At 64.8% G+C, this 57,671-nt stretch carries 49 protein-coding genes (1 of these 49 running past the window's edge); 30 read left to right on the top strand and 19 right to left on the bottom strand.

Features of this window, described 5'->3' with window-relative positions; translation table 11 throughout:
* A protein-coding gene (locus AC0L3P_RS29195) for a DUF2336 domain-containing protein (RefSeq protein ID WP_473307260.1) crosses the window boundary here: on the bottom strand, positions 1-189 show its 5' portion. 894 nt of this gene lie to the left of the window's left edge; the window shows 189 of its 1,083 coding nt (coding positions 1-189); it begins with the start codon at positions 187-189; the stop codon falls past the left edge of the window.
* 363 nt (positions 190-552) lie between these two features.
* Between AC0L3P_RS29195 and rimP the strand changes: the two genes are divergently transcribed.
* The 9 genes from rimP (at position 553) to AC0L3P_RS29150 (ending at position 11,883) form a co-directional block, all read left to right on the top strand.
* Positions 553-1,332 carry a ribosome maturation factor RimP gene (gene rimP / locus AC0L3P_RS29190; RefSeq protein ID WP_473307297.1) on the top strand — a complete coding sequence of 260 codons (780 nt, stop codon included), beginning with the start codon at positions 553-555 and terminating at the stop codon, positions 1,330-1,332.
* Positions 1,333-1,334: 2 nt separating this feature from the next.
* The gene (gene nusA / locus AC0L3P_RS29185) at positions 1,335-2,945 is read left to right on the top strand and encodes a transcription termination factor NusA (protein WP_007598336.1); all 1,611 of its coding nucleotides are present in this window, start codon (positions 1,335-1,337) and stop codon (positions 2,943-2,945) included.
* A 22-nt stretch (positions 2,946-2,967) separates the two neighbouring features.
* Positions 2,968-3,651 carry an RNA-binding protein gene (locus AC0L3P_RS29180; protein WP_473307256.1) on the top strand — a complete coding sequence of 228 codons (684 nt, stop codon included), beginning with the start codon at positions 2,968-2,970 and terminating at the stop codon, positions 3,649-3,651.
* Between the two features lie 70 nt (positions 3,652-3,721).
* Positions 3,722-6,427, top strand: coding sequence for a translation initiation factor IF-2 (gene infB / locus AC0L3P_RS29175; RefSeq protein ID WP_275168774.1), 2,706 nt, complete (start codon positions 3,722-3,724; stop codon positions 6,425-6,427).
* A 156-nt stretch (positions 6,428-6,583) separates the two neighbouring features.
* The gene (gene rbfA / locus AC0L3P_RS29170; RefSeq protein ID WP_275169145.1) at positions 6,584-7,015 is read left to right on the top strand and encodes a 30S ribosome-binding factor RbfA; all 432 of its coding nucleotides are present in this window, start codon (positions 6,584-6,586) and stop codon (positions 7,013-7,015) included.
* On the top strand, positions 7,012-8,130 hold the full coding sequence (gene truB / locus AC0L3P_RS29165; protein WP_473307252.1) for a tRNA pseudouridine(55) synthase TruB: 1,119 nt from the start codon (positions 7,012-7,014) through the stop codon (positions 8,128-8,130). The genes rbfA and truB overlap by 4 nt, the downstream gene beginning before the upstream one ends.
* 3 nt (positions 8,131-8,133) lie before the next feature.
* Positions 8,134-8,403 (top strand): 30S ribosomal protein S15, encoded by a 270-nt coding sequence (gene rpsO, locus AC0L3P_RS29160; RefSeq protein ID WP_007598346.1) that lies wholly within the window; start codon positions 8,134-8,136, stop codon positions 8,401-8,403.
* Positions 8,404-8,780: 377 nt separating this feature from the next.
* Complete coding sequence (gene pnp, locus AC0L3P_RS29155; protein WP_473307250.1) at positions 8,781-10,934, top strand: polyribonucleotide nucleotidyltransferase; 2,154 nt, start codon at positions 8,781-8,783, stop codon at positions 10,932-10,934.
* Between the two features lie 214 nt (positions 10,935-11,148).
* Entirely contained in the window at positions 11,149-11,883 is a 735-nt protein-coding gene (locus AC0L3P_RS29150; RefSeq protein ID WP_473307248.1) for a superoxide dismutase, read from the top strand.
* A 74-nt stretch (positions 11,884-11,957) separates the two neighbouring features.
* Here AC0L3P_RS29150 and katG read toward each other — a convergent pair whose 3' ends face one another.
* Complete coding sequence (katG, locus tag AC0L3P_RS29145; RefSeq protein ID WP_473307246.1) at positions 11,958-14,126, bottom strand: catalase/peroxidase HPI; 2,169 nt, start codon at positions 14,124-14,126, stop codon at positions 11,958-11,960.
* A 114-nt stretch (positions 14,127-14,240) separates the two neighbouring features.
* Here katG and AC0L3P_RS29140 point away from each other — a divergent pair, with 114 nt between their 5' ends.
* From AC0L3P_RS29140 to AC0L3P_RS29125, 4 genes are all read left to right on the top strand, one after another.
* Positions 14,241-15,167, top strand: coding sequence for a hydrogen peroxide-inducible genes activator (locus AC0L3P_RS29140; protein WP_275168783.1), 927 nt, complete (start codon positions 14,241-14,243; stop codon positions 15,165-15,167).
* Between the two features lie 7 nt (positions 15,168-15,174).
* Entirely contained in the window at positions 15,175-15,639 is a 465-nt protein-coding gene (locus AC0L3P_RS29135) for a GNAT family N-acetyltransferase (RefSeq protein ID WP_473307244.1), read from the top strand.
* Positions 15,640-16,146: 507 nt separating this feature from the next.
* Positions 16,147-16,545, top strand: coding sequence for a hypothetical protein (locus tag AC0L3P_RS29130; RefSeq protein WP_473307242.1), 399 nt, complete (start codon positions 16,147-16,149; stop codon positions 16,543-16,545).
* Between the two features lie 101 nt (positions 16,546-16,646).
* On the top strand, positions 16,647-17,243 hold the full coding sequence (locus AC0L3P_RS29125) for a glutathione S-transferase family protein (protein WP_473307240.1): 597 nt from the start codon (positions 16,647-16,649) through the stop codon (positions 17,241-17,243).
* Here AC0L3P_RS29125 and fabI read toward each other — a convergent pair.
* The 3 genes from fabI to fabA form a co-directional block, all read right to left on the bottom strand.
* Positions 17,240-18,040, bottom strand: coding sequence for an enoyl-ACP reductase FabI (gene fabI / locus AC0L3P_RS29120; RefSeq protein WP_473307238.1), 801 nt, complete (start codon positions 18,038-18,040; stop codon positions 17,240-17,242). The genes AC0L3P_RS29125 and fabI overlap by 4 nt on opposite strands.
* Positions 18,041-18,177: 137 nt before the next feature.
* Positions 18,178-19,401, bottom strand: a complete 1,224-nt coding sequence (gene fabB, locus AC0L3P_RS29115; protein ID WP_354064387.1) for a beta-ketoacyl-ACP synthase I — start codon at positions 19,399-19,401, stop codon at positions 18,178-18,180.
* 39 nt (positions 19,402-19,440) lie between these two features.
* Positions 19,441-19,962 carry a bifunctional 3-hydroxydecanoyl-ACP dehydratase/trans-2-decenoyl-ACP isomerase gene (fabA, locus tag AC0L3P_RS29110; protein WP_007603915.1) on the bottom strand — a complete coding sequence of 174 codons (522 nt, stop codon included), beginning with the start codon at positions 19,960-19,962 and terminating at the stop codon, positions 19,441-19,443.
* A 353-nt stretch (positions 19,963-20,315) separates the two neighbouring features.
* On the opposite strand from fabA, the gene irrA reads away from it, so the two are divergent.
* Positions 20,316-20,807, top strand: a complete 492-nt coding sequence (gene irrA / locus AC0L3P_RS29105) for an iron response transcriptional regulator IrrA (protein ID WP_018455787.1) — start codon at positions 20,316-20,318, stop codon at positions 20,805-20,807.
* A 162-nt stretch (positions 20,808-20,969) separates the two neighbouring features.
* Here irrA and AC0L3P_RS29100 read toward each other — a convergent pair whose 3' ends face one another.
* Positions 20,970-21,500 (bottom strand): SH3 domain-containing protein, encoded by a 531-nt coding sequence (locus tag AC0L3P_RS29100; protein WP_473307236.1) that lies wholly within the window; start codon positions 21,498-21,500, stop codon positions 20,970-20,972.
* Between the two features lie 325 nt (positions 21,501-21,825).
* Here AC0L3P_RS29100 and AC0L3P_RS29095 point away from each other — a divergent pair, with 325 nt between their 5' ends.
* A complete protein-coding gene (locus tag AC0L3P_RS29095; RefSeq protein WP_007598360.1) occupies positions 21,826-22,827 on the top strand; it encodes a 2-hydroxyacid dehydrogenase in 1,002 nt (333 codons plus the stop codon).
* A gap of 12 nt (positions 22,828-22,839) precedes the next feature.
* Here the strand turns inward: AC0L3P_RS29095 and AC0L3P_RS29090 are convergent, their stop codons facing one another.
* A complete protein-coding gene (locus AC0L3P_RS29090) occupies positions 22,840-23,745 on the bottom strand; it encodes a LysR family transcriptional regulator (RefSeq protein WP_354129860.1) in 906 nt (301 codons plus the stop codon).
* 115 nt (positions 23,746-23,860) lie between these two features.
* On the opposite strand from AC0L3P_RS29090, the gene AC0L3P_RS29085 reads away from it, so the two are divergent.
* The gene (locus AC0L3P_RS29085; RefSeq protein ID WP_354064382.1) at positions 23,861-24,868 is read left to right on the top strand and encodes an aldo/keto reductase; all 1,008 of its coding nucleotides are present in this window, start codon (positions 23,861-23,863) and stop codon (positions 24,866-24,868) included.
* Here the strand turns inward: AC0L3P_RS29085 and AC0L3P_RS29080 are convergent.
* Positions 24,865-25,680 (bottom strand): HesA/MoeB/ThiF family protein, encoded by an 816-nt coding sequence (locus tag AC0L3P_RS29080; RefSeq protein WP_354064380.1) that lies wholly within the window; start codon positions 25,678-25,680, stop codon positions 24,865-24,867. The genes AC0L3P_RS29085 and AC0L3P_RS29080 overlap by 4 nt on opposite strands.
* A gap of 134 nt (positions 25,681-25,814) precedes the next feature.
* Here AC0L3P_RS29080 and AC0L3P_RS29075 point away from each other — a divergent pair, with 134 nt between their 5' ends.
* Positions 25,815-27,173, top strand: a complete 1,359-nt coding sequence (locus tag AC0L3P_RS29075; protein WP_473307232.1) for a serine protease — start codon at positions 25,815-25,817, stop codon at positions 27,171-27,173.
* A 145-nt stretch (positions 27,174-27,318) separates the two neighbouring features.
* Here the strand turns inward: AC0L3P_RS29075 and ggt are convergent, their stop codons facing one another.
* Positions 27,319-28,998, bottom strand: coding sequence for a gamma-glutamyltransferase (gene ggt / locus AC0L3P_RS29070; RefSeq protein ID WP_473307230.1), 1,680 nt, complete (start codon positions 28,996-28,998; stop codon positions 27,319-27,321).
* A gap of 241 nt (positions 28,999-29,239) precedes the next feature.
* On the opposite strand from ggt, the gene AC0L3P_RS29065 reads away from it, so the two are divergent.
* Entirely contained in the window at positions 29,240-29,983 is a 744-nt protein-coding gene (locus AC0L3P_RS29065; RefSeq protein WP_473307228.1) for a nucleotide-binding protein, read from the top strand.
* A 271-nt stretch (positions 29,984-30,254) separates the two neighbouring features.
* On the opposite strand, the gene mutM is transcribed toward AC0L3P_RS29065, so the two are convergent.
* Entirely contained in the window at positions 30,255-31,136 is an 882-nt protein-coding gene (mutM, locus tag AC0L3P_RS29060; RefSeq protein WP_275168811.1) for a bifunctional DNA-formamidopyrimidine glycosylase/DNA-(apurinic or apyrimidinic site) lyase, read from the bottom strand.
* An 81-nt stretch (positions 31,137-31,217) separates the two neighbouring features.
* Here mutM and ubiE point away from each other — a divergent pair, with 81 nt between their 5' ends.
* From ubiE to AC0L3P_RS29000, 12 genes are all read left to right on the top strand, one after another.
* A complete protein-coding gene (gene ubiE / locus AC0L3P_RS29055) occupies positions 31,218-31,979 on the top strand; it encodes a bifunctional demethylmenaquinone methyltransferase/2-methoxy-6-polyprenyl-1,4-benzoquinol methylase UbiE (RefSeq protein WP_473307225.1) in 762 nt (253 codons plus the stop codon).
* Positions 31,976-33,550 carry a 2-polyprenylphenol 6-hydroxylase gene (ubiB, locus tag AC0L3P_RS29050; RefSeq protein WP_354064367.1) on the top strand — a complete coding sequence of 525 codons (1,575 nt, stop codon included), beginning with the start codon at positions 31,976-31,978 and terminating at the stop codon, positions 33,548-33,550. Before ubiE ends, ubiB begins: the two co-directional genes overlap by 4 nt.
* 56 nt (positions 33,551-33,606) lie before the next feature.
* Positions 33,607-35,070, top strand: coding sequence for a bifunctional phosphopantothenoylcysteine decarboxylase/phosphopantothenate--cysteine ligase CoaBC (gene coaBC / locus AC0L3P_RS29045; RefSeq protein ID WP_473307223.1), 1,464 nt, complete (start codon positions 33,607-33,609; stop codon positions 35,068-35,070).
* Positions 35,067-35,525, top strand: a complete 459-nt coding sequence (gene dut / locus AC0L3P_RS29040) for a dUTP diphosphatase (RefSeq protein WP_473307221.1) — start codon at positions 35,067-35,069, stop codon at positions 35,523-35,525. The genes coaBC and dut overlap by 4 nt, the downstream gene beginning before the upstream one ends.
* A 191-nt stretch (positions 35,526-35,716) precedes the next feature.
* Positions 35,717-38,221 (top strand): sensor histidine kinase, encoded by a 2,505-nt coding sequence (locus tag AC0L3P_RS29035; protein ID WP_473307219.1) that lies wholly within the window; start codon positions 35,717-35,719, stop codon positions 38,219-38,221.
* The gene (gene tsaE / locus AC0L3P_RS29030) at positions 38,218-39,750 is read left to right on the top strand and encodes a tRNA (adenosine(37)-N6)-threonylcarbamoyltransferase complex ATPase subunit type 1 TsaE (protein WP_473307215.1); all 1,533 of its coding nucleotides are present in this window, start codon (positions 38,218-38,220) and stop codon (positions 39,748-39,750) included. The genes AC0L3P_RS29035 and tsaE overlap by 4 nt, the downstream gene beginning before the upstream one ends.
* Before the next feature lie 115 nt (positions 39,751-39,865).
* Positions 39,866-40,183 carry a PilZ domain-containing protein gene (locus AC0L3P_RS29025; protein WP_354205690.1) on the top strand — a complete coding sequence of 106 codons (318 nt, stop codon included), beginning with the start codon at positions 39,866-39,868 and terminating at the stop codon, positions 40,181-40,183.
* A gap of 123 nt (positions 40,184-40,306) precedes the next feature.
* Positions 40,307-41,029, top strand: coding sequence for a nucleotidyltransferase family protein (locus tag AC0L3P_RS29020; RefSeq protein WP_473307212.1), 723 nt, complete (start codon positions 40,307-40,309; stop codon positions 41,027-41,029).
* A 179-nt stretch (positions 41,030-41,208) separates the two neighbouring features.
* On the top strand, positions 41,209-44,355 hold the full coding sequence (addB, locus tag AC0L3P_RS29015) for a double-strand break repair protein AddB (protein WP_473307210.1): 3,147 nt from the start codon (positions 41,209-41,211) through the stop codon (positions 44,353-44,355).
* On the top strand, positions 44,349-47,858 hold the full coding sequence (gene addA / locus AC0L3P_RS29010; protein WP_473307208.1) for a double-strand break repair helicase AddA: 3,510 nt from the start codon (positions 44,349-44,351) through the stop codon (positions 47,856-47,858). Before addB ends, addA begins: the two co-directional genes overlap by 7 nt.
* A gap of 63 nt (positions 47,859-47,921) precedes the next feature.
* On the top strand, positions 47,922-48,242 hold the full coding sequence (trxA, locus tag AC0L3P_RS29005; RefSeq protein ID WP_007598398.1) for a thioredoxin: 321 nt from the start codon (positions 47,922-47,924) through the stop codon (positions 48,240-48,242).
* Positions 48,243-48,385: 143 nt separating this feature from the next.
* The gene (locus AC0L3P_RS29000) at positions 48,386-49,399 is read left to right on the top strand and encodes an ATP-dependent DNA ligase (RefSeq protein ID WP_473307291.1); all 1,014 of its coding nucleotides are present in this window, start codon (positions 48,386-48,388) and stop codon (positions 49,397-49,399) included.
* Between the two features lie 101 nt (positions 49,400-49,500).
* On the opposite strand, the gene AC0L3P_RS28995 is transcribed toward AC0L3P_RS29000, so the two are convergent.
* The 9 genes from AC0L3P_RS28995 to sppA form a co-directional block, all read right to left on the bottom strand.
* Entirely contained in the window at positions 49,501-50,241 is a 741-nt protein-coding gene (locus AC0L3P_RS28995; RefSeq protein ID WP_354205681.1) for a metallophosphoesterase family protein, read from the bottom strand.
* A 102-nt stretch (positions 50,242-50,343) separates the two neighbouring features.
* On the bottom strand, positions 50,344-51,687 hold the full coding sequence (locus AC0L3P_RS28990; protein ID WP_354205679.1) for a bifunctional folylpolyglutamate synthase/dihydrofolate synthase: 1,344 nt from the start codon (positions 51,685-51,687) through the stop codon (positions 50,344-50,346).
* Complete coding sequence (gene accD / locus AC0L3P_RS28985; RefSeq protein WP_275168838.1) at positions 51,684-52,625, bottom strand: acetyl-CoA carboxylase, carboxyltransferase subunit beta; 942 nt, start codon at positions 52,623-52,625, stop codon at positions 51,684-51,686. The genes AC0L3P_RS28990 and accD overlap by 4 nt, the downstream gene beginning before the upstream one ends.
* A 137-nt stretch (positions 52,626-52,762) precedes the next feature.
* Positions 52,763-53,599 carry a tryptophan synthase subunit alpha gene (gene trpA, locus AC0L3P_RS28980; protein ID WP_354205675.1) on the bottom strand — a complete coding sequence of 279 codons (837 nt, stop codon included), beginning with the start codon at positions 53,597-53,599 and terminating at the stop codon, positions 52,763-52,765.
* Positions 53,596-54,813 (bottom strand): tryptophan synthase subunit beta, encoded by a 1,218-nt coding sequence (gene trpB / locus AC0L3P_RS28975; RefSeq protein ID WP_473307201.1) that lies wholly within the window; start codon positions 54,811-54,813, stop codon positions 53,596-53,598. The genes trpA and trpB overlap by 4 nt, the downstream gene beginning before the upstream one ends.
* On the bottom strand, positions 54,810-55,481 hold the full coding sequence (locus AC0L3P_RS28970; protein WP_354205673.1) for a phosphoribosylanthranilate isomerase: 672 nt from the start codon (positions 55,479-55,481) through the stop codon (positions 54,810-54,812). The genes trpB and AC0L3P_RS28970 overlap by 4 nt, the downstream gene beginning before the upstream one ends.
* Before the next feature lie 81 nt (positions 55,482-55,562).
* Complete coding sequence (locus AC0L3P_RS28965) at positions 55,563-55,955, bottom strand: lipopolysaccharide assembly protein LapA domain-containing protein (RefSeq protein WP_354205671.1); 393 nt, start codon at positions 55,953-55,955, stop codon at positions 55,563-55,565.
* A gap of 71 nt (positions 55,956-56,026) precedes the next feature.
* Positions 56,027-56,332, bottom strand: coding sequence for an integration host factor subunit beta (locus tag AC0L3P_RS28960; RefSeq protein WP_007598410.1), 306 nt, complete (start codon positions 56,330-56,332; stop codon positions 56,027-56,029).
* A 172-nt stretch (positions 56,333-56,504) separates the two neighbouring features.
* Positions 56,505-57,485: a signal peptide peptidase SppA gene (gene sppA / locus AC0L3P_RS28955; protein WP_354205669.1), complete on the bottom strand. Its 981-nt coding sequence runs from the start codon at positions 57,483-57,485 to the stop codon at positions 56,505-56,507.
* Positions 57,486-57,671 lie beyond the last annotated feature (186 nt).

Here is a 57,671-nt window from a genome sequence, read left to right as displayed (position 1 = left end):
GGCGAGCTCGGCATGCGGGACGAGATCGATCAGCAGGTTGTCGAAGAGATCGATGACATCGGGACGAAGGTTCTCGGCGTCCTGAAAGAACAATTGGGAGATGGCGTGCGCGATCTCGCCGCGACGCCGCGGGTCGCCGCGTTTGACGATATCGTCCAGTCCGGGAATGAGCGACGTGGCAACGGTCATGAAAACGCAAACTCGTACGGGGCACGCCGCGGGTGCGCCCTCGGTCCAAGCCGCCCCACAATCAGGGAATTTAGGCCTCGGAGGTGAAGGAAGCGTTGCGCGGGGCCGCGGGCCGGGCGCAAAAAGCCTAGCCTGCCCTGCATGGGCCTTGTCCGGGAAGACGGAAAGGGCTATATCAGCGCCAATTCATCTTCTCATACGATCCGCGTAGTGAGAGTGGGCCCGAAAGGACCCGCTCTTTTTTATTACCTGAAGGCGGCTTGGTGGAAGATATGCGGCCCGGCGATCTGTCGGGAGAGTTCCGAAGCGAGCTTTGAGATCTTAAACCAAGCCTTAACCATATCGAGCGCCTTGACCTCTGACATGACCGAACCGAACCCTGGTTCCACGGATGCCGAATTGCTGGCCGAGCCGAGGCTCGTGGTCGAGCCGGGCGTGGCGGCACGGGTGTCCGCGGTCGCCGGGCCGGTGCTCGAAGGCATGGGCTACCGCCTGGTGCGGATCCGCATTTCCGGGGAATCCGGCTGCACCGTGCAGGTCATGGCCGAGCGGCCGGACGGCTCCATGCAGATCGAGGATTGCGAGGCGATCTCGCGGGCGCTGTCGCCCGTGCTCGACGTCGCCGATCCCGTCGATCGCGCCTACCGGCTGGAAATCTCCTCGCCGGGGATCGACCGCCCGCTGGTGCGCCGCTCTGATTTCGAGCGTTATGCCGGGCATCTGGTGAAGATCGAGATGGCGGTCGCCCATGAGGGGCGGAAGCGGTTCCGCGGCACGATCGGCCCCGTCGAAGGCGACCGGGTGCATCTGCATCGCGACGACGTCAAGGGGACCGAGGCTGCCGACGTTCTCCTGACGATGGAAGACATCGCCGAGGCTCGGCTGGTGCTGACCGACGAGCTGATCGCGGAATCCATGCGCCGCGGCAAGGCCCAGGCACGCGAGATGCGCCGCAATCTCGGCCTTGAGCCGCCGGCGGCACCGCACGCCAGCATCAGCGAAAAGACGACCAAGAACACCAAGCCGACTAAGAAGCCGGCGCCGGCCCCTACGAAGAAGCCGGCTCCGACCAATACCAAAAAACATCGCCTGGCCGCCGAACGCGCGCGACGAGGCGAGATCGATCCTGACGAAGGAGACTAGCCATGGCAGTCAGCGCCAATCGACTTGAATTGCTTCAGATCGCCGACGCCGTTGCGCGCGAGAAATCGATCGACCGCGGCATCGTCATCGCGGCGATGGAGGATGCCATCGCCAAGGCGGCGCGGGCCCGTTACGGCAGCGAGACCGACGTTCATGCCGAGATCGACCCGAAGAAGGGCGAGCTGCGGTTGTCGCGCCACATGCTGGTGGTCGAAACGGTCGAAAACCATTCCAACCAGATCTCGCTGGTGGATGCGCAGCGCGCCAATCCCGGTGCCCAGGTCGGCGACACCATCGCCGACACCCTGCCGCCGCTGGAATATGGCCGCATCGCCGCGCAGTCGGCCAAGCAGGTGATCGTGCAAAAGGTGCGCGAAGCCGAGCGCGACCGGCAATATATGGAATTCAAGGACCGCATCGGCGACATCGTCAACGGCGTCGTCAAGCGCGTCGAATACGGCAGCGTGATCGTCGATCTTGGCCGCGGCGAGGCCATCATCCGCCGCGACGAGATGCTGCCGCGCGAAGTGTTCCGCAACGGCGACCGCGTCCGGGCCTACATCTTCGACGTCCGCCGCGAGACCCGCGGCCCGCAGATATTCCTCTCCCGCACCCATCCGCAGTTCATGGCCAAGCTGTTCGCGCAGGAAGTGCCCGAGATCTATGACGGCATCGTCGAGATCAAGGCGGTCGCCCGCGATCCCGGCTCGCGCGCAAAAATCGGCGTGATTTCCCGCGATTCCTCGGTCGATCCGGTCGGCGCCTGCGTCGGTATGCGCGGTTCGCGCGTGCAGGCGGTGGTGAACGAATTGCAGGGCGAGAAGATCGACATCATCCCGTGGTCGCCCGACATCGCGACCTTCGTGGTCAACGCGCTGGCGCCGGCCGAGGTCTCCAAGGTCGTCATCGACGAAGACCGCGAGCGCATCGAGGTCGTCGTGCCCGACACCAACAACCAGCTCTCGCTGGCGATCGGCCGCCGTGGCCAGAATGTGCGTCTGGCCTCGCAGCTCACCGGCTGGGACATCGACATCCTGACCGAGCAGGAGGAATCGGAGCGCCGCCAGGCCGATTTCGAGAACTCCACCCGCGTCTTCATGGAATCGCTCAACGTCGACGAAGTGGTCGGCCAATTGCTGGCGTCCGAAGGCTTCACCTCCGTCGAGGAACTCGCGATGGTGGATGTCAAGGAACTCGCCGGCATCGAAGGTTTCGACGAGGAGACCGCGCAGGAACTCCAGAACCGCGCCCGTGAATATCTCGAACAGCTCGAAGCCGAGCTCGAGGCCAGGCGCAAGGAGCTCGGCGTCGAGGACGCCGTAAAGGACGTGCCCGGCGTCACCTCGAAGATGCTGGTGAAGTTCGGCGAGAACGACATCAAGACGGTCGACGACCTCGCCGGCTGCGCCACGGACGATCTGGTCGGCTGGACCGAGCGCAAGGAAGGCGGCGAGCAGACTAAATATCCGGGCGCGCTCGATGGCCTCGATATCTCCCGTGACGATGCTGAAGCGATGATCATGCAGGCCCGCGTCAAGGCCGGCTGGATCACCGAGGCCGATCTCGCCAAGCCCGCCGAAGAGGCCGAGGCGACTGAAGATCAGCCGGCTTAGGGCGAAGGAGGATGTCACCCGGATGCTCGCCGATACTGACCCCGAACTCGACCATGGACCGCGGACCGAAAGGTCCGCGACCATGCGGATGTGTGCGGTCAGCCGCGAGGTCCGGCCGATCGACGAGCTGATCCGCTTCGTCGTCTCGCCGCAAGGGCACATAGTTCCCGATCTCAAGCGCAAGCTGCCCGGACGCGGCATGTGGGTCACCGCCTCGCGTGAGGTGGTTGCGGAAGCCGTTCGGCGTCACCATTTTACGAAAGCCTTCAAGCGCGAGCTGCGCATCCCTCAGACGCTTCCCGCCGACCTCGAGGCGCTTCTGGTCCGGAGCGTGGTCGAAGCCCTTGGGATTGCTGCCAAGGCGCGCCAGATCGTCGCCGGTTTCGGCAAGGTCGAAAGCGCGCTTCGGGAAGGTACGGTCGAGGTCCTGATCCATGCCAGCGACGGGGCCGCGGACGGAATCCGCAAATTGGACATGCTGGCGCGTCAAAATGAGGGAAATCGCGGCGCCAAGTCGCAGATTCCCGTCGTCACCGCACTAAAATCGACAGAATTGGATTTGGCACTTACCCGGTCAAATGTGATACATGCTGCCCTGCTCGCGGGCCCGGCGAGCAAGTCATTCCTGTCACGTAGCCAGATGCTGGTCCGATACCGGATGGCGGACGCTGACAGGACTGCCGAAAAGCCCGGCCAGGATTTCTGAGAGACAACGACCACCCGATAGCACGGTGCGGCAACGCACAAGACAACAAGATCAGGATTAGGACTGCTTAATGGTTGATACCAAGACCCCTGGCGACAAGAAGCTGAGCGTTCCGAGCAAGACGCTATCGCTCAAGCCGCGCGTCGAAACGGGCACCGTGCGCCAGAGCTTCAGTCATGGCCGTAGCAAGCAGGTCGTGGTCGAGAAGCGTGGCAAGCGCCGTGTCGACGGCAGCCCCGAGCCGCAGGTGGCCGAGGTGGCGAAGCCCGCGCCGGCCGCCGCCGCGCCCAAGCCTGCTCCGGCCCGCCCCGCGCCGCCGCGCAACGCCGGCTCCGGCGTGGTGCTGCGTACGCTGACCGAGGACGAACGTTCCGCCCGCGCCAGCGCGCTGGCCGATGCCAAGGTGCGCGAAGTCGAAGAGCGCCGCCATGCCGAGGAAGAGGCCCAGCGCCGCGCCGTCCGCGAAAGCGCCGAGCGTGCCGATCGCGAGGCCGCCGAAGCCCGCCGCAAGGCCGAGGAGGAGCGTCACCGCCACGAAGAGGAAGCCAAGCGGAAGGCCGAAACCGAGGCCAAGAAGCGTTTTGGCGAAGGCGAGCAGCCGCAATCTACGGCGCGCCCTGCAACCGCGACCTCGGCCGCTCCTGCAGCGCGACCCGGAGCGCCGATGGCGCGACCCGGCACAACCACCACGGCACGCCCGGGAACAACGACCGCACGGCCCGGAACGACCACGCAGCGGCCGGGAGGCCCGGTGGGCCGCGCCCCCGCTGTCGCAGCCGGACCGGACGAGGACGAGGGTCCGCGCCAGATCCGTCGCGGCCCCGGCGGCGCTGCGCGGCCTGTGGTCGCTCCCAAGCCCACCCACAAGCCCGGCCCGCAGAAGGAGCGCGGCCGCCTGACGGTCGTCACCGCCTTCAATGCCGACGACGTCCGCGAGCGCTCGATCGCCTCGTTCCGCCGCCGCACCCAGCGCCTGAAGGGCCATGCCGCGAACGAGCCGAAAGAAAAGCTCATCCGCGAGGTGGTCATTCCGGAAGCGATCACCATCCAGGAGCTCGCCAACCGCATGTCGGAGCGCGCGGTGGAAATCATCCGCATGCTGATGAAGCAGGGCGCGATCCACAAGATCACCGACGTGATCGATGCCGACACTGCGCAGCTGATCGCCGAGGAGCTTGGTCACACCGTCAAGCGCGTTGCCGCGTCCGACGTTGAAGAAGGCCTGTTCGACGCCATCGACGATTCCACCGATACCGAGCCGCGCTCGCCGGTGGTGACCGTGATGGGTCACGTCGACCACGGCAAGACCTCGCTGCTCGACGCGCTCCGCCACGCCAACGTCGTCTCCGGCGAAGCCGGCGGCATCACCCAGCATATCGGCGCCTATCAGGTGCTGTCGCCCGAAAGCGGCAAGAAGATCACCTTCATCGACACGCCCGGCCACGCCGCGTTCACCGCGATGCGCGCCCGCGGCGCCAAGGTGACCGACATCGTCGTGCTGGTGGTTGCAGCCGACGACGGCGTGATGCCGCAGACGATCGAAGCCATCAACCACGCCAAGGCGGCGCGGGTGCCGATCATTGTTGCCATCAACAAGATCGACAAGCCCGACGCCAAGCCCGAGCGCGTGCGCACCGAGCTGCTCCAGCACGAGGTGCAGGTGGAATCCTTCGGCGGCGAAGTCGTCGACGTCGAAGTCTCGGCCAAGAACAAGACCAATCTCGACAAGCTGCTCGAGATGATCGCGCTCCAGGCCGACATCCTCGACCTCAAGACCAATTCGGATCGCCCGGCCGAAGGCACCGTGATCGAAGCCAAGCTCGATCGCGGCCGCGGTCCGGTCGCGACCGTTCTGGTCCAGCGCGGCACGCTCCGTGTCGGTGACATCATCGTCGCCGGCGCCGAAATGGGCCGCGTCCGCGCGCTGATCTCGGATCAGGGCGAAACGGTGCAGGAGGCGGGTCCGTCAGTGCCGGTCGAGGTGCTCGGCTTCAACGGTCCGCCGGAAGCCGGCGATCGTCTCGCCGTGGTCGAGAACGAAGCCCGCGCCCGCCAGGTCACCAGCTACCGCGCGCACCAGAAGCGCGAGAACGCGGCTGCCTCGATCTCCGGAATGCGCGGCTCGCTCGAGCAGATGATGTCGCAACTGAAGACGGCGGGCCGCAAGGAATTCCCGCTGATCATCAAGGCCGACGTGCAGGGCTCGCTGGAAGCGATCCTCGGATCGCTGGAGAAGCTCGGCACCGACGAAGTCGCCGCGCGTATCCTGCATGCGGGTGTCGGCGGCATCTCGGAATCGGACGTGACGCTCGCGGAAGGCTTCAACGCCGCCATCATCGGCTTCTCGGTTCGTGCGAACAAGGAGGCCGCTGCGGCCGCCAAGCGCAACGGCATCGAGATCCGTTACTACAACATCATCTACGACCTCGTGGACGACGTGAAGAAGGCCATGAGCGGCCTGCTCGCGCCGACCCTGCGGGAAACCATGCTCGGCAATGCCGCGATCCTGGAGATCTTCAACATCTCCAAGGTCGGCAAGGTCGCGGGCTGCCGCGTCACCGACGGCACCGTGGAACGCGGCGCCAACGTGCGCCTGATCCGCGACAACGTCGTCGTGCACGAAGGCAAGCTGTCGACGCTGAAGCGCTTCAAGGACGAAGTGAAGGAAGTCCAGTCCGGTCAGGAATGCGGCATGGCCTTCGAGAACTATCACGACATGCGCGCCGGTGACGTCATCGAGTGTTACCGCGTGGAGACGATCCAGCGCTCCCTGTAAGTCCAAATCTTACCGAAGCGCCTGGATCTTTTTTGAACTGAATTGCGGGAGTGCGATGGCCGGATTTTTTCCGGCCATCCACCCCTCTTCGTTTCAGCAAGACAAATGACAATGCCCGTGTCCCAAAAGCGGGCACGACGAGGTGATTTTCAGACCATGCCCCGCCATCATCAGAAAAAGAGTTCCGCGTCCGGCGGCTCGCAACGTCAGTTGCGGGTCGGCGAGCAGGTTCGCCATGCGATAGCCGAGATTCTGGCGCAAGGCAGCGTGCATGATGCTGACCTTGAAGGCCACATCATCACCGTGCCGGAGGTGCGGATGTCGCCCGACCTGAAGCTCGCAACAGTCTATGTGATGCCGCTTGGTGGCCGCGACACCGAGATCGTCCTCGTTGCGCTCGAGCGCAACAAGAAATTCCTGCGCGGCGAGGTCGCGCGGCGCGTTAACCTGAAATTTGCACCTGACCTTCGCTTCCGCGTCGACGAACGATTCGACGAAGCGGAACGGATCGAGAAGCTTTTGCGAACACCCGCGGTGCAGAAGGACCTGGAACAGGATCCGGATTCGGATCGGGAAGAAGAACGATGACGATGGACCCGGCTCACGGCACGATCGGCGGCGAAGAGACCGATCAGCTCGACGTGCAGAAAAATAATTTTGCGGACATGAGCGGCAATTCTCAGCCGCATCACGAGCCGCGCCGCGTCAATAACGATCCGCGCGCCAACAAGCAGAAGGGCAATCAGCCGCGCCGCGACCGCCGCGACGTCCACGGCTGGGTCGTGCTCGACAAGCCGATCGGCATGACCTCGACGCAGGCCGTTGCCGTGCTGAAGCGCCTGTTCAACGCCAAACGCGCCGGCCATGCCGGCACGCTCGATCCGCTGGCTTCCGGCGGCCTGCCGATCGCGCTTGGCGAGGCCACCAAGACCGTCCCCTTCGTCATGGACGGCCGCAAGCGCTACCGATTCACGGTGTGCTGGGGTGAGGAGCGCGACACCGACGACATCGAGGGCCGGGCGACCGCAACCTCGGACCAGCGGCCGACCCGGGAGGCCATCGAGGCCCTGCTGCCCCGTTTCACCGGGGTGATCCAGCAGATCCCGCCGCGCTACTCCGCGATCAAGGTCCAGGGCGAGCGCGCCTACGACCTCGCTCGCGACGGCGAGATCGTGGAGCTGGCCCCCCGTCCGGTCGAGATTCACCGTTTAAGCCTTGTAGATCAACCGGATAGCGACCATGCCGTGTTCGAGGCGGAGTGCGGCAAGGGCACCTATGTCCGCGCGCTGGCCCGCGATATGGGCCGGATTCTCGGCACTTACGGCCATATCTGCGCGCTGCGGCGGACCCTGGTCGGCCCATTTGGCGAGAACGACATGATTCCGCTGGATCAGTTGGAGGCTTTGTGCGATAGAGCCGCGTCCGGCGAGGGTAGCCTCGCCGACGCGCTTATGCCCGTTGAGACCGCGCTGGACGACATCCCGGCACTGGCCGTCACTCGGGCTGATGCGGCAAGGCTCCATCGGGGCCAAGCCGTTTTGTTGCGCGGACGGGATGCGCCCACTTGTAGCGGCACAGTCTATGTCACGGTGGCAGGCCGGCTTCTCGCGCTTGCCGAAGTCGGCAATGGCGAAATCATCCCCAAGCGTGTGTTCAACCTGACCGGCCTGACTGCCAGCGCCGATCGCAACGAGAGAAATTGACCGATGTCGATTGCCGCAGAACGCAAAGCGGAAGTCATCAAGACGAATGCCAACAAGGCCGGCGATACCGGCTCGCCAGAGGTTCAGGTCGCGATCCTGTCGGAACGCATCGCCAACCTCACCAACCATTTCAAGACCCACGTGAAGGACAACCATTCGCGTCGCGGCCTCTTGAAGCTGGTCTCGACCCGCCGCTCGCTCCTCGACTATGTGAAGAAGAAGGACGAGGCGCGCTACAAGGCGCTGCTCGAGAAGCACAACATTCGTCGTTAAGAGTTCTTGCGCGCGCCAACCGGCGCGCGTTTTCGCGCGTGATTTCGAACGAAAGCGTTTGTTTAAAGGTTTTTCGTCGAGGCTGCGTGCGCATCGGATGCGAGCCGTTGACGGCGAGCATCCGGGGCATGATGGGCGAACACCGCGCTTCGGTGTTCGCGTTCGTGCCGACTGACAGTCCAGCAGCAATCCGGCGGCTGGGCACAACGGGCAAGGCGCCCGTATGACCCGAAGGGATGGACGCCATCCGAAATCCAAAAACCATGGCAGGATCGCAGGACGCTGATCGCCCGCTTCGATCAACGTCCCGCAATCTTGCGCATGGTTTTTGTTTTTCGACCCGTCCTTCTTTCGAGAACCCATGAAAGAAGACCTCTATGTTCAATAAGCATTCAGTCGAGATCGACTGGGGTGGACGCCCTCTCAAGCTCGAAACCGGCAAGATCGCCCGCCAGGCCGACGGCGCCGTCGTCGCGACCTACGGCGAGACCGTGGTGCTCGCCACCGTCGTTGCCGCGAAGTCGCCCCGCGAGGGCGTCGACTTCCTGCCGCTGACCGTCGACTACCAGGAGAAGACCTACGCAGCCGGCCGCATTCCCGGCGGCTATTTCAAGCGCGAGGGTCGTCCGACCGAGAAGGAAACGCTGGTCTCCCGCCTGATCGACCGTCCGATCCGTCCGCTGTTCGTCGACGGCTGGCGCAACGAGACCCAGGTGATCGTCACCGTGCTCTCGCACGACATGGAGAACGATCCCGATATCGTCGCGCTGGTGGCATCGTCGGCTGCGCTGACCCTGTCGGGCGCCCCCTTCAAGGGCCCGATCGGCGCCGCGCGCGTCGGCTTCGCCAATGACGAGTTCATCCTCAACCCGACGCTCGACGAGATGATCGACACCCAGCTCGACCTCGTCGTAGCCGGCACCGCGGACGCCGTGCTGATGGTGGAATCGGAAGCCAAGGAGCTGAACGAAGAGATCATGCTCGGCGCCGTGATGTTCGGTCACCGCCACTTCCAGCCGGTGATCAACGCGATCATCGAGCTGGCCGAAAAGGCCGCGAAGGAGCCGCGCGAGGTCACCACGATCGACAATTCGGCGCTCGAAAAGGAAATGCTCGGCATGGTCGAGCAGGAGCTGCGCGCCGCCTACGCCATTCCGGTCAAGCAGGATCGCTACGCCGCGGTCGGCAAGGTCAAGGAAAAGGTGATCGCGCACTACTTCCCCGAAGGGCAGGAGCCGAAATACGACAAGCTGCGCATCGGCGGCGTGTTCAAGGAGCTCGAAGCCAAGATCGTTCGCTGGAACATTCTCGACACCGGCAAGCGCATCGACGGTCGCGATTCCAAGACCGTGCGCAACATCGTCGCCGAAGTCGGCGTGCTGCCCCGCGCCCACGGCTCGGCGCTGTTCACCCGCGGCGAGACCCAGGCGCTGGTCGTGACCACGCTCGGCACCGGTGAGGACGAGCAGTACATCGACGCGCTGTCGGGAACGTACAAAGAGACGTTCCTGCTGCACTACAATTTCCCTCCCTACTCGGTCGGTGAGACCGGCCGCCTCGGCGGCACCAAGCGCCGCGAGATCGGCCACGGCAAGCTCGCCTGGCGCGCGATCCACCCGGTGCTGCCGCCGCACCACGAATTCCCCTACACCACGCGCGTGGTGTCGGAGATCACCGAATCCAACGGCTCCTCGTCGATGGCTTCGGTCTGCGGCGCCTCGCTCGCGCTGATGGACGCCGGCGTGCCGTTGAAGCGGCCGACCGCGGGCATCGCGATGGGCCTGATCCTCGAAGACAAGCGCTTCGCGGTTCTCTCGGACATTCTCGGTGACGAGGACCATCTCGGCGACATGGACTTCAAGGTCGCCGGTACCGAGCAGGGCATCACCTCGCTCCAGATGGACATCAAGATCGAGGGCATCACCGAGGAGATCATGAAGGTCGCGCTCGGCCAGGCCAAGGATGGGCGTATCTACATCCTCGGCGAGATGTCGAAGGCGCTCACCAACGCCCGTGCCGAGCTCGGCGAATACGCGCCGCGCATCGAGACGTTCAAGATCGCCACCGACAAGATCCGCGAAGTGATCGGCACCGGCGGCAAGGTGATCCGCGAGATCGTCGAGAAGACCGGCGCCAAGGTCAACATCGAGGACGACGGCACCGTGAAGGTCGCCTCCAGCGACGGCGAGGCCATGAAGGCCGCGATCAAGTGGATCAAGTCGATCGCCTCCGATCCGGAAGTCGGCCAGATCTATGACGGCACCGTCGTCAAGGTGATGGAGTTCGGCGCTTTCGTGAACTTCTTCGGCTCCAAGGACGGCCTCGTCCACATCAGCCAGCTCGCCTCGGCGCGCGTGCAGAAGACCTCCGACGTCGTCAAGGAAGGCGACAAGGTCAAGGTCAAGCTGCTCGGCTTCGACGACCGCGGCAAGACCCGCCTGTCGATGAAGGTGGTCGATCAGGAGACCGGCGAAGATCTCGAGGGCAAGGGCGAGAGCCAGCAGCCCGCGCGCGAAGCGGCCGGCGAGTAAATCTCGCTACCTGCCAGAAGCACGAAGGGCGGCCTCGCGGCCGCCCTTTTTGTTTGTGCGCCTTTATTGTTTGCTTGCCTGGGCAATGTGCGATTCCGCCGCAGCGTCAGAATGCCTTTGGCTGAAACCGGCAATGCGGCTTGACCCGTAACTGAGCGCACTGCCCGCGCCGCATCTCACCGGCGTCTTCACCCATGAAGCGAAGGAAGTTCAAATGTCATCGATCTCCAGGCGCCATCTCATGCTGGCCGCCACCGGCATTGCGGCGGTCGCCGCCGCCCCGCGTGTGTTCGCTCAAGCCGCGTCACACGCCGCCGCCGCAGGTCCCTTCATGCTGCCTCCGTTGACCTATTCGACCGCGGCGCTCGAACCGCATATCGACGCGAAGACCATGGAGATCCATCACGACCGACATCACCAGGCCTTCATCACCAACCTCAACAATTTCGCCAAGGACAACCCAGGGATTGCCGACAAACCGATCGGCGACGTTCTCGGCAATCTTGCCGCGGTGCCCGAAGCGATCCGCACCGGCGTGCGCAACAACATGGGCGGCCATGCCAACCACACGATGTTCTGGCAGATCATGGGACCGAACGGGGGCAAGCCGGAAGGCGAAGTGCTGGCCGCGATCGATCGCGATCTCGGCGGCATGAAAAAATTCCAGACCGACTTCAACGCTGCCGGCGGACGGGTGTTCGGCTCGGGATGGGTGTTCGTCATCGTCGACAAGGATGGCAAGCTGGCGATCGAGACGCGGCCGAACCAGGACAATCCCATCATTGACGGCAAGCGCGCTTTGCTCGGCAACGACGTCTGGGAGCACGCCTATTATCTGAATTATCAGAACCGCCGTGCCGACTACCTCAAGGCCTGGTGGAACACGGTGAGCTGGAGCAAGATCAGCGAGCGTTACGCTGCGGCGAAGGCCGGCACGCTCGGGGTGTAGACGCCGCAAATTTCGAGCAAAAAAAGGGCGGCTTCTCAGCCGCCCTTTTCATTACCGCTTGCTGAACTCAGCGATCAAGCCGCGATATCGTACCGGTCGAGGTTCATCACCTTGGTCCAGGCCTTGGCGAAGTCCTTGACGAACTGCTCCTTGGAATCCGACGTGGCATAGACCTCGGCGTAGGCGCGAAGCTGCGAGTGCGCGCCGAAGATCAGGTCGACGCGCGTGCCGGTCCACTTGACCGCGTTGGTCTTGCGGTCGCGGGCCTCATAGGTGCCGTCGGTGCCGGCCGGCGTCCACTGCGTGCTCATGTCGAGCAGGTTGACGAAGAAGTCGTTGCTCAGCGTTCCCACCTTCGAGGTGAGGACGCCGTTCTTCGAACCGTTCGCATTGGCACCGAGCACGCGCAGACCGCCGACGAGGGCCGTCATCTCCGGGCCGGTAAGCCGGAGCAGCTGCGCACGATCGACCAGAGCCTCCTCAGGCATCATGAACTGCTGCCGCTTGCCGATGAAGTTGCGGAAGCCATCGGCCCGCGGCTCCAGCGGAGCAAACGAGGCGGCGTCGGTCTGCTCCTGCGAGGCATCCATGCGGCCCGGCGTGAAGCCGACCTTGACGTCGACGCCGGCATCCTTCGCGGCCTTCTCGACCGCGGCGGTGCCGCCGAGCACGATGAGGTCCGCCAGCGAGACCTTCTTCGCACCGGATGGCGCGTTGAAGTCCTTCTGGATCGCTTCGAGCTTGCCCAGGACCTTCGAGAGCTGAGCCGGCTCGTTCACCTCCCAGTCCTTCTGCGGGGCGAGGCGGATGCGCGCGCCGTTGGCGCCGCCGCGCTTGTCCGAGCCGCGGAACGTCGAAGCCGACGCCCAGGCGGTCGAGACCAGCTCCGAGACCGACAGACCGGAGGCCAGGATCTTGGTCTTCAGCGAGGCGATATCCTGCTCGCTGGCCAGCTCGTGATTCACGGCCGGGATCGGGTCCTGCCAGATCAGCGTTTCCTTCGGCACCAGCGGGCCGAGATAGCGCTGGATCGGGCCCATGTCGCGATGGGTGAGCTTGAACCAGGCGCGGGCAAAGGCATCCTCGAACTGGTCCGGATTCTCCAGGAAGCGGCGCGAGATCTTCTCATAGGCCGGATCCATACGCAGCGAGAGGTCGGTCGTCAGCATCGTCGGCCGCTGCTTCTTCGACTTGTCGAAGGCGTCGGGAATGATGGCGTCGGCGTTCTTGGCCGTCCACTGCTGCGCACCGGCCGGGCTCTTCGTCAGCTCCCATTCGAAATTGAACAGGTTCTCGAAAAAGTTGTTGCTCCACTTGGTCGGTGTCGTCGTCCAGGTCACCTCGAGACCGCTGGTGATGGAATCGCCCGAGTGGCCCGACGCGTGCTTGCTCTTCCAGCCGAGGCCCTGATCCTCGAGCGCGCCTGCTTCCGGCTCCGGTCCGACCAGCGACGGATCGCCGGCACCATGGGTCTTGCCGAAGCTGTGGCCGCCGGCGATCAGCGCGACGGTCTCTTCATCGTTCATCGCCATGCGGGAGAAGGTCTCGCGGATGTCCTTGGCTGCGGCGACCGGATCCGGCTTGCCGTTCGGGCCTTCCGGATTGACGTAGATCAGGCCCATCTGCACCGCGCCGAGCGGCTCGGCGAGTTGACGTTCGCCGCTGTAGCGCTCATCGCCCAGCCACGTGCCTTCCGGACCCCAATAGAGCTCTTCCGGCTCCCAGACGTCGACGCGGCCACCGGCAAAACCGAAGGTCTTGAAGCCCATCGATTCCAGCGCGACATTGCCGGCCAGCACCATCAGATCGGCCCAGGAGATCTTGCGGCCGTATTTCTGCTTGATCGGCCAGAGCAGACGGCGTGCCTTGTCGAGATTGGCGTTGTCGGGCCAGCTGTTGAGCGGCGCGAAACGCTGCTGCCCGGCGCCGGCGCCACCGCGACCGTCGGTGGTGCGATAGGTGCCCGCGCTGTGCCAGGCCATGCGGATCATGAGGCCGCCATAGTGACCGAAGTCGGCGGGCCACCATTCCTGCGATTCGGTCATCAGAGCGGTCAGGTCCTTGATGACCGCGTTCAGGTCGAGCGACTTGAATTCCTTGGCGTAGTCGAAGTCCTTGTCCATCGGGTCGGACTTGGCCGAATTCTTGTGCAGCATCTCGATGCTGAGCTGGGTCGGCCACCAATCGCGGTTCGCCGGCACACGTTTTCCACCCGAAAACGGGCACTTTGAAGAGTCGTCCATGAATACCTCCTCTGGTGGCGTCGAACTCGCGCCTTTGACCAGGTAGAAGTACTCTAAGCTTCGCGTTCGATCAGGGGAAGTTGACTTTAATGATCGCAGCGATAAGATTTTCTGATGCTAAACCTCACCCTGCGCCAGCTCCGGTATTTCGACGCCCTGGCGCGTCACAATCATTTCGGGCGCGCGGCTGAGTCCTGTTCGATCTCGCAGCCTGCCCTGTCGATGCAGATCAAGGAGCTGGAGGAGGCGCTCGGCGGCCTGCTGCTGGAGCGCAGCGCCCGGCAGGTGGCGTTGACCCGATTTGGCGAGGAGCTCGCGCAGCGCGTCCGCGACATCTTGCGCTCGGTCGACGAGCTCGGCGATTTCGCCCGCGCCTCGCAGGACCGGTTCTCCGGACGGTTGCGCATCGGCATGATTCCGACGATCGCGCCCTATCTGCTGCCGACGATCACCAAGAATCTAACGCGCATGCATCCGGAGCTCGACATCCGCGTGCGCGAGACGATGACGCCGCGGCTGATCCAGGAACTGGTGGAAGGTCGGCTCGATACCGCCATCGTTGCATTGCCGGTGTCGGAGCCCTCGCTCACCGAGGTCGCCCTGTTCGAGGAAAAATTCCTACTGGTGCGGCCGAGCGCGGATGAGGGCACGCCGGCCCCATCGCGGGAGATGATGCGCGAGATGCGGCTGCTGCTGCTCGAGGAGGGGCACTGCTTCCGCGATCAGGCGCTGTCATTCTGCAACATGCAATCGGCACCGCCGCGCGAGATGCTGGATGCCAATTCGCTGTCGACGCTGGTCCAGATGGTCAGCGCCGGCATCGGCGTCACCTTGATCCCGGAAATGGCGGTGTCGGTGGAGACGCGATCGGCCTCGGTCTCGCTCGCGCGCTTCCGCGACCCGCAGCCGTCACGCACCATCGGCATGGTCTGGCGCAAGACCAGCCCGCTCGCGCGGCAACTCCTTCAGATCTCCGAGGTGGTGTGCCTGTCGGCGGGCAAGGTGCGCGCACGCCCATCCGTGCGCAGCAAGCCGACCTGAGGCCTCGATGTCGCATCCCACCATCCGCCCGGCCGGCGCGGACGAATACGACGAGATCGGCCGTGTCTGGATGGAGAGCTGGGTCTCGACCGGGCTCGGCGAGGCGAGCGAATTCCTGCTGGCCAACCTGCGTGCACGAATCCGGCGCGAGATCGAGGACGGCTGGAGCCTGTTCGTCGCCGACGACAACGGCACGATCGCCGCGATGCTGGCGCTGCATTTGCCAAAACTCTATCTCGACATGCTGTTCGTCGCGCCCGGCTATCAGGGCCAATCGCTCGGCCGCCAATTGCTCGCCTTCACGCGCACACAAATGCCCGACGAGATGTATCTGCGCTGCGTCCGCGAGAATGAAAAGGCCTGGCGCTGGTACGAGCGCGAAGGCTTTGTGTTCGAGAAGCAAGAGATCGAGCCGTCGAACGGGTTTGTGATGAAGTATTATCGGTGGCGGCGGCAGGGACCAGCTGGATAGACAGCGAGTTCGGGATGCAGCTTGCGGTTGTCATGATCCCAACCTAGTGTGGCATGACCGATGACCTCCTGCCGCTGATCCCCTGGAATCCATGTTTCGATTTGCTGCCTCAGTGCTCGTCCTGCTGTCCTTTCTGGCTCCAGCAACCGCGCAAACGCCTTCTGCGGCGGCCGCACCGGCAAAACCAGCTGCCAAGAAGCCCGCGAAGGCCAAACCGGTGGCGAAGCAGACGGTCGCGGTCGAGAGCGGCCCGTGCCGGCTTGGCGTGATCTCGGTGATCGGCGAGCGCTATTCCGTCCAAAAATTCGGGCTGACCATTTTCGAGAACGAGGAGACCGAAGTTCCCATCGACTGGGGTCTCGACGATCTCGTGTTTGCGCGGGTTAAAGCCGCAACGGGTGGCGATCCCGGTGTTCGCAGGATCGCCTACCCCAAGGGAACCTTCGAACCCTTTTACAATCCGAATCGCGATTCATTCCCGATCCTAACGAACGCCTGCCAGCGATCGTGCGCGGCATCACTCCGAACGGGAGCTGCGATCGCTATCTGGTTGCGACCACGTACAAGGGAGAACTGCCGGGTACCCGCCTGATGTTAAACGGCATCGGCACGTTCAATCAGGGGCTCGGAAATCTGATCCGGCATTCGCATTTGTTCGCCAACATCTCGATCAACCTGATCGACGGCAGAAGCTATGAGGAAATCAAGCGCCCCTTTGTGAATTTCGGCGCGAACTTCGCCGCAAGTATGCGACTGACCGAAGACCCGCTGACCAAACTCGACAACTCGATGTTCCCCGACCCGCCCGCGGCAGCTTCGGCCAACGCGGCGTTGCGCGAGAGGACACGAACACTCGTCGCAGACAGGCTCGACCGGGGTCTGCCCGGCTATCTCAAGGAAGACTGAGCCGGAGCATTCTGTACCTGAGCGGTGTGCGTTGCGAATGCGCGGCAAACGCGCCATGAATTGCGCGCTGTTCGCCTCCCGTCGCTGAAAGGTCCGCTCCCATGATCAAGCTCTACTGGTCGCCTCGCTCGCGCTCGTTCACGACGCTCTGGCTGATGGAAGAAAGCGGTCTGCCCTATGAGCGCGTGCTGACCGACATTTCGACCGGTGCGCAGAAAGCGCCGGACTATCTGAAGGTCAATCCGATGGGCAAGGTTCCGGCGCTGACCGACGGCGATGCCGCGCTCGGCGAAGCCGCCGCCATCTGCGCCTACATTGCCGACCGCTATCCCGAGACCAGGCTGGCGCCAGCCGTGACCGACCCGCGCCGTGCGCGTTACCTGCAATGGCTGTTCTTCTCGCCGGGCTGCATCGAACCCGCCATCATCCAGATCTTCACCAAGATCGAGATCCCGACCTCGACCGCGGCCTGGGGCAGCGCGACGCAGGTCTTCGACGTGCTGGAAGCCGCGCTCGCCAACGGACCGTGGATTCTCGGCGAGGAGTTTTCGGCCGCCGACATCACGATCGGCTCGGGCCTGAACTTCGCGGTGCGCCTGTTCAAGATGGTGCCGTCGCGCCCGGCCTTCGACGCCTATCTCGCCCGCTGCATGGCGCGGCCGGCGTTCCAGCGCGCGGAGAAGACCGCAGCGGGTTAGTCTTCCGACTTCAAATCATCCGGCCTCGGCATCAGGACGATGTTGTAGCCGGAATCGACATAGTGGATCTCGCCGGTCACGCCGCCGGAGAGATCCGATAACAGATACAGCGCCGAGCCCCCGAGCTCGTCGAGCGTGACGCCGCGGCGAAGCGGCGAATGTTTCTGCATGAAGGCGAACATCGCGCGCGCCTCGCCGATGCCGGAGCCGGCGAGCGTGCGGATGGGACCGGCGGAGATCGCGTTGACGCGGATGCCGCGCGGCCCGAAATCGGACGCAAGATAGCGCACCGAGGCTTCCAGCGCCGCCTTGGCCACCCCCATCACGTTGTAGTTCGGCATCGCGCGTTCCGAGGCGCCGAAGGTCAGCGTGATCATGCTGCCGCCCTCCGTCATCAGCTCAGCGGCGCGTTTTGCCACTTCCGTGAAGGAAAAGCAGGAGATCACCATAGTGCGCGAAAAATTCTCGCGGCTGGTGTCGGCGTAACGGCCCTTGAGCTCGTTCTTATCGGCGAAGCCGATCGCATGGATCACGAAATCCAGCCGGCCCCAGTTTTCGCGCAAGGCCGTGAACGTAGCATCGACGCTGGCGATGTCCTCGACGTCGCATGGCAGCACCATGTCGACGCCGAGCTGCTCGGCCAGCGGCTTGACACGCTTGCCGAGAGCCTCGCCCTGGAAGGTGAAGGCGAGCTCGGCGCCGTGGGCATGCAGCGTCTTCGCCATGCCCCAGGCGATCGAATGATCATTGGCGATGCCCATGATCAGACCGCGCTTGCCTTTCATCAAACCTTCCATCTCGCAATTACCCTCCGCTCTCCGTCATGCCCGGGCTTGTCCCGGGCATCCACGCTCTTCCGAACCAGTGGCAAAGACGTGGATGGCCGGGACAAGCCCGGCCATGACGAACTAACTATCCGTCGGCGACAGTAACGTCACACGTCCAGGCGACTGAACACCAGCGTGGCGTTGGTGCCGCCGAAGCCGAAGGAGTTCGACAGCACGGTGCCGATTTTGACGTTGTCGATGCGCTTGCGCACGATCGGCATGTCGGCGAACACGGGGTCGAGCTCCTGAATGTGGGCGCTCTCGCAGATGAAACCATTGTTCATCATCAGCAGCGAATAGATCGCTTCCTGCACGCCGGTCGCACCCAGGGAGTGACCGGTCAGCGCCTTGGTCGCCGAGATCGGCGGGCACTTCTCGCCGCTTCCGAACACCCTGCGGAGTGCGTCGATCTCCGGCGGATCGCCGGCCGGCGTCGATGTCGCGTGCGGATTGATGTAGTCGACCTTGGTCTTCACGGTCGACATCGCCATGCGCATGCAGCGCTCGGCGCCCTCGCCTGATGGCGCGACCATGTCGTAGCCGTCGGACGTCGCGCCGTAGCCGACGATCTCGCCGTAAATGCGCGCGCCACGCGCCTTGGCATGCTCGAGCTCTTCCAGCACCAGCACGCCGGCGCCGCCGGCAATCACGAAGCCGTCGCGGTTGACGTCGTAGGGACGCGAGGCCGTGGCGGGCGTGTCGTTGTACTTCGAGGACATCGCGCCCATGGCGTCGAACAGCACCGAGAGCGACCAGTCCAGCTCCTCGCAGCCGCCAGCGAAGATGACGTCCTGCTTGCCGATCTGGATCGTCTCATAGGCGTTGCCGACGCAATGGTTCGAGGTGGCGCAGGCCGACGAGATCGAATAGTTCACGCCCTTGATCTTGAACCAGGTCGCAAGCGTTGCGGACGCCGTGGAGGACATCGCCTTCGGCACGGCAAACGGCCCGACGCGCTTCGGTCCCTTGGTGCGAGTGATGTCGGCGGCCTCGACGATGGTGCGCGCGGACGGACCGCCGGAGCCCATGATGATGCCGGTGCGAATGTTGGAAATTTCGTCAGGCGAAAGACCGGAATCCTGGATCGCCTGTTCCATCGCGACGTGATTCCACGCCGCGCCCTGACCGAGGAAACGCATTGCGCGGCGGTCGACCATCGTCGAAGGATCGAGCGTCGGCGCACCTTGCACCTGCGAACGGAAGCCGAGCTCGGCATATTTCTCAGCCCGCGAAATGCCCGACTTCGCCTCGTGAAGGCTCGCAAGCACTTCCTGGGTGTTGTTTCCGATGGAGGAGACAATGCCCATCCCGGTGACCACAACCCGCCTCATGACAGCCTCGCCTCAATCGTTGTCTTCGTGGTGATGCGCTCAGCCCAGGCTCGTGCCCTGCTTGAACAGGCCGACCTTCAGATCCTTCGCGCGATAGATAATCTGGTCATCGACCGAAAGCCATCCGTCGGCGATACCGAGCACTAGCTTTGAACGCATCACGCGCTTGATATCGATGTTGTACACAACCTTGCGGGCCTCCGGCAGCACCTGGCCGCTGAACTTCAGCTCATTCAGGCCAAGTGCGCGACCGCGACCTTCACCGCCGCTCCAGCCCAGATAAAAGCCGACCATTTGCCACAGCGCATCGAGCCCGAGGCAGCCGGGCATCACCGGATCGTTCTTGAAGTGGCAGCCGAAAAACCAGAGGTCGGGCTTCACGTCGAGCTCGGCGCGCACCACCCCCTTGCCGAATTCACCGCCGGTCTCGCTGATGTCCGTAATGCGGTCGAACATCAGCATCGGCGGCAGCGGCAATTGCGCATTGCCAGGGCCGAACATCTCGCCGCGGGCACATGCCAGCAGATCTTCATATTCGTAACCGTTGCGCCTGTTCAGCATGCGGAAGCCTTTGTGTTCAAACCCCGATTGAGCGGCGTTTCCGGCGAAAATGGGCCCCATCCTCTTCGAAAAGCAACATCTGTTGCCATTGTCAGACGAGAATACCGAAGGACCCGGATGGATAGCGAGCGGCCTTCAATGCCGGGCCGCGCCAAATCGGTTAAGCGGAACCGCGGGCTCTCTAACACAGGCTATTTCGGGTAGCAAAGCGCTCTCATGAAGGTAAAATGACGGGGGCCGGGCGCGGTTCCCCTGCTAATTAGAACCACTCTAGTTGCGAGAAACTTGCATCTGCATCTATCTCTCCATATATGTTTGAGAACCACAGTGTTCACGCGTGCCCGAAGCTGGAAATGAACGAAAATAACGCGCCCCATCGCGACGAAGAGGCCCACGCGGCGGCTCTTATGTCCGGCCGCCAGCCGGCTTTGACCGGTTGCCCGTGGCACGACGTCAACGAAATGCTCCAGTCCGCGGGGCTTCGTCCGACGCGCCAGCGCATGGCGCTCGGCTGGCTCCTGTTCGGCAAGGGTGCACGTCATCTCACGGCCGAAATGCTCTACGAAGAAGCGACGCTGGCCAAGGTGCCGGTCTCGCTGGCGACCGTCTACAACACGCTGAACCAGCTCACCGACGCCGGTCTGCTGCGTCAGGTCAGCGTCGACGGCACCAAGACCTATTTCGACACCAACGTCACGACCCACCATCACTACTACCTCGAGAACAGCCACGAGCTGGTCGACATCGAGGATCCGCATCTGGCGCTGTCCAAGATGCCGGAGGTGCCGGCGGGTTACGAGATCGCCCGCATCGACATGGTCGTACGGCTGCGCAAGAAGCGCTGAGCATCGAATCTCGCGTCGTCCCGGCGAAGGCCGGGACCCATACCGCGTGATTTATCGGTAGACACAGCTATCTGTACCGCGGGACGACTGTGTAACCACCAGTCTTCCTCAAACTACTGCGTGTGGTTATGGGTCCCGGCCTTCGCCGGGACGACAACCAGATCAGTTCACCTGCTCGTCCGAGTAGACGCCCCAGAGGCGCTCCTGCTGGATCCAGCCGTCAAAGCCGTTGCCGAGGACGTGACACCAGTTTGCGGTGCACTTCTTCACCTGGGTGACGACGCCGGCCTGGAGCCTGGCCGCAACCGCGCTGTCGGGATCGGCGCGATCGTAGATCGGCGCGAGGTCGTTCTTGTGCTTCATGGTGACGACAGCGGTACGGCGGCCCGACAGCAGCGAGTGATAGACCCAGCCCTCGGCGCCCTCGGAATCGCGGACCCGACGCCAGTTCTCGAACTCGGCGGTGATTTCGACCGGCAGGCCGGAGCGGGTGTAGACCCAGGCGACGTCATTGTCCTTGGTCGGGCCGGCGCGGACGTTGACGTGATCCGATTTCAGGCTGACGTAGCGCGGCACCGGGAGGCCCGAGGCCGTCTGAGGGGTGTTGTCCTTCGCCGAATGCCCGGGACTGACCGAAGCGCTCAACCAGGTGCAAACGAGCGCCATCACCGAACAAAAACGCCCCAACGCCATCAACCCGTCTCCTGTCGAAGGTCCGGCCGAGCCGGGCCCTCACCCCAAATTCCAAAACCAGGCCGCTGCCGCCCCTGACCCGCCGCACGCGGGTGTTCCCGAGCTCTTTGCCCGTGGTTCTTGTCTTGGCCCGGCCTTCTGCTAGAGAGGACGGACGTCTGAACAACCGGTTTGTCCCGATTTTCCGGCCGGAAATGTCGGGAGAGCTTGAAGGAAACGCCGGGGACGACACGGCAAAGGCAGTGTCGAACAACCGGGTTAATGAGGCCTCAACGGCCGGCCTTTGGTGACAGAGGCGGCTCGCAACGCCTCATGAGGGCAGGACATGTCGGTGAAGAAAAAGCCCCTCGTCGTGGTGACGCGCAAGCTTCCGGACTCGATTGAGACCCGGATGCGCGAGCTGTTCGACGCGCGGATCAATCTCGACGACGCGCCGATGTCGCCCGAGCAGATCGCGGAAGCCGCCCGCACCGCGGACGTGCTGGTTCCGACCGTGACCGATCACATCTCCGCCGACATCGTCAATCAGCCCGACTGCAGGCTGAAACTGATCGCGAATTTCGGCAACGGCGTCGACAACATCGATGTCGAGGCCGCGCATGCCCGCGGCATCACCGTCACCAACACGCCGAAAGTTCTGACCGAAGACACCGCCGACATGACCATGGCGCTGATCCTCGCCGTGCCCAGGCGGATGATCGAAGGCGCCTCGATCCTGACGGAAGGAAAACCCTGGCCGGGCTGGTCGCCGACCTGGATGCTCGGTCATCGCATCGGCGGAAAGCGCCTCGGCATCATCGGCATGGGCCGCATCGGCCAGGCGGTCGCACGCCGCGCCCGCGCCTTCGGCTTGCAGATCCACTATCACAACCGCCGGCCGGTGGCGCCGAAGATCGCGGAAGAGCTGGGCGCGACCTATTGGGAAAGCCTCGACCAGATGCTGGCGCGGATGGACATCATCTCCGTGAACTGTCCGCACACGCCGGCGACCTACCATCTGCTGTCGGCGCGCCGGCTGAAGCTGATCCGCAAGGACGCCTACATCGTCAACACCGCGCGCGGCGGGGTCACCGACGAGGACACGCTGATCAAGCTGATCGAAGGCGGCGAGATCGGCGGCGCCGGCCTCGATGTCTACGAGCACGAGCCCGCGGTGAACCCGAAGCTGGTGCGGCTCGCCAAGGCCGGCAAGGTGACGCTGCTGCCGCATATGGGCTCGGCCACGATCGAGGGCCGCGTCGAGATGGGCGAGAAGGTGATCATCAACATCCGCACCTTCCTCGACGCGCACAAGCCACCGGATCGCGTGCTGCCGAGCATGCTCTGAGAGTTCGGTGTCTCAGCGCGTTTCGCGCTTGCGCCTGTCGGCGACGAAATCGATGAAGGCCCGCAACGCCGGCGGCGTCTGGCGCCGGCTTGGATAATACAGGAACGGTCCGGAAAACGGCTCGCACCAATCCTGGAGCAGGCTGACCAGCGCGCCTGACTTCAGGGCTTCGCCGACATAACCATCAAGCGTCGCCCAGATACCGGCACCGTCGAGCGCAGCGCGCATGGAAAGACCCATGTTGGTCGAGATCAGCTTTGCAGGCGGATTGACCTTCACCAACTGACCGGCCTTCTCGAACTCCAGATCATGCATGACACCGCTGGAGTATCTGGCGCGGATGCAATCGTGGTCGAGCAGATCCTTCGGATGCTCAGGCTTGCCGCGGCGCGCGAGGTAATCGGGCGAAGCGACCACGACATAGCTCTGCGGGCCGCTCAGCGAGATCGCGACCATGTCCTGCGCGAGATGCTCGCCATAACGCACGCCGGCATCGAAGCCCGCGCTGACGATGTCCACGAACCCGCTCTCGGAGACAATGTCGAGGTCCACCTGCGGATAGTCCTTGAGGAACGGCCCGATCATCGGCGCCAGCACGAGATCGACCGCGGGCGGCGGCGCGTTGATGCGCAGCCGGCCCGAGGCCACTTCGCGCAGGCCGCGGACCTGATCCAGGGCGTCACCGACATCGCGCAGCGCCGGCGCCACGCGCGACAGCAGCAGCTCGCCTGCCTCGGTCAGGGCGACGCTGCGGGTGGTGCGGTTCATCAGGCGGACGCCGAGGCGCTCCTCCAGATCCCGAAGCCGCTGGCTAAGGCTCGACACCGACACACGAATTTCGACCGCCGCGCGCCGGAAATTGCGGGTGCGGGCAACCGCCACGAAGACGTCGAGATCACGCAGGTCGGGTTCAGCCATTGTTCGCTAATGTGAACAAGCCATTCTCGATTGTCCAGCTTATCGGCGCAATCGATCAGGCGCATATCAGGCCTCGTCACGCGGCGCAGTCAGCGCCTTTTCGAGGAGAGCCACCATGGAACAGCGCAAACTCGGTTCAACCGGTCCCACCGTCTCCGGTCTCGGTCTCGGGTGCATGGGCATGTCCGAGGTCTACGGCCCCGCCGATCGGGGCGAGAGCATCGCCACGATCCACGCGGCGCTGGATGCCGGCATCACCCTGGTCGACACCGGCGATTTCTACGCCATGGGCCACAATGAAATGCTGGTGCGCGAAGCGCTCAAGGACGTGCCGCGCGAAAAAGTGCAGATCAGCGTGAAATTCGGCGCGCTGCGCGGTCCTGCCGGCGAATTCACCGGCATGGACACGAGGCCGGCCGCAACGAGGAACTTCCTCGCCTATTCGCTGCAGCGGCTCGGCACCGACTACATCGACATCTACCGTCCAGCGCGGCTCGATCCCAACATCCCGATCGAGGAGACCATCGGCGGAATCGCCGATCTCGTGAAGGCCGGCTACGTCAAACATATCGGCCTGTCCGAGGTTGGCTCCGACACCATCCGCCGCGCGCATGCCGTGCACCCGATCGCCGATCTCCAGATCGAATATTCGCTGATCGAGCGCGGCATCGAACGCGACATCCTGAAGACCTGCCGCGAGCTCGGCATCGGCATCACGGCTTACGGCGTGCTGGCGCGCGGCCTGATCAGCGGCCACTGGTCGAAAGACGCCGGCAAGACAGGCAAGGACTACCGGCTGATGACGCCGCGCTTCCAGGGATCGAATCTCGATGCCAATCTCGCGTTGGTGGAGCAGCTGCGCGCTATCGCCGCCGAGATTGGTGCGACGCCGGCGCAGGTCGCGATCGCCTGGGTGGCGGCGCAAGGGAAAGAGATCGTGCCGCTGGTCGGCGCCCGCACCCGCAACCGGCTCAGCGAGGCACTTGGTGCGGCCAAGGTCACTCTGACGCCGGCTCATCTCGCGGTGCTGGCAAAGGCATTCCCGCCCGATGTCGCCGCCGGTACGCGTTACGCGGCCGAGCAGATGGCGCATCTCGACAGCGAGAAGCCGGCCACAATTTAACGGCTGCGATCAGGGCGATGGGCGCTCAAGTCGGTCACGACCGGCCCATCGCCATTGAGCGGATTCGCCGGATCGCGCGCGTAACGCAGCGTCTCGAAGCGCATCGCGCGCGCATCGATCATCAGGAGGCGGCCAACCAGGCCGTCGCCAAAGCCGACGATCTCGCGGATCGCCTCCAGCGCCATCATCGAGCCCATCACGCCCGCGAGCGCGCCCATGACGCCGGCTTCCGCGCACGCCGGCACGGTCCCGGGCGGCGGCGCCTCCGGGAACAGGCAGCGATAGGTCGGATTGAACTCGCCCTGCTCGTTCTTCTCATGGGCGCGGATGGTGGTCAGCGAACCATCGAAGGTGCCGAGCGCCGCCGTGATCAGCGGTCTCTTGGCGAAGAAGCAGGCGTCCGAGGCCAGATAGCGGGTCGAGAAATTGTCGGAGCCGTCGAGCACGAGGTCATAGTCGCCGATCAGCGACAGCGCATTGTCGGCATTGAGCCAGGTGGCGTGGCCGACGAAGCGGACATGCGGATTGAGCGCCGTGATCCGTTCGGCCGCGCTCTCGACCTTGTGCCGGCCGATATCGGGCGTGGTGTGAATGACCTGGCGCTGGAGGTTCGATAGCGACACCACATCGTCATCGACCACGCCGAGCGTGCCGATCCCTGCCGCAGCCAGATACATCAGGGCCGGCGCGCCGAGCCCGCCAGCGCCGATCACCAGCACGGAGGCCCGCTTCAGCGCAGCCTGGCCGGGGCCACCGACATCGCGCAGCACAATATGGCGGGCATAACGTTCGAGTTCGTCCGGGCTCAGCATCGTTATCCTTCCAGATCCTCCCCTCATGGTGAGGAGCTAGACCTCTCCTGCCGGTCTGAACCACCGCAACATTGTTCGCGACCAACGAGATGTGCTTCAATGGCATTGCGTTCAATGGGCTGGCTGGATTTGTCATGAGATCGATGCTTGCGGCAACACTGATGTTTGCGGCTGCGACAGGCGCGAACGCCCAGATGACGACACCGCAGATTCCCGGCACCAAGCCGAAGCCGGTCCAGACCGTTCCGATCCGGCCTCCTGCGTTGCAGACGCCGGCTGCGACGGCCGATGCCATGGCGCAGGCGGAGCGGCTGTCGCTGCAGTCCGACCTCGCCTGGGTCGGCCAATATAACGGCGCCATCACCGGCGACGTCAGCGCGCGCCTGGTCGAGGCAATCAAGGAGTATCAGAAGGCCAAGGGCGGCAAGCCGACTGGCGTGCTCAATCCGCAGGAACGCGCCGCGCTCGCCGAGACCGCGCGCCGCAAGCAGGAGAGCGTCGGCTGGAAGATCGTGACGGAGATGACCAGCGGCGCGCGGCTTGGCATTCCCTCAAAACTGGTGCCACAGCAGGCGACCGACGCAACCGGCTCGAAATGGACCTCGCCGACCGGCACGGTGCAGGTGCTGCTCAGCCGCCGCAAGGAGACGAACCCGACCACCGCCAAGCTTGCCGAAGCGGAGAAGAAGGAGCCGGGTCGCAAGGTCGACTACACCGTGGTGAAGCCCGACTTCTTCGTGCTGTCGGGTTTGCAGGGCCTCAAGAAATTTTACGTGCGCGGCACCTCTAGGGGCGATGAAGTCCGCATCATGACGATCCTCTACGATCAGGCGACCGAGAACACGGTCGAGCCGGTCGTGATCGCGATGTCGAGCGCGTTCAATGCATTTCCGTCGGGACCACAGGCCGGGCCGCCGCCACGCAAGACCGTCGAATATGGCACCGGACTCGTCGTCAGCGACGATGGCGCGATCGTCACCGACCGCCTCGTCACTGATTCCTGTCTCGCAATCACGGTCGCCGGCTACGGCGGTGCCGACCGCCTCGCCGAGGACCGGGAACACGACCTCGCGCTGCTACATATCTACGGCGCCCGCGGCCTGAAGCCGTTCAGCCTCGCCGCCGGCGCGGCGAAGACGGGTGTCGATATCATCGGTATCGCGGATCCGCAGAGCCAGGGCGGAGCCGCCGTTGCGTCGAGCCTCAAGGCCGCGCTGGCATCCGTCGGTGGCGGCGATTCCCCGCTCTCACCGCCGCCCGCGGTCGGATTTTCCGGCAGCGCCGCCATCGACGGCGACGGCAAGTTCGCCGGCCTCGCACTGTTGAAGCCGGCGATGGTTGCGGGCCCCGCGACATCGGTGCCGGCGTCGCAGGCAATCATGGTCTCTGCGGAGACGGTGCGCGATTTCCTGAAGGCGAACGCCGTCAGCGCGAACGGCACCTCGACGGATGCGAAAGCCGCCGTCGTGCGTGTGATCTGCGTGCGCAAGTAACTCTCCTGTCCCGGGCGCGATGCGGCATGAAATGCCGCGCCGCTGAACCAGGATCCGTGCATCCACACCGCATGCAACAAGTCGTGGGCCCGGCTCTGGCAGCGCACCGCTGAAGAAGCGCTGCGCTGCGTCGGGGGCACGCGATCTAGCTCAGCCTGAACCTGATACCGGCCTTCGCGAGGCCGCCGGAAATCCCGATCGGCGTGCCGTCTGCACGCCAGCAAGCGGCGCCACTCATGGTGCCGTCGTCATTGAAGGCGATGCCGTTCATGCCGCCGGCGACCGTCGCCACAGGCTGCACCTTGTGGCCGAGGCTCTCGAGCTTCGCGCGCACGCCCTCCGGCACCTTCTGCTCGACTTCGAGTGCATTGCCCTCGGTCCAGACCCGCGGCGCCTCGACTGCTTCCTGCAAGCTCATATCGTGGTCGATCAGATTGACCAGCGCCTGCATCGCACTCGGGAAGATTCGTTTTCCTCCGGGCAAGCCCAGCGCGTAGCGCAGCTTGCCGTCACGCAGCGCCATCATCGGCGACATCGAGGTCGTCACCCGCTTGCCCGGCGCCAGCGACAGGGCGTGGCCTGGACGCGGATCGAACAGGTTCATGTAGTTGTTGGCGATGGCGCCGAGGCCCGGGATCATGATCTTGGCGCCGAACAGATTGTTGATGGTCTGCGTGGTCGCAACCACGTTGCCGAACGCATCGGCCGCCGTCATGTGCGTGGTGTGAGCGCCTTCAAGCTGCGACACGCCGGCGCCCCAGCTCTGCGCCCGCGCCGGATCGATCGCAGCGCGGCGTTCCTCGGCATAAGCTTTTGAGGTCAGCCGCTCCACGGGGACGCCGACATAATCAGGATCGCCGCTGGCCGCGGCGCGATCGGCGAATGCGATCTTCAGGACCTCGGCGAGATAGTGGATCGTTTCCGGCGTGCCGAAGCCAAGGCTACCGATGTCGTAACCCTCCAGGATGTTCAGCATCTGCGCGATATGCACGCCGGAGGCCGCGGGCGGCGGCGGGCCAAAGATGGTCCAGCGGCGGTAATCGGCGCGAATCGGCTGGCGTTCGACGGTCTTGTAACTGGTGAGATCGTTGCGTCGGATGAATCCGCCGGCCTTTTCCATGTAGTCGACGAGGATGTCGCCAAGCGGCCCCTCATAGAGCGCCTGCTCACCGTGGTCGGCGATATGCCGCAAGGTCTCTGCATATTCGGCCTGCACCACGCGCTCGCCGATCTTGAGCGGCTCGTCGTCTGGCAGATAGATCGCCGCGATCGGCTTGTCCTTGCGCATCTCGGCGGCGCTCTCGCTGATGCATTCGTGCAGATAGGGTGTCGCCGCATAGCCGCGCGCGGCGTGCTTGATCGCGGGCTGCATGACGTCGACAAGGCTCATGGTGCCGAAGCGCCGCAGCGTCTCGCACCAGGCTTTCAGCGAACCCGGTGTAGCGACCGCCTTTGGGCCGTTGAGATTTTCATTGCCGACGGTGTCGAACACGTCATGCGCGGAACCCGGCGTGGGGATGTAGCTAGTGTCAAGCACCGCCCCGGGCACGGTGCTCTGCCCGTCGATGAAACGATGGCTGCCGTCGGCGAGCCGGATGTGCGCCATGCCACCGCCGATGATGCCAACCATCATCGGCTCGACCACGGTCAGCGTGAATAGGGTCGCGATCGCGGCCTCGATGGCGTTGCCGCCGGCGGCCAGCATCTCCGCGCCGGCGCTCGAGGCCAGTGGATGGTTGCTGACCACCATGCCGCGGCTCGATACCGCGGGCATCTTCTGGCATTCAAAATTCGTCGTCGTCCGGTCGCGCCAGTTTCCGCCCATGCCGCTTGTCCCTATTTATTCGCGACGGCAAGCACAGCACACGTACGAGTACGGGTCCAGTAATGGTACGGATTCGCTGGTATTCCCGATTCCGCCATCATCGTTACTGCTGATTCGGACCTCCGCGATCCCCTTTGGATCGGGCCGGCACGTCCTGAGCGAGAAGAGCTCAGCATCGAGATCGATGCACGTTCGCGTGGCGTTATCCCGAGACCCAAGCACTCCAAAGGATTGATCTTCAATGCACACGATCGTACTGGCCACCCAAAAGGGTGGCAGCGGGAAGAGCACGCTCGCCGTCGGCCTCGCGCTGGCAGCCAAGCAGGCCGGCTTCACCGTCCGCCTGATCGAAACCGACCCGCAGGGCACACTGTCCAACTGGCAGCGCCGCCGCACTACAGATGATCTCGTCGTCGAGCCGATCTATCACGCCGCCAACATCGAGCCGCGCCTGAAGATGCTGGCCGACAGCGGCCTCCAGCTCGCGATCGTCGATACCGCCGCCGGCCTAAGCGCCGCGACCACCGCTGCGATCCGCCATTGCGACCTCTGCCTGATCCCGGCCCGCCCGAGTGCTGCCGACATCGAGGCGACCATTTCGACGCTGAGCGTGGCGCGCGCCTGGAAGCGGCCTTACAGCTTCGTGCTGAACCAGACGCCGATCCGCGGCCAGCGCATCGATAACGCTGCCAACACCCTCGCCGAGGAAGCAGCCCTCGATCTCGCCGAGGTGCTCGCGCGTCCCCTGATCGTGATGCGCAACGACCACCAGGATTCGCTCGCAAGCGGCCTTGCGGTCAGCGAGTTTGCGCCGAACGGCAAATCGACCGAGGAGATCCGCGGCCTTTGGCATTGGATCGAGACCCGGCTCGAGCTCGCCGCCCCCACCAATGTCTTGATCGACCAGGTTATCGCGGCCGCGGACGGAATGTTGCACGTCGCCGCCGAGCTTGCGGCCGACGAGACCACGACACTGGCGTCCTGAGCGGGCAATCGCTCAGACGGCAGCCGGCCCTTCACCATCCGGAAGGACCTTAGCGACGAAGCAATCCGGCCACCAGCCCGGCCGGATTGCTTCGCTTCGCGCTTGTGAGAACGCTCTATCGTGCCGTCATTGCGAGGAGCCCTTGCGACGAAGCAATCCAGATTGTTTCGTCGGAAAGATTCTGGCTTGCTTCGCTGCGCTCGCAATGACGATCGTGGTGGGCTCGTCATCCTCGCAGAAGCTCGCGGCCTCTGGGTTACGAGCCTGATTTTCACTTCTGACATTTCGGACACCAGAAGGTCGACCGGCCGTTCTGCGTAAAACGCTTCACTGTGCCGCCGCATCGCGGCGTGCTGCATTTCTCGCCCTCGCGGTCATAGACCTTGAACGAGTGCTGGAAATAGCCGAGCTCGCCGGAGGTCTGACGGTGGTCGCGCAATGATGATCCGCCGGCCTTGATCGCGTCATTCAACACGGTGTGGATCGCGCCGACCAATCGCTTTGCGTGGTCCGTCGTCTCGCCCTTTTTTGTCGACAGCGTCGCGGCGATCCGGCGCGGCGACAGATGCGAACGATGCAGGGCTTCGCAGACATAGATATTGCCGAGCCCGGCGACCACGCGCTGATCGAGCAGCGCGGCTTTCAGGCTCGTGGTCTTGCCGGCGCAGGACCGCGCCAGCATCGCGGCGTCGAATTCGTTGCCGAGCGGCTCGGGGCCGAGCCCGCGCAGCAGCGGCTCCTCGTCAAGGGCACTGCGCGCGATCACTTTCATGTAGCCGAAGCGGCGCGGATCGTTGAAGATGATGTCGGCGCCGGAGGACATCCGAAACAGCACGTGATCGTGCGTGGAGTCCTTGGCTCGCGGATAGTGAAACTCGCCGGGCGCCGCCTCGTTGTCCGGCTTGATGACGCGAAACGAGCCTGACATGCCCAGATGCATCAACAGCACGTCGCCGGAGGCGAGATCGGCCATGAGATATTTTGCACGGCGCCCGAGCCCGGTGACGACCTGCCCCTTCAGTCGGGCCACGAAATCCGGCTGGAAGGGAAAGCGCAAATCCGGCCTGCGGGCCTCCGCGACGAGGATTTTCGCACCCTCCATGACAGGCTGAAGGCCGCGGCGGACGGTCTCGACTTCGGGCAATTCGGGCATGGTCAGGCATTCACCTTATCAGGGCGGTGTGATAGCGCCATTGCGGCGGGCGCGCTATGGTCCGCCTCGTGGAGTAGAGTAATGGATCGGCCGGGCGAAACCACGCATTTTGGCTTCAGGGACGTTCCCCTGGGCGACAAGCAGACGCTGGTGAACGATGTGTTTCACAGGGTGGCGTCGCGCTATGATTTGATGAACGATTTGATGTCCGGCGGACTGCACCGGGTCTGGAAGGACATCATGATCACCGCGCTCGACCCACCACGAGGCGACCGGCCGTTCGCGCTGCTCGACGTTGCCGGCGGCACCGGCGACATCTCGTTCCGCGCCGCCAAGGCCGCAGGAGCGGGCTTCCGTGCCATCGTCTGCGACATCAACACCGAGATGCTGGCGGTGGGCCGCGAGCGTGCCGCAAAGCGGCATCTCGATACCCGGGTCGATTTCGTCGAGGGTAATGCCGAAGCGCTCGCCTTCGCCGATCGCAGCTTCGACGCATATACGATCGCTTTCGGCATTCGCAACGTGCCGCGGATCGATCTCGCACTGGCCGAGGCCTATCGCGTGCTCAAACCAGGCAGCCGCTTCCTCTGTCTGGAATTCTCCACCGTCGAGATGCCCGGGCTCGACCGCCTTTATGACCTGTTCTCGTTCAAGGTGATCCCGCCGCTCGGCCGCATGATCACGGGTGACGCCGAGTCCTACCAATATCTGGTCGAGTCGATCCGCAAATTCCCAAGACCCAACGCCTTCGCCGACATGATCCGCGACGCCGGCTTCGCCCGCGTGAACTGGCAGATATTGTCCGGCGGCATCGTCGCACTGCATTCGGGCTGGCGTTTGTGATCTCTGCCATAACCCATAGTGCGCGCCTGATGCGCGCCGCGTTCGTATTCGCGCGCGAGGGCGTGTTCGGCGCCGTCGATCCGAGCCTGGTGCCGCCGCACGGACAGCTCGCGCTGAAACTTGCGCGCCTGATCGAGCGGCGCGGTCCCAAGCATGGCCCGCGGCTGTCGCGCGCGCTTACCCGGATGGGCCCGGCATATCTCAAACTCGGACAATTTCTGGCGACCCGCCCCGACGTCGTCGGCGTCCTCATGGCGCGCGACCTTGAGAGCCTTCAGGACCGCCTGCCGCCGTTCTCGCAAGCCGAAGCGGAAGTTGCGATCGCGACCTCGCTGGAACGGCCGCTGACCGATGTGTTCGCGAGCCTTAGTGCGCCGGTCGCAGCCGCCTCGATCGCACAGGTGCATCGCGGCGAAGTCGTGCGCGACGGCATCCGCAAGGCCGTCGCCGTGAAAGTGCTGCGCCCCAACGTGGCCGCACGCTTCCGCCGCGACCTCTCCGACTTCTTTTTCGTCGCACACAAGGCCGAATCCTATTCGTCCGAGGCGCGGCGCCTGCGCCTCATCGAGGTCATCAACACCATGTCGCGTTCGGTCGCGATGGAGATGGACCTGCGCCTCGAGGCCGCGGCGCTGTCGGAGATGGCGGAGAACACGCGCGACGATCCTGATTTCCGCGTGCCGACCGTGGATTGGGACCGTACCACGCATAACGTGCTGACCATGGAGTGGATCGACGGCATCGCGCTGAACGATCACAAGCGCCTCGCAGAGTCGCAGGTCGACCTGCCCGATCTCGGCCGCAAGGTGATTCAAAGCTTCCTGCGCCACGCGTTGCGCGACGGCTTTTTCCATGCCGACATGCATCCGGGCAATCTGTTCCTGGATGACGCGGGTCGCCTCGTCGCGGTTGATTTCGGCATCATGGGCCGGCTCGGAATGAAGGAGCGGCGCTTCCTCGCCGAAATCCTGCTCGGCTTCATCACCCGCGACTATCGCCGCGTCGCGGAAGTGCATTTCGAAGCGGGTTACGTGCCCGCGCATCACTCGGTCGAGAACTTCGCGCAAGCGATCCGCGCCATCGGCGAGCCCATTCACAACCGCACGGCGGAAGAGATCTCGATGGCGCGGCTGCTGACGCTGCTGCTCGAGGTCACCGGCCTGTTCGACATGACCACGCGGCCCGAGCTGATCCTGCTGCAGAAGACCATGGTGGTGGTCGAGGGCGTGGCGCGCGGCTTCGATCCCAAGCTCGACATCTGGAAGGTCGCCGACCCCGTGGTGCGGGAATGGATTGAGCGCAATCTCGGACCGATCGGCCGGGTCCAGGGCGCGATTGCGGGGGGCGGCGATCTCGCGCGCATCCTGATGCGTCTGCCCGACATCGCCGAGCGCTCGGTTGCGGTGCTCGAGCAGCTCGAGACCATGACGCGGGATGGCATCCGGCTGTCGCCGGAGAGCATCGCGGCGATGGGCCGCAGTGAGGGTCGCAAGAACCGTTGGCGCACCGTGGCGCTTTGGATCATCGCTGCGACCTTCATCGGCATCCTGATCGCCGTCCGGAATCTTTGATTGCAGTGCAATCATACAAATGATAGCATCGCTATCATTTGTGCTGGAGGAGCCTCATGGCGAGCCTGACCATTCGCAAGCTCGATGAAGGCATCAAAACTTACCTCAGGCTGCGCTCGGCCAAGAACCGCAGGTCGGTCGAGGAAGAGGTCCGGGTTATCCTCGGGGAGCTGATCGAAGGCCGTGAGGAGCCCCTGACGCCGTTCACGGCGCCGCCCGCGGCCTCCCCCACCCCGATGTCCCAACGCACCGGTGCCGTTCCAGAAGCCAGCGTCACCCTGATCATCGGCGGCGGGATCGCGGCCTACAAATCGCTCGACCTGATCCGAAGGCTCAAGGAGCGGCGGATCGAGGTCCGCTGCGTGCTGACCAAGGCGGCGCAGCAATTCGTCACGCCGCTGGCCGTGAGCGCGCTCTCGCATGAGCGCGTCTACACCGACCTGTTCGATCCCCAGAGCGAGTTCGACGCCGGTCATATCCGGCTGGCGCGCGAGTGCGACCTGATCATCGTGGCGCCTGCGACCGCCGATTTGATGGCCAAGATAGCCAACGGCCATGCCGACGATCTCGCCAGCGCCATCCTGCTCGCGACCAACCGCAAGGTCCTGCTCGCGCCGGCGATGAACCCGCTGATGTGGAACAACGCGGCGACACGGCGCAATGTCGCGCAGCTTCAACGCGATGCCGTGATGCTGATCGGGCCGAATTCCGGCGAGATGGCGGAAGCCGGTGAAGCCGGCATGGGCCGCATGTCCGAGGCGATCGAAATCGCGGTCGCCGCCGAGCGCCTGCTGCGGCCGCCAGTGCCGCGCCCACTCGCCGGCAAGCGCGTGCTGATCACCGCGGGTCCGACCCATGAGCCGATCGATCCGGTGCGCTACATCGCCAATCGATCCTCCGGCAAGCAGGGCTTTGCCATCGCCGCCGCCGCACAGGCTGCGGGCGCCGAGGTGATCCTGGTCAGCGGCCCGGTCGATCTCAGCGATCCCCAGGGCGTGACGGTCAAGCATGTGGAATCGGCACGGCAGATGCTGGAGCAGGTGCAGGCCGCGCTCCCCGCTGACATCGCGATCTTCGCCGCCGCCGTCGCCGACTGGCGGGTCGCCAATGAAGGCGAGCAGAAGCTGAAGAAGACCTCGGCCGGCATGCCGCCGCTCGAGCTGGTCGAGAACCCCGACATTCTCGCGACGATTGCCAGGCTGACCGACAAGCGTCCGCCGCTGGTGATCGGCTTTGCCGCCGAGACCGAGCACCTCATCGACAACGCCAAGTCGAAGCTTGCCCGCAAGGGCTGCGACTGGATTGTCGCCAACGACGTCTCCCCCGCAACAGGCGTGATGGGCGGGGACCGCAACACCGTGCACCTCATCAGCCGCAAGAAAGGTGAGAAGCACGATGAGAAGGATGGCGAGATTGCAGTTGATTCCTGGCCGGCGATGACCAAGGAACAGGTCGCCATCGAACTGGTCGCGCATATCGCAAAGAGCGTGACCGGCAAATCCCGGGAGCCCACATCTTGAGCACCAAAGTCACGGTCGAACTGCAGCGCCTGCTCCATGTGGAGGGGCTGCCGCTGCCGGCCTATCAGACCAATGATGCCGCCGGTCTCGACCTGATGGCGGCGGTGGCCGAGAACGAGCCGCTGACGCTGGCGCCCGGCCAATACGCGCTGGTGCCGACGGGCCTCGCGATCGCACTGCCGCCCGGCTACGAGGCGCAGGTGCGGCCGCGTTCGGGCCTTGCGGCCAAGCACGGCGTCACCGTGCTGAACTCACCGGGCACGATCGATGCGGACTATCGCGGCGAGATCAAGGTGATCCTGATCAACCACGGCCAGACCGCCTTCGTGGTCAAGCGCGGCGAGCGCATCGCGCAGATGGTGATCGCGCCAATGGTGCAGGCCGCGCTGGTTCCCGTCGCGACATTGTCGCCGACCGACCGCGGCGCCGGCGGATTCGGCTCGACGGGTCGTTAAACGCACGGCAATTCCCGCCCAATCACCCGAGGAACTACGTGAACTGGAACACCGCGCCCCGCATTTTTTTGGGACCGGCTTTGCGTTCACGATCTGGACTCTTACCGGTGGAGTCACGGTGAGGGTATTGTCGTTTGATTCGCGCGCGACGGGGGTCGCCGCGCGCAAATTCGTGCGATCTTGGGGCAACTATGTCAGGCGTGATCGTGTCGATGCGTCGGACGCTGCTGTCGTGCACATCGCTCGTGCGCAACGGCTTGTTGGGAAGCGCTCTCGCGGCGCTGCTGCCGGCTGCGCCGGCTGAGGCCGCCGACCTCGTCGACACACTCTCAACGTTGCTGGATTTCAACCGGCAGGAGCTCGCGGTGCTGGCCACCGCGCTGGCCCTGCTCGGCTTCTCGGTGGTCGCCGCGATCCTCCTGATGCGCACGCGCGTCCGCACCGCGAAGAACGAGGCGCGGCTGCGCGCCCGGATCGGGGAACTTCAGCTCCAGGCCGACCGCTTCGGCGCACTGCTGTTCGCCGAGCCCCAGATCCTGATCTCCTGGCCGGCTGGCGACAATCGCGCGCAGATCTCGGGTGACATCTCCCTGGTGCTGCCGCGGGACTCTTCTCCACAGCGCGTGCTCGCGTTTGGAACCTGGTTGCCGCCGGAACCGGCGCTCCAGATGGATCACGCCGTCGACGCGTTGCGCGACCGCGGCGACGGGTTCCAGCTGACCCTCACCACCGCGCATGGCCACACGCTGGAGGCCATCGGCCGCGCCATCGGTGGCCAGGCCATCGTCAGGATTCGCGAACTCTCGGGGCTTCGCCGCGATCTGGCCGAGACCAATCTGCGTTACAAGGCACTCTCCGACGAGACGGAGATGCTGCGCGGATTCGCGACCGCCGCACCCTGGCCGATCTGGGCCAAGGGCGAGAACGGCGCGCTGGCTTACGCCAACCCCGCCTATGTCCGTGCGACCGAGGCAGCCAGCATCACCGATGCCCAGGAGCGCAAGCTCGAGCTGCTCGACAGCGCCGACCGGACCGCGATGGAGCGCGGACTGAAGGAAACCGCCAATTTCACCTCGCGGCTGCCGATCGTGATCGGCGGCGAGCGGCGCATCTATGACGTGCGCGCCGTCAATGTCGGCGGCGGCAATGTCGGCGTCGCCATCGATGCCAGCGAGGCGGATGCCTTGAGCTCGGCGCTGGTGCGGATGGCGGAAGCGCATCGCCGCACGCTCGACCAGCTCTCCTCCGGCGTTGCCGTGTTCGACGGCCAGCGCCGGCTGGCCTTCTACAACGATTCCTACCGCCAGCTGTGGGACCTCGACCGCACCTTTCTCGACGCCAACCCTGATGATTCCAGCGTGCTCGACAAGCTCCGCTCCTCGCGCAAATTGCCGGAGCAGCCGGACTTCCGCGCCTGGAAGGCCAAGCTGCACGAGGCCTATCGCGCGGTCGAGGCTGCCAAGGACACCTGGTACCTGCCCGATGGGCGCGCGCTCTCCGTCGTCACCACGCCGAACCCGGAAGGCGGCGTCACTTATCTGTTTGACGACGTCACTGAGAGCCTCGAACTCGCCCGCCGCTTCGACGGCATGATCCGCGTCCAGCGCGAGACGCTGGACAGCCTCGCCGAGGGCGTCGCGGTGTTCGGCAGCAACGGCAAGGCGCAGCTGTTCAACCCGGCCTTCGTCCGGATGTGGAAGCTGTCCGCTGACGCCATGCGCGACGAGCCGCACATCCAGACGGTCGAGGGCTGGTGCCATCAGCTGTTCGACGACGCGATCGTCTGGCGCCAGATCCGCGAGGCCGTCACCTCGATCGAGAGCCGCGCCGACGTTCCGCTGAAGCTGGAGCGCAAGGACGGCAGCGTGCTCGACGGCATGATCCGGCCCCTGCACGATGGCGCCACGATGCTGACGTTCCAGGACATCACCGACACCGAGAACGTCGAGCGCGCGCTGCGCGAGCGCAACGAGGCGCTGGAGGCGGCCGACCAGATGAAGGTGGATTTCGTCCACCACGTCTCCTACGAGCTGCGCTCGCCGCTCACCACCATCATCGGCTTCGCGCATTTCCTCAGCGATCCCTCGACCGGGCCGCTGACGCCGAAACAGGCCGAGTATCTCGACTATGTCACCAAATCGACCAATGCGCTGCTGGCGCTGACCAACAACATCCTGGATCTCGCCACCATCGACGCCGGCGCCATGAAGCTGGAACTCGGCCCGGTCGACGTCAGCAAGACCATCGAGCTCGCCGCCGAGGGTCTCCAGGACCGGCTCGCCACCGACCGCATTCGCCTCAAGGTCGAGATCGCGCCCGATGTCGGCAGCTTCACCGGCGACGAGAAGCGTGTGGTGCAGGTGCTCTATAACCTCCTCGCCAACGCCGTCGGGTTTTCTCCACCGGATTCCACCGTCGGCATCAGCGCCCGCCGCACCGAACGCAGTGTGGTCTTCACTGTGACAGATTCCGGGCCTGGAATACCTGCCGACATGAAGGACAAGGTGTTCAACTGGTTCGAAAGCCGCTCGCAGGGTTCGCGTCATCGCGGCGCCGGGCTCGGCCTGTCGCTGGTGCGCTCCTTCGTCGAGCTGCATGGCGGCAATATCCGGGTGGATTCGATCGTGGGCAGGGGCACGGTCGTGATCTGTGATTTCCCGACCGACCAGGCGGCGCATCGCGACGCCGCCGAATGACTGCGCCAGCCACATTTTCCGTCGCGCTCCACAACGAGACGGCCACTGCGCAATTGATGGCCGATCTCGCGCTGCTGATCGGCCCCGGCGATGTCATCACGCTCACCGGCGATCTCGGTGCCGGCAAGACCGCGGCCGCGCGGGCCATGATCCGCTACCTCGCCGGCGATGACGCACTGGAAGTACCGAGCCCGACCTTCACACTGGTGCAGGGCTACGAGCTGCCGCCATTCCCGGTGATGCATGCCGACCTCTACCGCGTCGAGGACGAGAGCGAGCTCGAAGAGATCGGGCTGTCGCCGCTGCCGGAAGCAACCCTCGTCCTGATCGAATGGCCGGAGCGCGCACCGTCGGCGATGCCTCAAGACCGCATCGACATCGCGCTGACGCACCGGCCGGCACTGGGCTCGAATGCACGCGCCGCCGACATCACCGGTCACGGCAAGGCTGCCGCCGCCGTCGCGCGGCTGAAGGCGCTGCGCGAATTCCTCGATGCATCCGGCTACATGGAGGCAACGCGCAAGCGCATGGCGGGCGACGCCTCGACCCGCTCCTATGCGCGGCTGCTGCGCGACGACGAGATCGTTATCCTCATGAATTCTCCGCAGCGCCCGGATGGCGCTGCCATGTACAGCGGAAAATCCTACAGCGCCGCGGTGCATCTCGCCGAAAACATCAAACCGTTCGTTGCCATCGACGAGGGCCTGCGCGCGCAAGGAATCTCCGCGCCCGCGATCCATCATTCCGACCTCGACCACGGATTCCTGATCAGCGAAGACTTCGGCAGCGAAGGCGTGATCGAGGGCGATCCGCCCCACCCGATCGCCGAACGCTACGAAGCCGCGGTCGATTTGCTGGCCGTGCTCCACGGCAAGACGCTGCCGGAAACGCTGCCGCTCGAGGGGCAGACCTACGCCATTCCCGTCTTCGATACCGAGGCGCTGCTGATCGAAATCGGCTTGATGCCGGAATGGTACCTGCCCGATCGCAACGCGCCGCTGGACGACGAGAAGCGCGCCGAGTTTTTCACGATGTGGCGCGAGCTGCTGAAGAAACCGCTGGCGGCGCCGAAGACGTGGATCATCCGCGATTATCACTCGCCGAATCTGATCTGGCTCGGGAATCGCACCGGCATTGAACGCGTCGGCGTGATCGATTTCCAGGACACCGTGCTGGGGCCGCAATCCTATGACGTGGTGTCGCTGCTCCAGGACGCCCGCATCGACGTGCCTGAGGCGATCGAACTGACGCTGCTGTCGCGCTACATCAAGGCGCGCCGCACGAGCGACGCGAGCTTCGACGCGGCCGGCTTCGCCGAGCTCTACGCCATCATGTCGGCGCAGCGGAACACGCGTCTGCTCGGCACCTTCGCCCGCCTCAACCGCCGCGACGGCAAGCCGCATTATCTGCGTCACCAGCCGCGGATCTGGACCTATCTCCAGCGCTCCCTGGCGCATCCCGCGCTCGCCCATCTGCGCGACTGGTATCTCGCCAACGTCCCGCCGCCCCAAAGGCCGGCCCAAGGCTGAACGGCCAATAGAGGCTGAAAAGGCTGATTTGGAACCCGATTTACCGGCTGTTAGCCAAGACGCCGGTAATCTGGGGCCGAGGCAGCCGGATGATTACGGGGCTGGAGCAGGGCAGATGGCGGTGAAGACGGACGAGCGCGGCAACAGCCGGGTTGTTTTCGAGCGCGGGATCGCGGCCCAGATGATGGGTATCGACGGCACCTGGCGGCGCGACTGCACCATGGAGGACGTCTCCGAGAGCGGCGCCAAGCTGACCATCGACGGCTCGGTCGAAGGTCTGCATCTGAAGGAATTTTTTCTGCTGCTGTCGTCCACCGGACTTGCGTATCGGCGCTGCGAGCTTTCCTGGGTCAATGGCGACCAGATCGGCGTCAACTTCCTCAAGCTCGGCGACAAGAAGAAAAAGGCGCGTTCCACATCCATCGGGGCGTAACGGCAACACCCGTCGTACAAGCGTCACGGCAGGTGGTTAAGGCGGTTAAGACGCGGTGCGGTCAGTCGAACCTCGTGTTAGATTGCTGCGAACGCGAAGTCAGTGGGTCTGAGAAAGCGAAGGATGCCCGTCAAACCGACCAAAGCCATGGTGCTCGCCGCAGGGTTCGGCCTGCGCATGCGTCCGTTGACGGACAAGATGCCGAAACCGATGGTTCCGGTGGCCGGCCAGCCACTGCTCGACCACGTGCTCGACAAGCTCGGCCAGGCCGGCGTGAGCGAGGCGGTGGTCAACGTGCACTATCTGCCGGACCAGATCATCGATCACACTGCCTCCCGCCAGCATCCGGGCGTGACCATCTCGGACGAGCGCGACCAGGTGCTCGGCACCGGCGGCGGCGTGGTCAAGGCACTGCCGCTGCTCGGGGACGCACCGTTCTTCCACGTCAATTCCGACACGCTATGGATCGACGGCGTTCGCTCGAACCTGACGCGGCTCGCCGAAAACTTCGATCCTGAGCGTATGGACATCTTGCTGCTGATGGCTCCGACGGCGACCAGCATCGGCTATAGCGGCCGCGGCGATTATGGCATGCTGGCCGACGGCGCCCTGCGCAAGCGCAAGGAAAAAGAGGTCGTTCCATTCGTCTATGCCGGCGCGGCGATCCTGTCGCCGTCGATCTTCGCCGATGCCCCGACGGGCGAGTTCTCGCTGACCAAGATGTTCGACCGTGCCAACGAGCAGGAGCGGCTGTTCGGCCTTCGCCTCGACGGCGTCTGGATGCATGTCGGCACGCCTGATGCCGTCCACGCGGCCGAAGAGGCGTTTCTGGAGAGCGTGGCTTAAGAGTTGCCTCGTCATTCCGGGGCGCGCGTAAGCGCGAACCCGGAATCTCGAGGTTCCGGGCTCGGTGCTGCGCACTGCCCCGGAATGACAGCGGGAGAGCGGGGACTATCCCCCTCCGCCCCATATCCATTTGAGTCCGCCTCCCTATATTGGCGCCTGATTCCCGAATCAGGCAGCTCATGCGCGTTTTCAGCGTTCCTATCTCAGTTCCGCTCCTGCGCACCGTCGTCTCAAGCTTGCTCGACGGCCGGCTCGTCGAGGGCTTTGACGCGCGCAAGGAGCCGGCACGGCTTGCCGATGCCACGCTGTACCTGCCGACACGGCGCGCCATGCGCGTCGTCCGCGAGATCTTCCTCGACGAGATGAAGGCGGATGCGGTCGTGCTGCCGCGCATCGTCGCGCTCGGCGACATCGACGAGGATGAGCTCGCTTTCGCCGATGAGGGCGAACAGTTTTCCGGCGCAACGCCGCTCGACATTCCGCCGCGGCTCGGCGAGCTCGAACGGCGGCTGACACTGGCGCAACTCGTCGCGGCCTGGGCCAAAGGCCCCGTGCTGTCTCCGCTGGTCGTCGGCGGCCCCGCTTCGACCCTGGCACTGGCGTCCGATCTCGCGCGCCTGATCGACGACATGGTCACGCGCGGCGTCGACTGGAGCGCGCTCGATGGCCTGGTGCCTGATATGCTCGACCGGTACTGGCAGCACTCGCTTGAATTCCTGCGCATCGCGCGCATCGCCTGGCCCGGTCATCTCGCCGAAATCAAACGCATCGAGCCCGCTGCCCGCCGCGACCTCCTGATCGATGCCGAAGCCAGGCGGCTGACCGCGCATCCCCTTGGCCCCGTGATCGCGGCCGGTTCGACCGGCTCGATGCCGGCCACGGCAAGATTTCTCCATGCAGTCGCCTCGCTGCCGCATGGCGCCGTGGTGCTGCCCGGCCTCGACACGGATCTCGACGACGATGCATGGCGCAGCATCGGCGGCGTCCGCGACTCGCTCGGCAAGTTCGCGGAGCACCCGGTCTCGAACCATCCGCAATATGCCATGCACGCGCTGCTGGATCGCTTTGGCATCAAGCGCAGCGACGTCGATATCCTCAAGCCTCCGGCGGAAGGCGGCCGCGATCTGCTGGCGTCCGAATCGATGCGGCCGTCGGCCAAGACCGAGATCTGGCACGACCGGTTGAAGCAGCCGGATGTGGCTGCGAAGATTACCGGCGGCATGAAGAACCTCGCGGTTGTCGAAGCTCCCAACCCTGAGATGGAAGCGCTCGCGATCGCCATTGCGATGCGCGAGGCGCGGCATCTCGACAAATCTGCGGCGCTTGTCACGCCCGATCGTGCGCTGGCGCGGCGGGTGATGGCTGCGCTGACACGGTGGGATCTCGCTTTCGACGATTCCGGCGGCGACGTCCTGATGGAAACGTCCGCCGGCGTCTTTGCGCGACTGACAGCGGAGGCTGCGACCAGGGGATTGGAGCCGCCGACGCTGCTCGCAATGCTGAAGCACCCGCTGTGCCGGCTCGGCCGGGCGCCTGGCGCATGGAAGGCGGCGATCGAAAGCCTGGAGCTCGCTTTGTTGCGCGGCACGCGCCCGCCTGCGGCCACCGCCGGGCTGTTGCGCGAATTCAATCGCTTTCGCGAGGACCTGGCAAAGCTGTGGCGCAGCGAGGTCTCCGCGCTGCACAAGGCCGAGCCGCGCGCACGTCTCAAGGCGGAAGACCTCGATCGCATTCAGGCGCTGATCGATGGCCTACGACAAGCCTTGGCGCCGATCGAGAGTCTTGCGTCATCAAAACCGTTTGACTTCGCCGAACTCGCGCATCGGCATCGCGAGATCATGATCGAGCTGTCGCGCGACGAGCAGGGTATCCCCCTGGCGTTCGAGGAGCGCGAAGGCCTCGCGCTCGCGAGCGCCTTCGACGATCTCCTGCGCGGCGGCACGACCAGCGGATTGATAGTCACGCTGCCCGACTACGCAGACGTGTTCCAGACCGCGTTCAGCGATCGCGCGGTGCGGCGGCGGGACAGGCCGGGCGCGCGGCTCCAGATTTACGGCCCGCTGGAATCGCGCCTGATGCAGGCCGACCGCATCATCGTCGGTGGGCTGATCGAGGGCGTCTGGCCACCGGCGCCGCGCATCGATCCGTGGCTGAGCCGACCGATGCGGCACCAGCTCGGCCTCGATCTGCCGGAACGCCGTATCGGCCTCTCCGCGCATGATTTTGCGCAACTGCTCGGTGGCGACGAGGTCATCCTCACCCACTCCGCCAAGGCCGGCGGTGCGCCGGCGGTGGCTTCGCGCTTCCTGCACCGGTTGGAGGCGGTGGCGGGCGATGCGCACTGGAAGGCCGCCATTCGCGCGGGTGAAAAATATGTGCAGTTCGCGGCCGCGCTGGACCAGCCTGACGAGGTGAGGCCTATCAAGCAGCCCGAGCCGCGACCGCCACGCGCGACCCGGCCGCTCAGGATGTCTGTGACTGGGATCGAGGACTGGTTGCGCGATCCCTATACGATCTACGCAAAACACATTTTGCGGCTCGACGCGCTCGATCCCGTCGACATGCCGCTATCGGCCGCCGACCGCGGCTCGGCGATCCATGATGCGCTCGGGGAGTTCACGGAACGCTACGCCAAGGATCTGCCCGATGATCCCGCGCGCGTGCTGCGCGCGATCGGCGAAAAATACTTTGCGCCGCTGATGGAGCGACCCGAGGCGCGGGCGCTGTGGTGGCCGCGCTTCCAGCGCATCGCGCGCTGGTTCGGCGAATGGGAGACGGCGCGGCGCGACGCGATCGAGGCGATCGCCGCGGAAACACGCGGCGAGATTTCGATCTCGCTCGACCAAGGGCGCAGCTTCCGTCTCTCCGCGCGCGCCGACCGCATCGAACGGCGCCAGGGCGGCGGCTATGCCATCCTCGATTACAAGACCGGCCAGCCACCGACCGGCAAGCAGGTCCGCATGGGCCTGTCGCCGCAACTCACGCTGGAAGCCGCGATCCTGCGCGAGGGCGGTTTTCCCGACATCGATGCCGGCGCGTCCGTGAGCCAGCTCGTCTATGTTCGCCTGAGCGGCAACAATCCGCCGGGCGAAGAACGCATTCTCGAGCTCAAGTTCAAGCAAGGCGACGAGCCGCAGCCGCCGGACACCGCGGCTGCTGAGGCCAGGGCCAAGCTCGAGGCGCTGATTCGCGCCTTCGAGGACGAGAACCAGCCCTACACCTCGTTGAACCTGCCGATGTGGACCAACCGCTACGGCGCCTATGACGATCTTGCCCGGATCAAGGAATGGTCCGCGGCCGGCGGATTGGGGATCGAGGAATGGTGAAGGCACCGCGCCCCATCCCGGACGAGGTGCGCGCGCGACAGGCGCGCGCATCGGACCCGACCGCGTCGGCCTTCGTGTCGGCCAATGCCGGCTCGGGCAAGACACATGTGCTGGTGCAGCGGGTGATCCGCCTGCTGCTCGCGGGCGTGCCGCCGGAAAATATCCTCTGCATCACCTTCACCAAGGCGGCTGCCGCCAACATGGCCGAGCGCGTGTTCACCACACTCGGGCCTTGGGTGACGCTCGACGACACGGCACTCGATGCAGCGATCAAGGCGGTCGGCATCCCGCACTCCACTGCAAAATTGCGTCGCGACGCACGGAAGCTATTCGCCTGTGCGCTGGAGACGCCGGGCGGGCTGAAGGTGCAGACCATTCACGCCCTGTGCACCCGCCTGCTTCAGCAGTTTCCGTTCGAGGCCAATGTCCCGGCGCGCTTCGCCGTCATCGATGAGCGCGACCAGACCGACATGATGGAACGCGCCAATCTGAAGGTGCTGCTGGAGGCCGCGCGGGACCCTGACAGCGTGACCGGCCGCGCACTGCTGACCGCGATGGCGAGCGCCGCCGATGTCACCTTCAAGGAGGTGGTCCGCGAGGCCTGCCTGAGCCGCGATCATTTCATGGCATGGACCGATGAAGCCGGCAGCGCGGAGCTGGCCGCCGCGCAGATGGCGGCCGCGCTGGGCGTGGCCGCCAGCGATCGCATCGAGGACGTCGAGACCGAGATTGTCGACGGTCCGTTCCTGCCGCGATCGCGGTGGGACGACATCGCCTTTGCGCTGGAGGATGGCAGCAAGTCCGACAACGACCAGGCCTGCCGGCTTCGCGAGGCGAAGGTGTTTTCCGGCGGCGCGCAGGTCGATGCCTATCTCAGCGTCTTCCTGACTGACGAAAAGCTGCCGCGCAAGGCGGTGCTGACCAAGAAGTTCTGCGATCACAACCCGTCCGTCGCACGCCTGTTCGAGAACGAGGCGCAGCGCGTCGGCGGATTGGTCGAGACGCGTCGCGCGGTGACCCTGCGCGACCGCACCGCAGCGCTGCTGCATATCGCGACTGCTGCCGCCGCAAACTATCGCCGCGAGAAGCAGGAGCGCGGGCTGCTCGACTATGACGACCTCATCGACAAGACGCTGGCGATGCTCGATCGCGTCTCTTCAGGTTGGGTGCATTACAAGCTCGACCGCGGCGTCGATCACGTGCTGATCGACGAAGCCCAGGACACCAGCCCGCGGCAATGGGACATCGTCGCGCATATCATCTCGGAGTTCACGGCCGGCGAAGGCGCGCGAGAAGGCCTGAACCGCACCGTCTTCGCGGTCGGCGACGAGAAGCAGTCGATCTTTTCGTTCCAGGGCGCTCAGCCCCGGGAATTCGACGCGCGCCGGCGCGAGTTGCACCGCAAGTTCATGGCGGCCGGGCTGAAATTCGATCCGGTCGCCTTCACCTATTCCTTCCGCTCCGGCGCCGCGATCCTGCATTCGGTCGACCACGTCTTCCGCGAGCCCGCGATCTACAAGAGCATCCATTCGCTCGAGACCGGTCATCCCCTGCACAATGCACTCGGCGACGCAGGCCCCAGCGTGATCGAGCTGTGGGACCTTGCGGAAGCCGACGACAGGCAGGAGATCGAGGGCTGGCGCGCACCGTTCGACGGCGTCGCCGCCACCAGCCCGGAGGTGAAGCTCGCGCGCCGGATCCAGACCGAGATCAAGCGGCTGGTCGAGAGCGGCACGCTGACCGGGCACGAAGGCGAGCGGCGTCCGCTGCGCTATGGCGACATGCTGATCCTGGTGCGCCGGCGCGGCAATGCGTTCGACGCGGTGATCCAGGCGCTGAAGCACGCCAATGTTCCGGTCGCCGGCGCCGATCGGCTCAAGCTGACCGAGCACATCGGGATTATCGACCTGATGAACCTCGCGGACGCGCTGCTGCTGCCGCAGGACGATCTCGCGCTCGCGGTGGCGCTGAAGAGCCCGCTGTTCGGGCTCGATGACGACGATCTGTTCCAGCTTGCCTGGGATCGCAAGGGATCGCTGCGCCGCGCGCTTGGCGAGCATGCCGGGACAAGCGAGAAATTCAGTGTGGCGTTGAAACGCCTTGGAGCCTGCGAAACCCGAGCCCGCGAGGAGACGCCGTTCGCCTTTTACGCCTGGTTGCTCGGGGGCGACGGCGGACGCGCGCGCATGCTGCGCCGGCTCGGTCATGAGGCCAATGACGCGCTCGACGAATTTTTGGAGCTCGCGCTGAACTACGAGCGCAAGGCGCCGGCCTCTCTGCAGGGTTTCATGGCCTGGCTGCGCTCGGCCGATACCGAGGTGAAGCGCGACATGGAGATTTCGCGCGACGAGGTGCGGGTGATGACCGTGCACGGTGCCAAGGGGCTGGAGGCCTCGGTCGTGTTCATGGTCGACACGACCTCTTCGCCCTCCGATAGCCAACGGCTGCAACTGATCCACGTCCCGCGCGGTAATGGCAGCGAGGTGGTGGTCTGGGCCGGACGCAAGGCGGATGATCCGAAGCCCGTCGCGGAAGCACGCAACGCGATGCTCGAGGAGACCGAGGACGAGTACCGCCGCCTGCTCTACGTCGCGATGACGCGCGCGGCCGACCGGCTCATCGTCGGCGGCTGCATGCCCGGCAACAGGAAAACGGTCCGCAAGCTGAGCTGGTACGATCTGGTCGACACCGGGCTCGCCGGCTCGGGCCTGGCGAAAGAGACAATCGAGACGCCGCTGGGCAAGGTGACGCGCTTCTCCCGACCGGAGGATGTTGTGGCGCTGGGCACGCCCGCGACCTCGTTGGACCAGACCACCGCGCTGCCGGACTGGCTGCGGACACCGGCACCGCGCGAGACCATCGAGGACGATCCGGTGCGCCCCTCCGGCCAGTCGTCCGGGGAAGGCCGCGCGGTGCTGTCAGGCGAATCAGTGCAGTCCCGCGCGCTCGCGCTGCAACGCGGCACGCTGGTGCACCGGCTGCTGCAATCGCTGCCCGACATCGCCACTGAGCGCCGGCGCGAGGCCGCGATCGGTTTCATGGCACGCAATGCCGCGGACTGGGCGGAGGCCGACCGCGCCGCGCTGGCCGACAAGGTGCTCGCCTTGATCGCCGAGCCACGATTCGCGCCGGTGTTTGCCGCCGGCAGCCGGGCGGAGGTCGCGATCGTCGGCAGGCTGGAGCGGCCGGGTCGCGCCCCGGCGCTTGTGTCGGGCCAGATCGACCGGCTGGTCGTTCGGCCAGACGAGGTCCTGATCGTCGATTTCAAGACTAATCAGGCGGCTCCCAGCAGCGCCAATGCGGCGCCGGCCGCCTATGTCCGGCAGCTGGCGCTATACCGGGCGGTGCTATCGAGGCTTTATCCCCAAAAGCCGGTCCGTGCCGTCCTGCTCTGGACCGAGGCCTTTGAATATATGGAGATTTCGGCTCCCGCGCTGGACGCGGCGCTGGCATCTCTTCATCTCGGTGTGAGCGTCCTTGACCCGGCAAGGAGCCATTCATAGGTTGACGCCATGATCTCGGGCGCGATTCCCGTCGCGCCCTTCTCTCAGGTACGAGGTACTCCCATGGCCGTTGGTAAGGTTTCTGACACCGATTTCGAAGCCGAAGTGCTCAAGGCAAACGGCCCCGTGGTCGTCGATTTCTGGGCCGAATGGTGCGGCCCCTGCCGCATGATCGCACCCGCCCTCGACGAGATCGCCGGCGCGATGGGCGACAAGGTCAAGATCGTGAAGCTCAATGTCGACGAGAGCCCGAAGACCGCATCGAAATATGGAGTGATGTCGATCCCGACCCTGATGATCTTCAAGGGCGGCGAGATGGCTTCCCGCCAGGTCGGCGCGGCGCCGAAGGCGAAGCTGCAGCAGTGGATCACCTCCGCGGTCTGACCCGCGACTGCACGAAATTATTTTTGGAAACGGCCGGCGAAAGCCGGCCGTTTTGCGTTGATGGGACAGTTCCAGCGTAAGACGAGTCCCTGCCTGTGCCTCCCCCTGCAAGACGCGCGCGAAAATCTACGTCCCTCGTGGCGATGGAAGCGCGCTCGGTCGACGCGATCCCGCGCGGCAAGGAGTGGCAATACGAGCCGAAATGGGATGGCTTCCGTTGCCTGCTGTCGCGCAACGGCGGCAGCATTGATCTGCGCTCGAAATCGGGCGAGGACCTCGCGCGCTATTTCCCCGAGATTGTCGCCGCGGCACTGAAGCTGAAGGCGGATCGCTTCACGCTCGACGGCGAGATCGTCGTGCCGCACGGCAAGGGGTTTTCCTTTGACGCGCTGCTGCAACGTATTCATCCGGCGGCGAGCCGCGTGAACAAGCTCTCGGAGGAAACACCGGCGCTCTATCTCGCCTTCGATCTGCTTGCGACGGCCAGGGAGAAACAACTTGCCGAGCAGCCGCTGAGTGAGCGGCGACCGGCGCTGGAAGCGTTTGCCAAAGCCAATCTGAAAGGCAGCCTCTTCCGCCTCTCACCGGTGACGACGAGCTATGCCATCGCGAAAAAATGGCTGGCGCAATCCGGCGGCGGCTCGGACGGCGTCATCGCCAAGCGCATCGACCTGCCCTACCAGGCGGGAAATCGCGACGGCATGCAGAAGATCAAGAAATTCCGCAGCGCCGATTGCGTGGTCGGCGGCTTCCGCTATGCCACCAACAAGATCGCCGGCCGGAAGGTGGTGGGCTCGCTGCTGCTCGGACTCTATGACGATGAAGGTCTCCTGCACCATGTCGGCTTCACCTCGGCGATCAAGGCGACGGAAAAGCCCGAGCTGACCGATCGACTGGAGAAGCTGATCGGCGAGCCCGGCTTCACCGGCAACGCGCCGGGCGGGCCGAGCCGCTGGTCCACCGAACGCTCGGCAAAATGGTGTCCGCTCAAGCCGAAGTTGGTGATCGAGGTCTGCTACGACCATTTCAGCGGCGAGCGCTTTCGCCACGGCACCTCGATCCTGCGCTGGCGCCCCGACAAGGCCCCGCGGCAATGCAGCTTCGAGCAGCTGAAGCAGAAGGTGGCCGATCCGATGAAGCTGCTGAAACAGCTGTAGCCGGTAGCCCGGATGGAGCGCAGCGTAATCCGGGGCCGTCGTCATTTGTGGTACGATTCCTGGATTGCGCTTCGCTCCATCCAGGCTACGAGGCGACGGCGCTAGGCAATCCATCCCGTCGCCAGCGCGTTTGCCAACTCCGGCTGGCCATTGCGGCGAGCGAGCGCGGCCATCGCCTCGTGATCGTAGACGACATGGCGGAACGTGACCTGCCATGCATCATCGGTCAGCTCGAGAATCGCATAGCGCGCGTGCGGCGTGCCGGCCTCGACGACATGCGGGAATGGATGCTTGTCGCGGAAGCCCGGGCCGCCGACGCTGCCGGGATTGACGATCAACCTTCCGTCGCGAAGCCGCACGGCACGGGCGAGATGGGTGTGGGCGCACAGGATCAGCGATTGCGCGATGCCTTGCGCAAATTGCTCGATGCGATCGAGCGGCGACAGCGCCACCGCGCCGTCGGGATGCACGGTATCCAGCCAGTAGACTTCGTCATTGTCGGGCGTCGCATGACACATGAAAACCTGCTCGCGAAACACGCGCGTCATCGGCTGCGCGCGCAGCCAGTCGAGTTGCGCGGCATTGAGCGCTGCATGGGCCGGGCGATCCCACGAGCCCATCTTCTCCGGCGGACGGTCGAGCAGATAGCGGTCGTGATTGCCGAGCACGTGCACTGCATCGAGCTTCATCAGGATCTCGATGGTGCGGCGCGCATCGAGCGGACCGCTCAGCATGTCGCCGAGATTGACGATGTCGGCCACGCCTTGCGCGCGGATGTCGGCGAGCACAGCTTCCAGCGCGAGGTAATTTCCGTGGACGTCGGCAATCGCTGCAAAACGCATGGGTCTTCCTGTAGCCCGGACGGAGCGAAGCGTAATCCGGGGCCTTCGTCACTTGCGGTACAGTCCCGGATTGCGCTTCGCTCCATCCGGGCTACCCAACCTCTATGCAGGAGGCGTGCCGTTGATGGCGAGCACGTGGCCGGCGAGATAGAGCGAGCCGGTGATCAGGATGCGCGGCGGCACTTCGTAGGCGAGCTTCGCCAAGGCGCGCAGTGCGGCCTCGATGCCGGGCGCGGGCTCGACGCGCATGCCGAGGCTGCGGGCGGCATCCGTGAGGCGGTCGACCGGCATCGCGTTGTCGGTGTCGGGAATCGGCACCGCGATGATGTGACGGGTCAGACCGGCGAAATTGGCGAGAAAACCTTGCGCGTCCTTGTTGGCCATCATGCCCGCGATCACGACCAGCGGCCGCGACACCCGCTCTTCAAGATCGCCGAGCGCGGCCGCCGCGACGCGGCCGCCTTCCGCATTGTGGCCGCCGTCGAGCCAGATCTCCGATCCTTGCGGGCCGAGACCGAGCAGCTCGCCCGAAGCGATGCGCTGCATCCGTGCCGGCCATTCCGCACCGACGATCCCGGCCTCGAACGCCGCCTGGTTGATCTTGAAGGCGCTGGTGGCCCGCAGCGTCGCGATCGCGAGGCCGGCATTGTCGAACTGGTGGCGGCCGAACAGGCGCGGCGCCGTGAGATCCATCAAGCCGCGCTCATCGGAATAAACCAGCCGCCCGTTCTCGACATTGACATGCCAGCTCTCGCCCGCGGCAAACAACGGCGCGCGCATGCGCTTGGCCTGCGCCTCGATCACGGCCATCGCCTCAGCCGATTGCTCGGCGCAAACCACGGGCACGCCACGCTTGATAATCGCGGCCTTCTCACCGGCGATGGACGTCAGCGTATCGCCGAGAAAGTCCATGTGGTCCATGCTGACAGGCGTGATCACGCAGGCCACCGGTGCATCGACCACGTTGGTTGAATCGAGCCGGCCACCAAGGCCGACCTCCAGCAGAACCACATCGGCCGGATTCTGCGCGAACAGATGAAATGCAGCCGCGGTCTTGAGCTCGAACACGGTGGCGGCCTCGCCGGCATTGACACGCTCGACCTCTTCCAGAGCAGCGCGCAATTCGTCGTCACCGACCAGCACGCCGCCAGCGACCCGGCCGAGCCGGAAACATTCGTTGATGCGAACGAGATAGGGCGAGGTGTAGGCGTGGACGCGCAGGCCGGCGGCTTCCAGCGTCGCGCGCAGATAAGCGAGCGTCGAGCCCTTGCCGTTGGTGCCGGCGATGTGGATCACCGGCGGCAGCTTGCGCTCGGGGTGACCGAGCCGCTCGAGCAGGCGGTGCATCCGCTCCAACCCGAGATCGATGCGTTTCTGATGCAGGGCCGACAGCCGCCCGATCAATTCGTCAAGCGACGGCATGGCGCGGTCAGAGGAAGCGTTCACGCGTGCGGCGCGGCCGGCGCCGTTTCGGGAGCCGATACGATCTGCGCCGGGCTCACGACCGGCTGCACCGGTTTCGACGCGCTCTCCAGCGCCGGCGCCCTGGTCAACAGGCGGCAGAGCCGCGCCAGGGTCGGGCGCAATTCGTGGCGATGCACGACCATGTCGACCATGCCGTGCTCCTTGAGGTATTCGGCGCGCTGAAAGCCCTCGGGGAGTTTTTCGCGAATGGTCTGCTCGATCACACGCGCGCCGGCAAAACCGATCAGCGCACCGGGTTCGGCGATCTGCACGTCGCCGAGCATCGCATAAGACGCGGTGACGCCGCCGGTGGTCGGGTTGGTCAGCACGACGATGTAGGGCTGTTTTGCTTCACGCAGCATCTGCACCGCGACCGTGGTGCGCGGCATCTGCATCAGCGACAGGATGCCTTCCTGCATGCGCGCGCCACCTGAGGCGGCAAACACGATGAACGGCGACTTTTTCTCGACCGCGAGTTCCAGTCCGCGCACGATGGCTTCGCCCGCGGCCATGCCGAGCGAGCCGCCCATGAAGTCGAAATCCTGCACGGCGACGACGACGGCGGCGCCTTCGAGCTTGCCGTAGCCGACCTTGATCGCGTCGTTGAGGTTAGTTCGCGCGCGGGCATCCTTGATGCGATCGACGTACTTCTTCTCGTCACGGAACTTGAGCGGATCGGGCGTGACGTCAGGCAGCGCGACGTCGTACCAGGTCTCGTTGTCGAAAATCGACTTCAGACGCGCCACCGCGTTCATGCGCATATGGTAGTTCGAGCCGGGGATGACGAACTGGTTGGCCTCGACGTCCTTGTAGAACACGAGCTGTCCGGAATCCGGGCACTTGATCCAAAGATTCTCCGGCGTCTCCCGCCGCAGCATGTTGCGGATCTTCGGCCGGACCACATTGGTAAGCCAGTTCATGGTTTGCTCCGATGTGCGATCCCGCCTGGGGACCGCCTGAAGGGATATATGGCGGCCGGGACCCGGCCCGGCAAGCCGCCGTATCGTCCGCCTTGCTCGTCGGACTTGCTCGTCGGACTTGGCAGCGGAATTAAGGCCTATTCCGCCGCCTGTTGCGCGCCTTTGACGCCCTGGGCCAGTGCCGCCGTCAGCTCAGCGACGGCGTTGACGGTCTTGTCGGTGGCGCGCCCGTCCGCATCGAGGCTGTTCTTGAGGGCATCGACCAGGGCGGTGCCGACCACGGCGCCATTGGCATGCGAGGCAATCGCGCGGGCATTCTCCGGCGTGCGGATGCCGAAGCCGACGCAGACCGGCAGCTTGGTGTGCCGCTTGATGCGGATAACCGCCTCGCCGACGGCGGAGGCATCCGCGGCCGCCGCGCCGGTGATGCCGGTAATCGCGACGTAGTAGACAAAGCCCGAGGTGTTGGCGAGCACGGCCGGCAAGCGCTTGTCGTCGGTGGTCGGCGTCGCCAGGCGGATGAAATTGAGGCCCGCCTTCATTGCGGGCAGGCAGAGCTCGTCGTCCTCTTCCGGCGGCAGGTCGACGATGATGAGGCCGTCGATGCCGGCGGCTTTCGCATCGACCAGAAATTTGTCGACGCCATAGATGTAGATCGGGTTGTAATAGCCCATCAGCACGATCGGCGTGGCGTTGTCGTCCTTGCGGAAGCCGCGCACGAGATCGAGCGTCTTCTTCAGCGTCATGCCGGCCTTGAGCGCGCGCAGGCCTGCCGCCTGGATCGACGGACCGTCGGCCATCGGGTCGGTGAAGGGCATGCCGAGCTCGATCACGTCGGCACCCGCCTTCGGCAGCGCCTTGATGATCTCGAGCGAGGTCGCCGGATCGGGATCGCCGGCCATCACGAAGGTGACGAAGGCTGCGCGGCCGGCCTTCTTCAGCTCGGCGAAACGGGTGTCGATACGCGTGGTCACTTGCTCTTGCCCCTCAGGATGTCGCCGACCTGCGGGACGTCCTTGTCGCCGCGGCCGGAGAGGTTGACGACCATCAGGTGATCTTTCGTCCGCTTCGGCGCGAGCTCCATCACCTTGGCGATGGCATGTGCCGGCTCGAGCGCGGGGATGATGCCTTCCAGCTTTGACAGCAACTGGAACGCTGCGAGCGCCTCGTCGTCGGTCGCGGAGAGATAGTTCACGCGGCCGATCTCGTGCAGCCAGGAGTGCTCGGGGCCGATGCCGGGATAGTCGAGGCCGGCGGAGATCGAATGCGCGTCCTGGATCTGGCCGTCCGCGTCCATCAGGAGATAGGTGCGGTTGCCGTGCAGCACGCCCGGCCGGCCGCCGGCGATCGATGCCGCATGCAGTTGCGTCAGTCCGTGGCCCGCAGCTTCGACGCCGAAGATCTCGACGGTGGAATCGTCGAGGAACGGATGAAACAGGCCCATCGCGTTGGAGCCCCCGCCGATGCAGGCGACCAGCGAATCCGGCAGGCGCCCTTCGATCTCCTGCATCTGCACCTTGGTCTCGTTGCCGATGATCGACTGGAAGTCGCGCACCAGCGTCGGATAGGGATGCGGACCCGCGACCGTGCCGATGCAGTAGAAGGTGTTGTGCACGTTGGTGACCCAGTCACGCAGCGCCTCGTTCATGGCGTCCTTCAGCGTGCGCGTGCCCGACTGCACCGGCATCACCGTCGCGCCCAGCATCTCCATGCGGATGACGTTAGGCTGCTGCCGCTCGACGTCGACGGCGCCCATGTAGACGATGCATTCGAGGCCGAAGCGCGCGCAGAGCGTCGCGGTGGCGACACCGTGCTGGCCGGCGCCGGTCTCGGCGATGATGCGCTTCTTGCCCATGCGCCGCGCCAGCATGATCTGGCCGAGCACGTTGTTCACCTTGTGCGAGCCGGTATGGTTGAGCTCTTCACGCTTGAGATAGATTTTCGCGCCGCCGAGATGCTCGGTCAGACGCTCAGCGAAATAGAGCGGCGAGGGCCGGCCGACATAATTCTTGAGATAGCCGTTCATCTCGGCCTGGAAGGCCGGGTCGGCCTTGGCCTCGGTGTAGGCTTTCTCCAGATCGAGGATCAGCGGCATCAGGGTTTCGGCAACGAAGCGTCCGCCGAAAATGCCGAAATGGCCGCGCTCGTCGGGGCCGCTGCGATAGGAATTGGGTTTTACAACATTCATCGGACGCTCAACTCTTGACTTGCATCTTGGCTTGCGCGCGCGGCGCGAATGAAGGCCTTGATCATCTCGGGGTCCTTCACGCCCGGGGCGCTCTCGACACCGGAGGAGACGTCGACACCACCGGCTCGGGTGACGCGAACGGCTTCGGCGACGTTGTCGGCGCTGAGGCCGCCCGAGACCATATACGGCAGCGCGAGCTCGAGGTTTCCGAGCAGATGCCAATCGAACGGTGCACCGAGGCCGCCGGGCCGGGTCGCGTCCTTCGGTGCGCGTGCGTCGAACAGAATGCGTTCGGCAACCTCTGCGTAACCGGGCAGCACGGCGAGATCGGCTGACGTTGCGACCGGCACGACCTTCATCACGGGGCGACCGAACCGCTGCCTGATGTCGCGCACCCGCGCCACGCTCTCCGTGCCGTGAAGCTGGAAGATATCCGGCGACAGCGCGTCCATGATGTTGTCGAGCATGGCATCGTCGGCGTCGACGGTGAGCGCGACCTTGAGCGCGCGCCGCTTCACCTGACGGCCGAGCTCCCGGCCGGCTTCCAGCGACAAATGCCGCGGCGACGGCGGGAAGAACACGAAGCCCACCATGTCGGCACCCGCATCGAGCGCCGTTTCGAGCGTCTCGGGCGTGGACAGGCCGCAGATTTTGACGAGCAGGGACATGTTCTCGCGGGATATGGGCTCAAAGCAAATGGAGGCCGCGGGCCCGCGGCCGGAAAACGGGCTTTTCGGTTGCGGCCGCTTCTACAACGTCGCGCGCTGCTTGTCTCGCCCGACGGGCCCGTAAAGCCCCACCCCGGAGGGAACAAGGAGGCGCTGGGACTCAGGCTTGGCTGCGGCCGCCTGGGCCCGGAGATCAGCCAGCTCGCCTCGCGCGGCCCGGGCATCCGCGTCATGCCGGCGCGCCGCGCGCCGCCAGTGCCGCTGACCGAACCAAACGGCACAACCGCCCGCGAGGACCCCGAGCGCAGCCACCACGATCAGGAGCAGGAACAGCGGCAGCGTGACCGAGAATGACGGGTCGTTGGACACGAAGGGATCGAACGAGACCGTGACGAATTGCCGGTTGGCGACGGCAAAGACCATCAGGATCAGACCCAGCGGAATCACGACCAGCGCGGTCAGGAATTTTCGCATCTCGGCTCGCTCGCCTTGAATCAAGCTTGCGGCCGCATCGCGCGCGGCCGCGGGAAACCCTGAGGTGGACCTCAGTCTGGCGCGCCTGGATCCGGGTGGTCGCGATTCAGCCGTTCGCGCATTTCCTTGCCGGTCTTGAAGAACGGAACGCTCTTCTGATCGACAGGTACATGGGCGCCGGTGCGCGGATTGCGCCCTGCGCGGGCAGGGCGATGCTTGACCGAGAAGGCACCGAAGCCGCGCAACTCGACGCGGTCACCGCGCGCGAGAGCCGCTACGATCTCTTCGAGAATCGCATTCACAATGTTCTCGACATCCCGCTGGTACAGATGCGGGTTGTGCTCGGCGATACGCTGAACAAGTTCGGATTTGATCATCGAGAGATAGGACCCGGGAGCGTGCGGACGACCATTTCCGTGAAAATACCGTGATCTGTCAAGACGCTAAATGAAGGTTGAGCGTCGTGAAAATACGTGACAAATGCCGAAAAAGCGGGCTGGCCCTGTACGCGCCGAACGGGAAAAACCTCTGAGGCTCGCCCGGCGCCGGTCAGTTCGATGCCGCCGGCTGCCACAAAGCCAGCATTCCATCCATTCCGAGCCGATCGACCGCCTGCACGACGCCGGTTTGTCCAATTTGATGCGCAATCGAGCCTAAACCCAGTGCTTCCAGCGTGACTGCGGCCGCCGTCTTGAGGAACGGCAGATCGCTGAAGCGCGGCTGCAGCTTGTAATCGCGCACGGAGAGCCCCTTCTTGACGCCCTTCTGCTCGACCAGCCAGGTCACGGCGGTCTTCTCGTCGCCGATCTGGTCGATCAGCTTGAGATCGATCGCCTGGCGTCCGGTGAAGACACGGCCATCAACCACTTTCTCGAGCTGCGTGTCATCCATGCCACGCCGTTCCTTCACCAATCCCTTGAACCAGGCATAGGAATCCTTCACCAGCGCATCGAGCGCGGCCCGTGCCTCGGGGCTGGTTGGCTCGAAACCGTTGGGCGCGGCCTTCAGCGGCGTGGATTTTACCTCCTCGACCTTGACGCCAACGGTCTTCAACAGCTCCGAGACGTTCGGAAACTGGAACAGCACGCCGATCGAGCCGACCAGCGAGCTCTGCTGGGCGATGATATGATCGCTGGCGATCGCGGTGATGTAGCCGCCGGAGGCGGCGAGGCCTTCGACGACCACGACGAGAGGCTTCTTCGCCTTCAGACTCACAAGCGAATCATAGAGCTGCTCGGAGCCGGCGGTGGTGCCGCCCGGCGAATTGATGTGGACGATGACGGCGGCAGCCTGCGAATTCTCCAGCCGCTCGAGCGCCTGCGTGCGATCGGAATCGCTGCGGATCAGGCCGTCAATCTGGACCCGAGCGATCGAGCCGGCGGACGCGAACGTGCCGCGCGCACCCGGCGTCGCGACCAGCGCGAAGCCTGCGATCGCCGCGATCGCGATCAGCGCGGTCAATACGCGCCAGAACGTCAGCTTGCGGCGGATCCTGCGCCGATCGACGATGATGTCCGAATCGAGCGACATCGAGATATCTCCAAATGAAAGGCCAGGCGCGTTGTGCCGTCGCAGCGTCACCATTGGCTTATCTGGATACATCAATTGCGGCGCAATTAGAAGAAAACAAGGCCGGTAGCGGCATGGTCCATCTCTCCGACCTCGACTGGAAGCAGCCGGGCGAGCAGGTGATCGACAACTACAAGAAGGGCGACA

The sequence above is a fragment of the Bradyrhizobium sp. WSM4874 genome (assembly GCF_055811835.1).
The sequence above is the reverse complement of the archived record's forward strand: the minus strand, read 5'-3'. Positions and strand labels throughout refer to the sequence as shown.

Excerpts from the sequence above, each read along its gene's own strand:
- rimP (WP_473307297.1), top strand. The coding sequence starts at position 553 with ATGACCGAACCGAACCCTGGTTCCACGGATGCCGAATTGCTGGCCGAG.
- nusA (WP_007598336.1), top strand. The coding sequence starts at position 1,335 with ATGGCAGTCAGCGCCAATCGACTTGAATTGCTTCAGATCGCCGACGCC.
- AC0L3P_RS29180 (WP_473307256.1), top strand. The coding sequence starts at position 2,968 with ATGCTCGCCGATACTGACCCCGAACTCGACCATGGACCGCGGACCGAA.
- infB (WP_275168774.1), top strand. The coding sequence starts at position 3,722 with ATGGTTGATACCAAGACCCCTGGCGACAAGAAGCTGAGCGTTCCGAGC.
- rbfA (WP_275169145.1), top strand. The coding sequence starts at position 6,584 with ATGCCCCGCCATCATCAGAAAAAGAGTTCCGCGTCCGGCGGCTCGCAA.
- truB (WP_473307252.1), top strand. The coding sequence starts at position 7,012 with ATGACGATGGACCCGGCTCACGGCACGATCGGCGGCGAAGAGACCGAT.
- rpsO (WP_007598346.1), top strand. The coding sequence starts at position 8,134 with ATGTCGATTGCCGCAGAACGCAAAGCGGAAGTCATCAAGACGAATGCC.
- pnp (WP_473307250.1), top strand. The coding sequence starts at position 8,781 with ATGTTCAATAAGCATTCAGTCGAGATCGACTGGGGTGGACGCCCTCTC.
- AC0L3P_RS29150 (WP_473307248.1), top strand. The coding sequence starts at position 11,149 with ATGTCATCGATCTCCAGGCGCCATCTCATGCTGGCCGCCACCGGCATT.
- katG (WP_473307246.1), bottom strand. The coding sequence starts at position 14,126 with ATGGACGACTCTTCAAAGTGCCCGTTTTCGGGTGGAAAACGTGTGCCG.
- AC0L3P_RS29140 (WP_275168783.1), top strand. The coding sequence starts at position 14,241 with ATGCTAAACCTCACCCTGCGCCAGCTCCGGTATTTCGACGCCCTGGCG.
- AC0L3P_RS29135 (WP_473307244.1), top strand. The coding sequence starts at position 15,175 with ATGTCGCATCCCACCATCCGCCCGGCCGGCGCGGACGAATACGACGAG.
- AC0L3P_RS29125 (WP_473307240.1), top strand. The coding sequence starts at position 16,647 with ATGATCAAGCTCTACTGGTCGCCTCGCTCGCGCTCGTTCACGACGCTC.
- fabI (WP_473307238.1), bottom strand. The coding sequence starts at position 18,040 with ATGGAAGGTTTGATGAAAGGCAAGCGCGGTCTGATCATGGGCATCGCC.
- fabB (WP_354064387.1), bottom strand. The coding sequence starts at position 19,401 with ATGAGGCGGGTTGTGGTCACCGGGATGGGCATTGTCTCCTCCATCGGA.
- fabA (WP_007603915.1), bottom strand. The coding sequence starts at position 19,962 with ATGCTGAACAGGCGCAACGGTTACGAATATGAAGATCTGCTGGCATGT.
- irrA (WP_018455787.1), top strand. The coding sequence starts at position 20,316 with ATGAACGAAAATAACGCGCCCCATCGCGACGAAGAGGCCCACGCGGCG.
- AC0L3P_RS29100 (WP_473307236.1), bottom strand. The coding sequence starts at position 21,500 with ATGGCGTTGGGGCGTTTTTGTTCGGTGATGGCGCTCGTTTGCACCTGG.
- AC0L3P_RS29095 (WP_007598360.1), top strand. The coding sequence starts at position 21,826 with ATGTCGGTGAAGAAAAAGCCCCTCGTCGTGGTGACGCGCAAGCTTCCG.
- AC0L3P_RS29090 (WP_354129860.1), bottom strand. The coding sequence starts at position 23,745 with ATGGCTGAACCCGACCTGCGTGATCTCGACGTCTTCGTGGCGGTTGCC.
- AC0L3P_RS29085 (WP_354064382.1), top strand. The coding sequence starts at position 23,861 with ATGGAACAGCGCAAACTCGGTTCAACCGGTCCCACCGTCTCCGGTCTC.
- AC0L3P_RS29080 (WP_354064380.1), bottom strand. The coding sequence starts at position 25,680 with ATGCTGAGCCCGGACGAACTCGAACGTTATGCCCGCCATATTGTGCTG.
- AC0L3P_RS29075 (WP_473307232.1), top strand. The coding sequence starts at position 25,815 with ATGAGATCGATGCTTGCGGCAACACTGATGTTTGCGGCTGCGACAGGC.
- ggt (WP_473307230.1), bottom strand. The coding sequence starts at position 28,998 with ATGGGCGGAAACTGGCGCGACCGGACGACGACGAATTTTGAATGCCAG.
- AC0L3P_RS29065 (WP_473307228.1), top strand. The coding sequence starts at position 29,240 with ATGCACACGATCGTACTGGCCACCCAAAAGGGTGGCAGCGGGAAGAGC.
- mutM (WP_275168811.1), bottom strand. The coding sequence starts at position 31,136 with ATGCCCGAATTGCCCGAAGTCGAGACCGTCCGCCGCGGCCTTCAGCCT.
- ubiE (WP_473307225.1), top strand. The coding sequence starts at position 31,218 with ATGGATCGGCCGGGCGAAACCACGCATTTTGGCTTCAGGGACGTTCCC.
- coaBC (WP_473307223.1), top strand. The coding sequence starts at position 33,607 with ATGGCGAGCCTGACCATTCGCAAGCTCGATGAAGGCATCAAAACTTAC.
- AC0L3P_RS29035 (WP_473307219.1), top strand. The coding sequence starts at position 35,717 with ATGTCAGGCGTGATCGTGTCGATGCGTCGGACGCTGCTGTCGTGCACA.
- tsaE (WP_473307215.1), top strand. The coding sequence starts at position 38,218 with ATGACTGCGCCAGCCACATTTTCCGTCGCGCTCCACAACGAGACGGCC.
- AC0L3P_RS29025 (WP_354205690.1), top strand. The coding sequence starts at position 39,866 with ATGGCGGTGAAGACGGACGAGCGCGGCAACAGCCGGGTTGTTTTCGAG.
- AC0L3P_RS29020 (WP_473307212.1), top strand. The coding sequence starts at position 40,307 with ATGCCCGTCAAACCGACCAAAGCCATGGTGCTCGCCGCAGGGTTCGGC.
- addB (WP_473307210.1), top strand. The coding sequence starts at position 41,209 with ATGCGCGTTTTCAGCGTTCCTATCTCAGTTCCGCTCCTGCGCACCGTC.
- addA (WP_473307208.1), top strand. The coding sequence starts at position 44,349 with ATGGTGAAGGCACCGCGCCCCATCCCGGACGAGGTGCGCGCGCGACAG.
- trxA (WP_007598398.1), top strand. The coding sequence starts at position 47,922 with ATGGCCGTTGGTAAGGTTTCTGACACCGATTTCGAAGCCGAAGTGCTC.
- AC0L3P_RS29000 (WP_473307291.1), top strand. The coding sequence starts at position 48,386 with ATGGAAGCGCGCTCGGTCGACGCGATCCCGCGCGGCAAGGAGTGGCAA.
- AC0L3P_RS28995 (WP_354205681.1), bottom strand. The coding sequence starts at position 50,241 with ATGCGTTTTGCAGCGATTGCCGACGTCCACGGAAATTACCTCGCGCTG.
- accD (WP_275168838.1), bottom strand. The coding sequence starts at position 52,625 with ATGAACTGGCTTACCAATGTGGTCCGGCCGAAGATCCGCAACATGCTG.
- trpB (WP_473307201.1), bottom strand. The coding sequence starts at position 54,813 with ATGAATGTTGTAAAACCCAATTCCTATCGCAGCGGCCCCGACGAGCGC.
- AC0L3P_RS28970 (WP_354205673.1), bottom strand. The coding sequence starts at position 55,481 with ATGTCCCTGCTCGTCAAAATCTGCGGCCTGTCCACGCCCGAGACGCTC.
- AC0L3P_RS28965 (WP_354205671.1), bottom strand. The coding sequence starts at position 55,955 with ATGCGAAAATTCCTGACCGCGCTGGTCGTGATTCCGCTGGGTCTGATC.
- AC0L3P_RS28960 (WP_007598410.1), bottom strand. The coding sequence starts at position 56,332 with ATGATCAAATCCGAACTTGTTCAGCGTATCGCCGAGCACAACCCGCAT.
- sppA (WP_354205669.1), bottom strand. The coding sequence starts at position 57,485 with ATGTCGCTCGATTCGGACATCATCGTCGATCGGCGCAGGATCCGCCGC.